The 57,671-nt window shown below is 49.2% G+C and carries 53 protein-coding genes and 1 other annotated feature (2 of these 54 cut by a window edge); of the genes, 6 read left to right on the top strand and 47 right to left on the bottom strand.

Annotation, left to right across the window (positions count from 1 at the left end):
- The 12 genes from radC to ACIFQN_RS33190 form a co-directional block, all read right to left on the bottom strand.
- A protein-coding gene (gene radC / locus ACIFQN_RS33245) for a RadC family protein (protein ID WP_429837336.1) crosses the window boundary here: on the bottom strand, positions 1 to 496 show its 5' portion. Its footprint begins 203 nt before the window's first position; the window shows 496 of its 699 coding nt (coding positions 1-496); its start codon is at positions 494 to 496; its stop codon lies beyond the left edge, outside the window.
- Between the two features lie 102 nt (positions 497 to 598).
- Complete coding sequence (locus tag ACIFQN_RS33240) at positions 599 to 1,192, bottom strand: Maf family protein (RefSeq protein WP_429837335.1); 594 nt, start codon at positions 1,190 to 1,192, stop codon at positions 599 to 601.
- 8 nt (positions 1,193 to 1,200) lie between these two features.
- The gene (locus tag ACIFQN_RS33235) at positions 1,201 to 1,440 is read right to left on the bottom strand and encodes a DUF4321 domain-containing protein (RefSeq protein ID WP_429837334.1); all 240 of its coding nucleotides are present in this window, start codon (positions 1,438 to 1,440) and stop codon (positions 1,201 to 1,203) included.
- Between the two features lie 163 nt (positions 1,441 to 1,603).
- Entirely contained in the window at positions 1,604 to 2,869 is a 1,266-nt protein-coding gene (locus ACIFQN_RS33230; RefSeq protein ID WP_429837333.1) for a hypothetical protein, read from the bottom strand.
- A gap of 63 nt (positions 2,870 to 2,932) precedes the next feature.
- Positions 2,933 to 3,427 (bottom strand): prepilin peptidase, encoded by a 495-nt coding sequence (locus tag ACIFQN_RS33225; protein WP_429837332.1) that lies wholly within the window; start codon positions 3,425 to 3,427, stop codon positions 2,933 to 2,935.
- Between the two features lie 126 nt (positions 3,428 to 3,553).
- A complete protein-coding gene (locus ACIFQN_RS33220) occupies positions 3,554 to 4,549 on the bottom strand; it encodes a ketoacyl-ACP synthase III (RefSeq protein WP_429837331.1) in 996 nt (331 codons plus the stop codon).
- 165 nt (positions 4,550 to 4,714) lie between these two features.
- Positions 4,715 to 6,097, bottom strand: a complete 1,383-nt coding sequence (murC, locus tag ACIFQN_RS33215) for a UDP-N-acetylmuramate--L-alanine ligase (RefSeq protein ID WP_429837330.1) — start codon at positions 6,095 to 6,097, stop codon at positions 4,715 to 4,717.
- A 1-nt stretch (position 6,098) separates the two neighbouring features.
- Positions 6,099 to 7,472, bottom strand: a complete 1,374-nt coding sequence (locus tag ACIFQN_RS33210; protein ID WP_429837329.1) for a bifunctional folylpolyglutamate synthase/dihydrofolate synthase — start codon at positions 7,470 to 7,472, stop codon at positions 6,099 to 6,101.
- A gap of 43 nt (positions 7,473 to 7,515) precedes the next feature.
- On the bottom strand, positions 7,516 to 10,188 hold the full coding sequence (locus tag ACIFQN_RS33205; RefSeq protein ID WP_429837328.1) for a valine--tRNA ligase: 2,673 nt from the start codon (positions 10,186 to 10,188) through the stop codon (positions 7,516 to 7,518).
- A 42-nt stretch (positions 10,189 to 10,230) separates the two neighbouring features.
- Positions 10,231 to 10,470 (bottom strand) — a binding site (T-box leader).
- A gap of 68 nt (positions 10,471 to 10,538) precedes the next feature.
- On the bottom strand, positions 10,539 to 10,862 hold the full coding sequence (locus ACIFQN_RS33200; RefSeq protein WP_429837327.1) for an STAS domain-containing protein: 324 nt from the start codon (positions 10,860 to 10,862) through the stop codon (positions 10,539 to 10,541).
- Positions 10,863 to 10,980: 118 nt separating this feature from the next.
- On the bottom strand, positions 10,981 to 12,219 hold the full coding sequence (locus ACIFQN_RS33195; protein WP_429837326.1) for an ATP-binding protein: 1,239 nt from the start codon (positions 12,217 to 12,219) through the stop codon (positions 10,981 to 10,983).
- Between the two features lie 74 nt (positions 12,220 to 12,293).
- Complete coding sequence (locus ACIFQN_RS33190; protein ID WP_429837325.1) at positions 12,294 to 14,387, bottom strand: PP2C family protein-serine/threonine phosphatase; 2,094 nt, start codon at positions 14,385 to 14,387, stop codon at positions 12,294 to 12,296.
- A gap of 216 nt (positions 14,388 to 14,603) precedes the next feature.
- Here ACIFQN_RS33190 and ACIFQN_RS33185 point away from each other — a divergent pair, with 216 nt between their 5' ends.
- A complete protein-coding gene (locus ACIFQN_RS33185) occupies positions 14,604 to 14,786 on the top strand; it encodes a hypothetical protein (RefSeq protein WP_429837324.1) in 183 nt (60 codons plus the stop codon).
- Between the two features lie 44 nt (positions 14,787 to 14,830).
- Here ACIFQN_RS33185 and ACIFQN_RS33180 read toward each other — a convergent pair whose 3' ends face one another.
- The 19 genes from ACIFQN_RS33180 to hemA form a co-directional block, all read right to left on the bottom strand.
- Positions 14,831 to 15,826: a hypothetical protein gene (locus tag ACIFQN_RS33180; protein ID WP_429837323.1), complete on the bottom strand. Its 996-nt coding sequence runs from the start codon at positions 15,824 to 15,826 to the stop codon at positions 14,831 to 14,833.
- Positions 15,813 to 16,811, bottom strand: a complete 999-nt coding sequence (locus ACIFQN_RS33175; protein WP_429837322.1) for a phosphotransferase — start codon at positions 16,809 to 16,811, stop codon at positions 15,813 to 15,815. The genes ACIFQN_RS33180 and ACIFQN_RS33175 overlap by 14 nt, the downstream gene beginning before the upstream one ends.
- 13 nt (positions 16,812 to 16,824) lie before the next feature.
- Positions 16,825 to 18,528: a LysM peptidoglycan-binding domain-containing protein gene (locus tag ACIFQN_RS33170; protein ID WP_429837321.1), complete on the bottom strand. Its 1,704-nt coding sequence runs from the start codon at positions 18,526 to 18,528 to the stop codon at positions 16,825 to 16,827.
- A 90-nt stretch (positions 18,529 to 18,618) separates the two neighbouring features.
- A complete protein-coding gene (gene hemY, locus ACIFQN_RS33165) occupies positions 18,619 to 20,028 on the bottom strand; it encodes a protoporphyrinogen oxidase (protein WP_429837320.1) in 1,410 nt (469 codons plus the stop codon).
- Positions 20,029 to 20,041: 13 nt separating this feature from the next.
- Positions 20,042 to 20,974: a ferrochelatase gene (hemH, locus tag ACIFQN_RS33160; protein ID WP_429837319.1), complete on the bottom strand. Its 933-nt coding sequence runs from the start codon at positions 20,972 to 20,974 to the stop codon at positions 20,042 to 20,044.
- Between the two features lie 18 nt (positions 20,975 to 20,992).
- Positions 20,993 to 22,030, bottom strand: a complete 1,038-nt coding sequence (gene hemE / locus ACIFQN_RS33155; protein ID WP_429837318.1) for a uroporphyrinogen decarboxylase — start codon at positions 22,028 to 22,030, stop codon at positions 20,993 to 20,995.
- 139 nt (positions 22,031 to 22,169) lie between these two features.
- A complete protein-coding gene (locus ACIFQN_RS33150; protein WP_429837317.1) occupies positions 22,170 to 23,018 on the bottom strand; it encodes a DUF4097 family beta strand repeat-containing protein in 849 nt (282 codons plus the stop codon).
- Between the two features lies 1 nt (position 23,019).
- Entirely contained in the window at positions 23,020 to 23,571 is a 552-nt protein-coding gene (locus tag ACIFQN_RS33145; RefSeq protein WP_429837316.1) for an HAAS signaling domain-containing protein, read from the bottom strand.
- 93 nt (positions 23,572 to 23,664) lie between these two features.
- Complete coding sequence (locus ACIFQN_RS33140; RefSeq protein WP_429837361.1) at positions 23,665 to 23,985, bottom strand: helix-turn-helix domain-containing protein; 321 nt, start codon at positions 23,983 to 23,985, stop codon at positions 23,665 to 23,667.
- A 273-nt stretch (positions 23,986 to 24,258) separates the two neighbouring features.
- On the bottom strand, positions 24,259 to 26,133 hold the full coding sequence (locus ACIFQN_RS33135; protein WP_429837315.1) for a bifunctional metallophosphatase/5'-nucleotidase: 1,875 nt from the start codon (positions 26,131 to 26,133) through the stop codon (positions 24,259 to 24,261).
- Positions 26,134 to 26,221: 88 nt separating this feature from the next.
- A complete protein-coding gene (locus ACIFQN_RS33130; RefSeq protein WP_429837314.1) occupies positions 26,222 to 27,013 on the bottom strand; it encodes an alpha/beta fold hydrolase in 792 nt (263 codons plus the stop codon).
- 106 nt (positions 27,014 to 27,119) lie between these two features.
- Complete coding sequence (locus ACIFQN_RS33125) at positions 27,120 to 27,929, bottom strand: HipA family kinase (RefSeq protein ID WP_429837313.1); 810 nt, start codon at positions 27,927 to 27,929, stop codon at positions 27,120 to 27,122.
- Between the two features lie 118 nt (positions 27,930 to 28,047).
- Entirely contained in the window at positions 28,048 to 28,509 is a 462-nt protein-coding gene (locus ACIFQN_RS33120) for a GyrI-like domain-containing protein (protein WP_429837312.1), read from the bottom strand.
- Between the two features lie 143 nt (positions 28,510 to 28,652).
- A complete protein-coding gene (gene hemL / locus ACIFQN_RS33115) occupies positions 28,653 to 29,936 on the bottom strand; it encodes a glutamate-1-semialdehyde 2,1-aminomutase (protein WP_429837311.1) in 1,284 nt (427 codons plus the stop codon).
- A gap of 7 nt (positions 29,937 to 29,943) precedes the next feature.
- The gene (gene hemB / locus ACIFQN_RS33110) at positions 29,944 to 30,918 is read right to left on the bottom strand and encodes a porphobilinogen synthase (RefSeq protein WP_429837310.1); all 975 of its coding nucleotides are present in this window, start codon (positions 30,916 to 30,918) and stop codon (positions 29,944 to 29,946) included.
- Complete coding sequence (locus ACIFQN_RS33105; RefSeq protein ID WP_429837309.1) at positions 30,902 to 31,714, bottom strand: uroporphyrinogen-III synthase; 813 nt, start codon at positions 31,712 to 31,714, stop codon at positions 30,902 to 30,904. The genes hemB and ACIFQN_RS33105 overlap by 17 nt, the downstream gene beginning before the upstream one ends.
- The gene (gene hemC, locus ACIFQN_RS33100; protein ID WP_429837308.1) at positions 31,711 to 32,640 is read right to left on the bottom strand and encodes a hydroxymethylbilane synthase; all 930 of its coding nucleotides are present in this window, start codon (positions 32,638 to 32,640) and stop codon (positions 31,711 to 31,713) included. Before hemC ends, ACIFQN_RS33105 begins: the two co-directional genes overlap by 4 nt.
- 21 nt (positions 32,641 to 32,661) lie before the next feature.
- A complete protein-coding gene (locus ACIFQN_RS33095) occupies positions 32,662 to 33,480 on the bottom strand; it encodes a cytochrome C assembly family protein (protein WP_429837307.1) in 819 nt (272 codons plus the stop codon).
- Positions 33,481 to 33,537: 57 nt separating this feature from the next.
- Positions 33,538 to 34,899: a glutamyl-tRNA reductase gene (gene hemA, locus ACIFQN_RS33090; protein ID WP_429837306.1), complete on the bottom strand. Its 1,362-nt coding sequence runs from the start codon at positions 34,897 to 34,899 to the stop codon at positions 33,538 to 33,540.
- Between the two features lie 326 nt (positions 34,900 to 35,225).
- On the opposite strand from hemA, the gene ACIFQN_RS33085 reads away from it, so the two are divergent.
- Positions 35,226 to 36,167: a DMT family transporter gene (locus ACIFQN_RS33085; protein ID WP_429837305.1), complete on the top strand. Its 942-nt coding sequence runs from the start codon at positions 35,226 to 35,228 to the stop codon at positions 36,165 to 36,167.
- Between the two features lie 73 nt (positions 36,168 to 36,240).
- On the opposite strand, the gene ACIFQN_RS33080 is transcribed toward ACIFQN_RS33085, so the two are convergent.
- The 10 genes from ACIFQN_RS33080 to rph form a co-directional block, all read right to left on the bottom strand.
- The gene (locus ACIFQN_RS33080; protein WP_429837304.1) at positions 36,241 to 37,593 is read right to left on the bottom strand and encodes a protein O-GlcNAcase; all 1,353 of its coding nucleotides are present in this window, start codon (positions 37,591 to 37,593) and stop codon (positions 36,241 to 36,243) included.
- Positions 37,594 to 37,641: 48 nt separating this feature from the next.
- Positions 37,642 to 38,301 carry a ribosome biogenesis GTP-binding protein YihA/YsxC gene (yihA, locus tag ACIFQN_RS33075; RefSeq protein ID WP_429837303.1) on the bottom strand — a complete coding sequence of 220 codons (660 nt, stop codon included), beginning with the start codon at positions 38,299 to 38,301 and terminating at the stop codon, positions 37,642 to 37,644.
- Positions 38,298 to 40,637, bottom strand: a complete 2,340-nt coding sequence (gene lon, locus ACIFQN_RS33070; protein ID WP_429837302.1) for an endopeptidase La — start codon at positions 40,635 to 40,637, stop codon at positions 38,298 to 38,300. The genes yihA and lon overlap by 4 nt, the downstream gene beginning before the upstream one ends.
- A 224-nt stretch (positions 40,638 to 40,861) precedes the next feature.
- Positions 40,862 to 42,556 (bottom strand): ATP-dependent protease LonB, encoded by a 1,695-nt coding sequence (gene lonB, locus ACIFQN_RS33065; protein WP_429837301.1) that lies wholly within the window; start codon positions 42,554 to 42,556, stop codon positions 40,862 to 40,864.
- A gap of 199 nt (positions 42,557 to 42,755) precedes the next feature.
- Positions 42,756 to 44,021 (bottom strand): ATP-dependent protease ATP-binding subunit ClpX, encoded by a 1,266-nt coding sequence (gene clpX, locus ACIFQN_RS33060; protein ID WP_429837300.1) that lies wholly within the window; start codon positions 44,019 to 44,021, stop codon positions 42,756 to 42,758.
- A gap of 20 nt (positions 44,022 to 44,041) precedes the next feature.
- Positions 44,042 to 44,623, bottom strand: coding sequence for an ATP-dependent Clp endopeptidase proteolytic subunit ClpP (clpP, locus tag ACIFQN_RS33055; protein WP_429837299.1), 582 nt, complete (start codon positions 44,621 to 44,623; stop codon positions 44,042 to 44,044).
- A 169-nt stretch (positions 44,624 to 44,792) separates the two neighbouring features.
- On the bottom strand, positions 44,793 to 46,085 hold the full coding sequence (gene tig / locus ACIFQN_RS33050; protein WP_429837298.1) for a trigger factor: 1,293 nt from the start codon (positions 46,083 to 46,085) through the stop codon (positions 44,793 to 44,795).
- A gap of 143 nt (positions 46,086 to 46,228) precedes the next feature.
- Positions 46,229 to 46,753 carry a metallophosphoesterase family protein gene (locus ACIFQN_RS33045; protein WP_429837297.1) on the bottom strand — a complete coding sequence of 175 codons (525 nt, stop codon included), beginning with the start codon at positions 46,751 to 46,753 and terminating at the stop codon, positions 46,229 to 46,231.
- A 100-nt stretch (positions 46,754 to 46,853) separates the two neighbouring features.
- Complete coding sequence (locus ACIFQN_RS33040) at positions 46,854 to 47,447, bottom strand: XTP/dITP diphosphatase (RefSeq protein ID WP_429837296.1); 594 nt, start codon at positions 47,445 to 47,447, stop codon at positions 46,854 to 46,856.
- On the bottom strand, positions 47,440 to 48,201 hold the full coding sequence (gene rph, locus ACIFQN_RS33035; RefSeq protein WP_429837295.1) for a ribonuclease PH: 762 nt from the start codon (positions 48,199 to 48,201) through the stop codon (positions 47,440 to 47,442). Before rph ends, ACIFQN_RS33040 begins: the two co-directional genes overlap by 8 nt.
- A 223-nt stretch (positions 48,202 to 48,424) precedes the next feature.
- Here rph and ACIFQN_RS33030 point away from each other — a divergent pair, with 223 nt between their 5' ends.
- Positions 48,425 to 49,690 (top strand): MFS transporter, encoded by a 1,266-nt coding sequence (locus ACIFQN_RS33030; RefSeq protein WP_429837294.1) that lies wholly within the window; start codon positions 48,425 to 48,427, stop codon positions 49,688 to 49,690.
- Here the strand turns inward: ACIFQN_RS33030 and ACIFQN_RS33025 are convergent.
- Complete coding sequence (locus ACIFQN_RS33025) at positions 49,687 to 50,739, bottom strand: GerMN domain-containing protein (protein WP_429837293.1); 1,053 nt, start codon at positions 50,737 to 50,739, stop codon at positions 49,687 to 49,689. The two genes, ACIFQN_RS33030 and ACIFQN_RS33025, sit on opposite strands and share 4 nt — an antisense overlap.
- 97 nt (positions 50,740 to 50,836) lie before the next feature.
- Positions 50,837 to 51,649 carry a glutamate racemase gene (gene racE / locus ACIFQN_RS33020; protein ID WP_429837292.1) on the bottom strand — a complete coding sequence of 271 codons (813 nt, stop codon included), beginning with the start codon at positions 51,647 to 51,649 and terminating at the stop codon, positions 50,837 to 50,839.
- Positions 51,650 to 51,820: 171 nt separating this feature from the next.
- Between racE and ACIFQN_RS33015 the strand changes: the two genes are divergently transcribed.
- Complete coding sequence (locus ACIFQN_RS33015; RefSeq protein WP_429837291.1) at positions 51,821 to 52,876, top strand: superoxide dismutase; 1,056 nt, start codon at positions 51,821 to 51,823, stop codon at positions 52,874 to 52,876.
- A gap of 91 nt (positions 52,877 to 52,967) precedes the next feature.
- Here the strand turns inward: ACIFQN_RS33015 and ACIFQN_RS33010 are convergent, their stop codons facing one another.
- Entirely contained in the window at positions 52,968 to 53,738 is a 771-nt protein-coding gene (locus ACIFQN_RS33010; protein WP_429837290.1) for a putative protein N(5)-glutamine methyltransferase, read from the bottom strand.
- A gap of 100 nt (positions 53,739 to 53,838) precedes the next feature.
- Complete coding sequence (locus ACIFQN_RS33005) at positions 53,839 to 54,744, bottom strand: PhzF family phenazine biosynthesis protein (protein ID WP_429837289.1); 906 nt, start codon at positions 54,742 to 54,744, stop codon at positions 53,839 to 53,841.
- Between the two features lie 127 nt (positions 54,745 to 54,871).
- Between ACIFQN_RS33005 and ACIFQN_RS33000 the strand changes: the two genes are divergently transcribed.
- Both ACIFQN_RS33000 and ACIFQN_RS32995 read left to right on the top strand, forming a co-directional pair.
- Complete coding sequence (locus tag ACIFQN_RS33000) at positions 54,872 to 55,741, top strand: LysR family transcriptional regulator (RefSeq protein WP_429837288.1); 870 nt, start codon at positions 54,872 to 54,874, stop codon at positions 55,739 to 55,741.
- Positions 55,742 to 55,803: 62 nt separating this feature from the next.
- Positions 55,804 to 56,181 carry a DUF3899 domain-containing protein gene (locus ACIFQN_RS32995; protein ID WP_429837287.1) on the top strand — a complete coding sequence of 126 codons (378 nt, stop codon included), beginning with the start codon at positions 55,804 to 55,806 and terminating at the stop codon, positions 56,179 to 56,181.
- Positions 56,182 to 56,267: 86 nt separating this feature from the next.
- On the opposite strand, the gene ACIFQN_RS32990 is transcribed toward ACIFQN_RS32995, so the two are convergent.
- Positions 56,268 to 57,212, bottom strand: a complete 945-nt coding sequence (locus ACIFQN_RS32990) for an ABC transporter ATP-binding protein (protein WP_429837286.1) — start codon at positions 57,210 to 57,212, stop codon at positions 56,268 to 56,270.
- Positions 57,209 to 57,671: the 3' end of an ABC transporter ATP-binding protein gene (locus ACIFQN_RS32985; RefSeq protein WP_429837285.1), read on the bottom strand. 560 nt of this gene lie beyond the right edge of the window; the window shows 463 of its 1,023 coding nt (coding positions 561-1,023); its start codon lies beyond the right edge, outside the window — the gene reads right to left on this strand; it ends in the stop codon at positions 57,209 to 57,211. The genes ACIFQN_RS32990 and ACIFQN_RS32985 overlap by 4 nt, the downstream gene beginning before the upstream one ends.

Below are 57,671 nucleotides of genomic sequence, written 5' to 3'. Positions count from 1 at the left end.
AGACTTCTCTAGGGTGCACGATGGAAGCGTCCAGGCTGCCTACAAAAATGGTCTGCTTGCCAATCACGTGGTTCTTGGTATTGAGAAAGAGACAGACAAAATGCTCTTGTGTCAAATGGGCTAGCTCCGATGACATCAGGTCGGCTACATCACGGGGTAATCGGATAGAAACCCGACTCTGACGAGGGACACCAACTAGTCTGCGCCCAATTTCAAACGCAGCATGCATCTCAATCGCCTTGACCGGACCGATTCCTTTTATCTCCGTTAGCTCTGCATGAGAGGCCTCGGCCAATCCTCGCAGGTCGCCAAACCTGGATAATAGCCGTTGAGCTAGCTCATAGGCAGTCTCTTGTTCCCTGCCTGTCCGCAGTAAAATGGCAAGAAGTTCTGTATCAGACAAACGGACTGCTCCTTCTCGAAGCAGTCGCTCCCGAGGACGTTCATAGTAAGGGACGTTTTTTACGGTTATTTTGTTACAGGTATTTGTTGCCATTTTTCAAACGCCTCCAGCCATTTTCACATTTGTCGGAACGGCTGGCATCGGTGACGATTAACGAAAAGTATGGCCGTTGCCGCTTGACCTCAAGCAAAACAACTACAAAACCGTAACACCAAAACGAGTGAGCATATTTGCAGTCAAACACAACGGAAGACCTACAACAGTAAAATAGTCCCCCGTAATCCCTTCCACGATCGTGGCGCCAATGCCCTGAATTGCGTAGGAACCTGCTTTGTCCATTGGCTCTTTGGTAGCAATGTAAGACTCAATCTCTGTTTCTGAGAGCGGTCGAATCTTTACCTGGGTATGACTATACGATACTTCCTCACGCTTCGTTGCAGCATCAAGTAACGCCACTCCGCTGTAAACGGTATGCTCCTGGCCTTGCAGCATAGAAAGCATCCGAAATGCATCACTCTCGTCCACTGGCTTTCCTAAAATCTGCCCCTGATAAACAACAATTGTATCCGACCCCAGTACAATGCCTTCCGTCAGCCGCTGTGCAACAGCCGCTGCCTTGCGCAAGGATAACTCTTTCACCACTTGTTCTGGTGATAGGCCCGAAGCCGTTGTCTCGTCCACATCGCTGGTCATAACCTCAAAAGAAATGCCAAGGTTTTGCAATAACTCTCTGCGACGAGGTGAGGATGAAGCTAGAATGAGAGATGTTGATGTGTTCGTTTCCGTCATTTTTCACCCTACTTTATTCGTCGATGTATCCAAAATGCGAGGGCGAGCCCTCCGATACTGGCTAGATTTAGTTTTACCTGAAAGTTCAGGTTGTACTTCAAAATCTCTAAATCTGCCGCAGGTGACCATGTTATCATTTTGCTCTTGGCCAGAAAAGGGACCCAGGGACCCAAAATCTCCCCGATAATACTACCGCACAATAGTCCACTGACCAACAGAAACAACAGCATAAGCGTTTCTTTCCCCATAGCTTCCCCATCTCCCTTTCTAGAAGGGATTCTCTTTTTGCCATCAATAAGTTTAGCAAATGGGAAGAGGTGAAACAATCCCTGATTGCTCTTGGTAGTTACTGTATATAAAGAAAAGACTCCCTGCAAGAAAACATTGCGGAAGTCTCATGCACTCTGTAGCCTATTTATTGTTTTCAATCTGTTGGAGTAGGCCCAAGTAGCTCTCCAAATAGCCGAGAACACCTGCCTGTACTTGCCACGCATAGGATTCTGCGCTCTCCGCCTTTTTGCCCGCATTCGCTTCTGCCATTTTTTCTCGGGCAGCAATTGCCTGATTGATGCCATTTACCATCCCAGTAAAATGGGTTTTCCACTCATCTGGCACCTTCACCAATCGGCTTTCTTCCAGAAATTGACGATGCTGTTCTTTGAGCGCAGACGTCTCTTCCGGTGAAGAGTTTAACTGTCCTGTCGTAATAATCAGGCCGGAATGAGCGGATAATGTTTGCGTCAGCCCGACACCATTAGCAAAAAAGGCACCGAGGTCAGGACTTGCCGTGGCTCCTTGGGCTTTTGCAACAGGAATCGTTCCTTGAAAAGCCGGAAAAGAAAATTCTTTCACATAAACATCCATCCCTTTATTCTTCAAGCTGGCTGCAAATCCCAGAACGGCATCTCTTGTCGGCGCCGCCGCCGCAAACATGTACTGCTTGGCGCTGTCTTTATAGAGCAAATGAGGAATCCCTAACTTGTCGAGCGGCCCCACCACTGAATCCGGTGCAGCTTCCCTTTGGAATACTCCGGCTTGTGCGACAAACATTTTAACCTCAGGCAGCTGCAGGGGGACGTCACTTTGCGGACCGCCAGCTGCAGTTGGAGCATTTCCTTTATTCGTACTCGCTGCGTCAGGCAAAACTGGCCCTATTATCGCCTGTACGTCTGTATCTGAGCCTTGAGCAGTCAGCGTCTGAACCGTATCTGTCAGAACCGAGCGATACGACTCAGAAAAATCTTCTTTGGAGAAGACCGTTAGGACGAGGAATCCGAACAGGAGACCGATTGCAATCGCTCCCCCGGTGGTTAGGACCGTATGGAGAAGAGGTCCCTTCGGAAAAGCGAGTAAGAGCCTGCTTGCCTTTCTTTTGCTAAACAGACTTTCCTCCTGCGTCTCCTCATGCAATTCGATTGGGTCCAGGCTCTCTTCCGCCTCTCTCGATGGCTCACGATCAGTAGTCATACTTCGCAATTGCATCATGCGATCGAGCGCCTCATTTCCTTTTTGAACAGGAGTAGGACCCATAAATGGAACGGGAGGCGGTTGAATCCGTACACGTGACGGCAGTTCTTTTGGCGTCCGTTGTTCAGTAGCGCCCTCTCTTTTTTGATCCCAAAACTTCCCGTTCATCTTCACCGTGACCTTGTTTCGTTTTTCTCCGCTCACAGTCATGCCCTCCCAGCAACAGGCTCTTTGTACTAGCTTACGTCTCTGGTGGACGTGTTATGACACATACTAGTAATTCTCGTAAAAGAAATCTAGCAAAAAAGAAAGCAATAGCAAGAGCATACCTACGGCCACAAAGGGAGCGAATGGCAACGTGCTTCCAGACCTCGCCCTGCTGAAGAACAGCAAGTAGAGTGTCGTCACAAGGGCTGCAAGACTCGCTGCCGTCAGAACAAATGCAAATGCCCTAAACCCTAGTGCATACCCAAGAAGTCCGAGCAATTTGGCATCTCCCATCCCGAATGCCGCTGGCCAAAACAAACTGAGAGAGACAAACAGGATCGTCAAAACCGCACCAGATACAATGCGCAAAAACCATGGATACGAAGGAAATAAAACGGTTGTCACAAGCGTTGTCAACATTAAACCGAGAAGGAGCACGCGATTGGGGATTCGCCTGTCGCACAGATCCGTCCACGCCAGATAGACACACAGCATGAGCAAAAGAACATAGATCAACAACTGCCCCAGCTCATTTTGTCCCAGCATAAAATCAAAGCCCATAGCCATCCGCTCCTTCTCTTCTACACAACGACCTTTATCACTTACTGCCTTTTGCAATGTAAGCCTTTTTGATGGCACAAAAAAAGCCGATCGGGCATACGCCCCCGTCGGCTTATCTGTCTTTCTCTATAGATCCCACGTGAGCAAAAGACCTGCGTGGACAAGACCACTCCCAAATCCATACAACAAGAGCGTATCGCCTGCTTTTACCTTTCCTTCTTGAATCCCCAGATCCAGTGCCAGCGGAATACTCGCAGCTGATGTGTTGCCGTAGTAAGCCAAACTGTAGAGAGTCTTTTCGATGGGGAAGTCACTCTTCTCACAAATGGATTCAATCATGCGTAAATTCGCGCTGTGCGGAATAAACCAGTCAACATCGCTCAAGCTTTTGCCTGCGCGGCTGACTACCTGCTCCATGCCTTTCGGAACCGTTGTCGCAGCCCATTTGTACACTTCCCTACCGTTTTGGACGATACATCCGTTCCCTGCTAAATCACGTCCATCCATTTGCCCAGACAAGCCGGAGCGGTAGACGTGAATTCCTCCGTCTCCTTTCGCTCCCAAATAAGCGGAATGAAAGCCAGAAGCTGCTTCATCCCCTTCTACCAAGACAGCCCCTGCTCCGTCGCCAAATAAAATACATGTCGTACGATCCGTGTAATCTGTCACTTTAGAGAGTGTCTCACCAGCCACAACCAGTACTTTTTTGTGCAAGCCAGAACAAATCATGGCATTTGCCACATGTAGAGCATAAGTAAACCCTGCACAGGTCGCTCCAAGGTCTATTGCCCCTGTCTGCTCAATGCCAAAATGCGCTTGAATTTGGCTGGCTACACTCGGAAAAGCGTAGTCGGGAGTGCTCGTAGCAACCAGAATCATATCAACATCGGTCACTTTTTTCTGATACGTATTTATCAATTTCTGAATGGCAGCGATAGCAAGATGGCTTGTGAATTGGTTTTCTTCTGCTATGCGCCGCTCGTGAATACCCGTTCTCTGGAGAATCCACTCATTCGAAGTCTCCACCATTTGTTCCAAATCTGCATTAGTCAAAATACGTTTTGGGACATAGGTGCCTATGGCGGTAATTCGCGCTTTACATGGGGATGAACTCATCTCCATAAGTGATCACCTCGTTTTATTGTTGTATGGGCTTTTATATAACTTGATTATAACACCAACTATTAGTATCTGGTACTAATTTTTTATGCAAATTTATGAACGGATGAAGAAAGACCTGAACCAACAATCTGGTCCAGGTCTTTCTAGCACGCATTTCAAATACAGTTATTTTCCCAGCTTCTCTGCAAGCCAGTAAGCTGATTTCCAAATATCCCCTGCTCCCATCGTCAAGACGAGGTCACCCGGCTTCAGATCTTTGAAGATTTGTTCCTGCATCTGTTCCTTCGTCGGGATGTACTGGGCCCGCGGATGGCTGTTGGTACGGATTTTCTCTACCAAGATCTCAGAAGTAACTCCCTCAATTTTGGGCTCTCCTGGAGGCGAATAGATGTCTGTGACAATCACCTCGTCAGCCTCGCCAAAAGCGCGACTAAACTCATCCATGAGAAAATAAGTACGGGTGTAGCGCTGCGGTTGAAAGACGGCGATAACCCGTCTTCCAGAAGCTCTCGCGCCATTTAAGGTCGCGATGATTTCCGTCGGGTGGTGCGCGTAATCATCTACAACGAGAATACCGCGTGCCTCCCCGATAATCTGAAAGCGGCGTTTCGCCCCACGGAAGGTGGTCAAAGCGGCCGTAATTTGTTCAAACGACAAGCCAGCGTCCAAGCAGACAATGATGGCAGCCAGCGCATTGGCAATATTATGCTTGCCTGGGACAGTGAGAGTGAGCTCTCCTAAAAGCTGATCTTGATGATAGATCTGGCACTTGCTGCAACGATCGCCGCACTCAATCTGAGCCGCACGGAACTCGGCCTGCCCGGCAACGGCTGGGTCGATTGAATACGTAATCACCGTCTCTGTTACGGACGGCAGCACTTCCCGCACATGCGAATCATCTATACACAAGATCGCTTTTCCGCCCGGTTTCAGGTGACTGAGAAATTTCACATACGCCTGTTTCAAATTATTGAAGTCACCATCAAAGTGCTCCAGATGATCCGGTTCAATACTCGTCACGATTTCATACATGGGCCGGTATTCCAAGAAAGAGCCGTCGCTTTCATCCGCCTCAGCAATGACAAAGTCACTCGTCCCCGCCTTGGCGTTGGTCCCAGCATTCATCAGCTCTCCGCCAATAATGAACGTCGGGTCTACACCACACTCTTCCAAAACGTGTGAAATCATAGAAGTAGTTGTGGTTTTGCCATGCGCTCCTGCTACCGCTACACCTGTCCGTTCATTCAAAATACGGGCGAGCATTTGGGAGCGATGCATGACCAAAATCCCTTCGGCTTCTGCTGCGACTACCTCAGGATTGTCTTTGGGAATGCTGGTGGAGTATACAATGATGTCTGCTCCCTCCACATGAGTAGCATTATGGCCGATATGAATGACCGCCCCTCTTGCTTCCAGCTTTTTCGCCAGATCGTTCATGGCGACATCTGAGCCGGTTACCTTGTATCCAAGGTCTATCAAGACGCGAGCAATGGCACTCATACCATATCCGCCGATGCCCACAAAGTGGACGTGCCTAGCCTGATCCACCCTATTCACCTGCCTCTTCTACTGTAGTGGGAAAGAATGCGCGTACTTGGGCGATGAAGTAGAGCGAACCGCAGACAACTAGCCAGTCATCCGCTTTCGCCGATTGCTTCTGCCGCATCCAAGAAATAAGAAATGCTCGCCAATCAGAAGCCGTATCGAGAAGTTCCTCTTCCCAGCCGCCTGATTGAAATGCATCGTGCAAAGCTGTAGCGTCAGCCGCACGCGGAAAGTCAAATGTCGTCACATGTATAGATTCGATGCGGGGTTTTAGCGGTGCTAGCGTCTCTGCCATTTTCGACAACGGCTTATCTAACAGCCCTGAAAAAAGCAGATGCAAGCGTTTCCCCTGTGGCAACAAACGATCCAGACTGCTTACGAGCGCTTCCATCCCCTCTTGGTTGTGTGCTCCATCCAAGAGAACCAAAGGTCTTGGGGAGACTATTTCTAGACGACCAGGCCAACGCGTTTGTTGCAAACCTCGAAACAATTCCTCCTCTTCAAGCAAAAAAGAGAAATAGTTGCGAAGAACGTCAATTGTCATCAGGGCAATCGCAGCATTTTGTGTCTGATGAATTCCGTTCATCGTCAAACGGTAAGTGGACTCATGGCGTCTATGGATGCTGCTATATCGAATCTGTTGCTCGCCGAGCTGTTCCTCAAGCTGCTCCCCGTAAAAATCTTTTCCAAAGTGGTAGAGCGTACTTCGCGTTTCTTTTGCACGCTTCTGGAATACAGCGAGAATTTCAGGTCTGTTCTCTCCGGTAACAACAGGTACACCAGGTTTGATAATCCCCGCTTTTTCCCAAGCAATATCTACCAGATCGTTTCCCAGAACATTCGTATGATCAAGTCCGATGTTGGTGATGACGGAGACGAGAGGGATGACGACGTTTGTAGAATCCAAACGTCCGCCAAGCCCCGTTTCCCATACGACCACCGCTGGTCTTGCCACTCGCGTATAGTACAGAATGGCAATCAGCGTAATCACCTCAAACTCTGTAGGGGAACCAAACTCCGTCTCCTGCTCGCAGCGAGTGACCCAACCTTTAACTTCATTCACTAACTGTAACAAGTCTTCTTCCGGTATCATATTACCGTTGAAACGGATACGCTCCCGAAAGTCGATTAAATAAGGCGAGGTAAATGTACCTACACTGTATCCTGCTTCCATCAGCATCTGTGTAAGAAAAGCGCAGGTAGAGCCTTTACCATTTGTGCCTGCCACATGGATGAACGGCACCAGGCGCTCAGGGTGTCCTAGTTCTTCCAGTACCCATTGCATCCGATCCAGCCCTGGTCTTTGACCAAAGGCAAGAAGGCCATGCAGCCAGTCAAGCGCTTGTGTATAATCAACAAATTCTTCTTCTGCATGCATACCACAATGCTCCATTCTCAAAAATATGCGAGTAGCGAAAGGATCATTCGCCCTTCAGTTCGGCAAGCCTCGCAATCACTTTATCCCGCTTTTCCATGTAGTCAGCCATTTTGGCTTTCTCCTCTTCTACCACTTTCTCAGGTGCCTTGGCCAGGAAGCCGGCGTTGTTTAATTTTTTCTCGATACGTTCTACCTCGCCATGCAAGCCAGAAAGCTCTTTTTCCAAACGCTTCAGCTCTTGTTCGATGTCAATGAGACCTGCAAGCGGCAAGAATAATTCCGCCCCTGTAATAACAGCAGACATCGCTTTGTCCGGTGTCGTGAGCTGCTGATTGATTTCCAATCGCTCCGGATTGCAGAAACGAGCAATGTAATCTTCTCCGCGAGTCAGACGGTCTGCGGCGGATTCGTCGCTCGGCTTGATGAGCAGCTCAATTTTCTTGGACATCGGCACATTTACTTCCGCACGGATATTACGAACACTGCGGATGACTTCCATCAGGAGATTCATTTCGCTCTCTGCCTCGGTAAATACCCATTCTGGTTTTGCTGTTGGCCAAGCGGCTACCGTGATGCTCTCGCCTTGATGCGGCAGTGCCTGCCAGATTTCTTCCGTCATAAACGGCATAAACGGATGCAGCAGCCTGAGTGTCTGGTCGAGGACGGTAACGAGAACAGATTGAGTGGTCTTTTTCGCTTTCTCATCCGTACCGTACAGCGGCAGCTTTGCCATTTCGATGTACCAGTCGCACAGATCATCCCAGATGAAGTTGTAGAGAACACGGCCCACTTCCCCAAATTCAAAAGCATCAGAGAGACGAGTCACATCAGAAATAGTCGCTTGCAGACGAGAGAGAATCCACTTGTCAGGCGTGGAAAGCTCGCCGCTCGTGTCGATATCGTCATAGCTTACGTCAGTCAAATTCATCAATGCGAAACGGGACGCATTCCAGATCTTGTTGGCGAAGTTGCGATTCGCCTCCACCTTTTCCCAGTAAAAGCGTTGGTCGTTACCAGGAGAGTTTCCTGTTGCCAAAGTGAAGCGCAGAGCATCAGCACCGTACTTTTCAATGACTTCCATCGGGTCCACACCGTTACCGAGCGACTTGGACATCTTACGCCCTTCGGAGTCGCGGATAATGCCGTGAATCAATACCGTTTCAAACGGATTTTTTTCGGTAAATTCCAATCCACTAAACATCATGCGTGCTACCCAGAAGAAGATGATATCGTAACCTGTTACCAGTACATTCGTTGGATAAAAGTACTTCATGTCTTCGGATTCTTCCGGCCAGCCGAGCGTAGAGAAAGGCCATAATCCGGAGGAGAACCACGTATCGAGCACGTCATTATCCTGCTCCAGCTTGTGGCTGTGGCAGCTCGGGCATTCCATTACATTATCACGAGATACGATGGTTTCACCACAATCCCCGCAATACCATGCCGGAATCCGATGTCCCCACCAAAGCTGACGTGAAATGCACCAGTCTCGAATATTTTCGATCCAGCGCAAATAGTTTGTTTTGAAGCGCTCTGGCACAAACTTGACACTCTCTTCACTCGCTGCATTGGCCAGTGCCGTGTCAGCAAGCGGCTGCATTTTTACGAACCATTGCGTAGACAAATACGGCTCAACCACCGCATCACTGCGCTCACTATGACCTACCTGGTGTATGTGCTCCTCAATTTTAAACATAACGCCTTGCTCGCTCAGGTCTTTGATAATTTGCTTGCGGCATGCGAAGCGATCGAGACCTTTGTAAATGCCGGCTTGCTCGTTCATCGTACCGGATTCATCCATCACGACGATTTGCGGCAGTTGATGGCGCAGGCCAAGCTCAAAATCGTTAGGGTCATGGGCGGGCGTAATTTTAACCGCACCGGAACCAAACTCAGGATCAACGTAATCGTCCGCCACAATTGGAATTTCGCGTCCAACGATTGGCAGAATGACTGTTTTTCCGATCAAATGCTTGTAACGTTCGTCTTCTGGATGTACAGCTACCGCCGTATCACCGAGCATCGTCTCTGGGCGAGTCGTCGCGACTTCAATATGACCGCTCCCGTCCGCCAGCGGGTAGCGCATATGGTGCAGGGCACCCTTTACTTCCTTGTAAATAACTTCGATATCAGACAGGGCTGTACGTGCTGCCGGGTCCCAGTTAATGATCCGATTGCCACGGTAAATCAGGCCTTTTTCATATAAACGGACAAATACTTCACGAACAGCACGGGACAAGCCCTCATCCATGGTAAAGCGCTCGCGGGAAAAATCCAGAGCCAGACCCAGCTTCTCCCACTGCTCGCGAATGTGTGAAGCGTAAATATGCTTCCACTCCCATATTTTTTCCACGAACTTTTCCCGACCAAGATCGTGACGGGAGATTCCCTCTTCGCGCAATGTGGCTTCTACCCGTGCCTGTGTAGCGATCCCTGCGTGGTCCATCCCTGGCAAAAATAACGTACTGTATCCTTGCATCCGTTTCGTACGGGTGATGATATCTTGGAGTGTCGTATCCAGGGCGTGACCCAAGTGAAGCTTCCCCGTAACGTTCGGAGGTGGAATCACAATGGTAAACGGCTGTTTATTTGGGTCGCGGTGAGCTTTAAAGAATTCTTTTTGAATCCAATATGGATACCATTTGCTCTCTGCAGCTTTCGGATCATAATTTTTTGGCAAAAGCTGATCAATGTCTGGTGTTGGCTGTGTTGACATATGTGACTCCTCCTTGAAAAAGAAAATAAAAAAACCCCTCATCCAAAGGACGAAAGGATTATTTCGCGGTACCACCTTTGTTAACATACATCGTGCATCTATACCATGTATGTTCGCTCTGACAAGATAACGGTTGCGACCCGTTTCCAGCTAAGGAACTACCTTCACTGGAACAACTCCTGGGCGACCTTCAGTCATTTATCACCTTAGAGAATCTCGCAGCAACTGATTCTCCTCTCTGCCAAGGCATCCTGACCTACTCTTCCCGATCATCGTTGATTAGATATGTAGTTGACAGCTTAGTTCTACGTTATTATATACAATCAAGCCGTTTCGCGTCAAACCCGGTTTCACCCGGTTTCTTCCGCTTTTCCCACGGCGATGCCAAGTGCCTCCGTAAATCCAAGCACGCTTAGTATATCCAGTATTTCCTCACGAACATTTACAATTTCCACTTGTTTGCCCAAGGCAAGCAATTCTTTCGTTGTAAAAAAGAGACTGCCAATACCGGAAGAATCTACGAAGGAGACACCTTGAAAATCGACAGTAACGGTTTGGTTCCGCCCTCCATACTGCTGGATCAATTCACCTACTTGATCGCCAACAGCCATGTCCAACTCTCCAGCGAAAAATAACGTAGCCTGCCCGTTTGTCTCTGTTGCTCGGTAGTCCATGCTCTAACTCCTCTCAAAAGGTATCGGTACAACTGTCGTACTTTCTTTTCTACTCTTACTAACTATAGTACCCGCTCTCACTCACTTACAAACATTTGACACTTTCTCACTTTTCCCTTTATATGGAAATGCTGCATTCCAAAATTAGTTTCGTCCCCGCGAGCGAGCTGCCCATATACACGCGATCACAGAATTGCAGCATGACCTGAAATCCTGCCCCAAGGGAATGTCTTGTGGAAAAGCCTTGCTGCAGGGTAGCACGCGGTAAATCTTCCAAGACAATTCCCTGTCCGGTATCGTGGATGACAGCCCGGCATAAGGTTTGGTCAGTGGACAGATGCAGCGTGATCGTACCGCCGGTCCCATGCTTTAATGTATTGGATGCAGCCTCGTTCACCGCTACGATGAATTGCAGCAACCGCTTATCCGATAGTCCTACCGGCTCCAACGCACGCTTGAATGAGCGACGCAGCTCTGCGAGATGTTCCGGTGCTCGCAAATCCATGGAGAGAGATTTATGACCTTCGCGAAGCAAGAAAAACAATTCCTCGTCGCTTAGCAGAAGGAGCTTGCCTTTTGTAACAACCCCCAGGATGTCTCTGTAAATCTCCCATTCCCTGCTTCTGCGTCGTCGCTCTTCCAGAATGGCCGATGTGACGTCAATCAAAGCAATTCCACACGTCTGATCAGGCAGTGGTGAGGCATACACTTCGAATACCCTTTGCCCGTCTGAGGAGACAAGCTGTTCTCGGACCGATGAGCCTGACGCAGCCGCTTCCTCTACCAATCGGCCCATCTCCAGCTCGATGTCTCGGTCAGCACGATTGGAACCGATCGACCGGATTTTTCCTTCGTCATACAGATAAAGAAAAATCGTTTCGATCTGTCGCAATATGGACAGCTTTTGCAGCTCCTGCTTGATCAGACGCCCTCGTTTATCATCCCGATCTTTCCAATCTGTTAGTACGTCGGTCGGGTTCAACTCGTCACTCATGTGCCAATTGTGGAATTCATCCAGTAATAATCGTTCCAGTACTTCCTCTCGGCGCAGTACTTTTTCTATGTCAATCACGTAATAAGGAACACCTGAAATCCCACGCAGCCCACTGCCAATAATCCGGAAATCTGCGGCCAGCTCTACTTCCATACGTCCATGCAAAGACTGATGCTTGCTGTACAACCCAATCGCCGTCCGACTGACTGCTAAAAGGTGCGCTTCTGTTGCCTCCATTGTGGCGAGATTGGTAACGTGCACCGGTCTGGGCGGAAGTACTTTTTGTGCAGAGCCCCCTGAGCGCAGAGCATCCAGGCAATTACGACAACCAGGATTGTCCGGACACTGCTCACACAGAATCACAGTTCATCCTCCTATTCATTGACGTTTTTTCGCTGGAAAAATCTTGATTCATATTGTTCCGGTTGCTCTAGTTCTTATGTTAGAGGGTCAGAATGAAATTGAAGAATCAACACAGACATATCATCTAATTGTTTCTCACGACGGATCATCGTCCACAGAAACGATTCTACCTGATCGATGATCGCATCATTTGTGCTTCCAGGCTTGTCCCATAGCTCAGATAGTTCGTCAAGCCATAGTCGTAAGTAACGGAACACTTCTTTTCTTCCCGTGTTGATCAGCCCATCTGTGTAGATTAATAGGATTGCCTCTTCATGTAAGACTACTTCCTCGAGCGGGTAAGTGCTATCAGGCAAAAGCCCCAGACCTACACCGCCACTGCAGCCAAGGACCTTTTTCGCTGTTGCTGAGAGATAGAGTGGCTGCGGGTGGCCTGCACGGCTTAAAAGAAGCTTATGCTCCACACTATCATACACGGCTACCAGCATCGTGATGAATGAACGGGTTTTCGATAAATTTTCAAACAGTAGTTGATTTAACCGCTCCAATATTTCATCGGGAGACCAGCTTGTCTGTAAGACAGCTCTTGCCGCACTCGATATTCCCGTAGCCAGGAGGCTAGCGGGCAATCCGTGACCAGATACATCCGCCACGATAAAACAAACATAACGATCATCAATCCGAATATAATCAACATAATCGCCGCCAACATAGGTGATCGGGGCATACACCGTTCGTGCGCGCAAACCTTTGATTGTTAATTCTTCCGTGGGAATAAGCATCGACTGAATCCGCCTCGCCAGCCCCATTTCCGTTTCCATTACGCCAAGCGAAAGAGATTGATGCTCATGCAAGCAGCGCAGGATTAGCCCTCTCACGTTTACCAATAGCACCTGGAAAAAGGATTGCTCTAGCTCCGTACGCTCCTGATCAACGATCGCTATTTGTGCAATCAGGGCAACATAGCGGGGTGTCAATGACGAATCTCGCTGTTCGGATACAATAATGCGCTGTTCGACCTGATACAAATGGCCTCCGTAGCTTCTGGTGCCACGCTCCAAGCAATAGTAGATTTCTTTTTTCTCCGATTCCAGAGACACCTGCAAAAATGTCAGTGTATCCATTTTCGCAAACCACGTGTCCACGAGTTCCTCGATTACCTGCTGAAGTGTTTCATACGTCACCTCACGCAAGCTTTGCTCATTGCTGGCAACCAGCAAGTACTCATAGATTTGCTTGAGCCTGAGCACCTGCGACAGTTGCTCGTTCTGTAATTGTATCTGTGCCAGTTGATTTTGATATTTCTGCTCGAGATTGCTGGCAGCTACTAGGGTCTCATTCATCAGCACGTGATTGTCACGACTCGTAAAGTATACGCGAACCAGGCCGAACACGATTCCCGTACCCAGACCCACTCTACCATAATAAGGAATGTCCGGAATGGCAACCAAGGACGAAACGATGAAAATCAAGATAACTTGCACCATAATGGCATCTTGCTTGCCAAACTTCTGCCTATCAAACAGGTAGCGGTACTCTGTTTTCTCCATTTTTATCGTTTCAATGAGATCCAGACCACGGTGAGCCATGAACAGAAAAACAAGCGAAGCCGATATACACCCGACCATCACAGCTGAAGAAGCTACTGGTGTCATCATCGTTACTGCGATAAACAAGATTGTCGCAAACAGCAATCTCCCTCGGTTCGTTCGCACAGTACCCTGTAATTGACGTATAGCCAAAAGAACGCTGATCGCAGGTATGAGTAGATACAATCCGCCTTGCAAATAAACCATCACTGGAGAATCTCCATTTAGATGATTAGATATATCATGAAAAATGACTAAAAGCAAATAAGTCACGACTAATGCTGCCGTGTCGAGTACCATTTTCCATCGTTCATAGAAAGGATGAGACGAAAGAGGAAACACATGCAGCGACCGGAGAAAAAAAACATACGTAATCAAGGAGATCGAAAGGCCCAGTCTTTGGAGCCACCACATAGGGGACAGTGCGAGCAAACTTCCGATGCACCAGGCTAATAGCCCGATTCCTTGCAAAAAAGAAACATCATCCCACCACTGCGCTTTCTTCCCTTTTCTCGACAATAGCGCAATGCAGACGCTCCCCCCGCTTCCTAACCCGTAAACCAATGCTTCCCACATCATTTTAATCACCTTTACACATGAGTCCTGTCCTATCTGCCCTTTTACCTTCCCTTTTGGCTGACCCTTTAAACCTTTATCTCTTCGCCTGTCCATTTCCTGCTGCATGGAGGAGAAAAGTCACTGCTGTCCCATTACAAATAAATTGTCACAACCATTCATTAATGTAATAGGCACTGTCCCAAGGTGCCGCGCATAAGCTGAAATGAGGTGATATTTATGAATTTTCGCTGGAAGTACAATCCTACCTATTTGCGAATCAAATACGGCTGCAAGCAGGTTTTGATTCCTTTACTTGTTTTTCAATTCGTCCGGACCATCCTCGTCCCTACTTCTTTTGATGTGATTTTGCTCGGCCTGCTTGCCTTGCTTTACGTCGCCATCGTATTAGATTGGTTATGAATAAGTTCAAAAAAACAACGCCCCACGCGGTGAGACGTTGCTCATTAAAATGCTTGCTGGACCCAGCGATGCAGGCGCATCAGGCGGTCCATATTTTTTTCCAGACGTTTCACCGCGAAAAGCTCACTCCAATCTCGCCGACCGTTGTAATAAATATCAACATCACGCATGATGCGCTCCGGATAGGAGAGAAAAGCTGCGAGAAGTTCGATCTCCTCGGGACGTAATGGAAAAATAGCAGCGTAGCGGTGAAACAATTGAGAAGCGCCGATCTCATCTCCAGCCATCTGAAAATACGTTCGGTAAAATAAAGTCAGATCTCGAATTGGCGTATCAAAAGCAGCACGATCAAAATTAAGCAGCTTCCCTTTTCCCAAGCGATCCGGTACCACATGCGCGGGATGGGGGTAACCGTGAATGAGCGACAAGCGAAAATGGGCATGTGTCTCGTGCCTCTCTCGCCAATCTGTTAGAAGCTCCGTCGCCGTGTCGGCCATTTCTGCGATAAATGCTTTGTTTGCGAGAAATACCAAATCAAACGGCGATTGATAGGGACGCTCCTGGGCAACTACAGCAGCTTTTTCCATCTGATTTTGCCAGTACTGCCAGCGATTGAGCAGCGAGTCGATTAACGGCTCCACTTGTCTCGGATCGTCAAATTTGTAGTTTTGCGTCAAATGATGCAGCTCGGCTAATCGTTCCAGCATCGGGGTTGCCCAGGCCAATGGCTCATCTGCCCACTGCTCGCTTCCTGGCTGCCAGGCTGTCAAATAATAAGCTTGCTCCCCTAGCTCAACAAACGGATCATCAAACTTGGTGTAAATAAAAGGGACAGCGCCATCCCATCCACGATGCTGCAATTCACGAAGCACATCGCTTACAAACAGCAGACGTTGCCCGGATACCTTTGATCGTTTGCAGACATATGAGCCATAAGGAGTCGCTGCCTTAAATACGTTTGGTTCTTTTAAGACATTGATTGTCTGCGCAAACATATCGTACTCCTGAAACAACGGAAATATTTCCTCAAAGCGGCTCATGTACTCCATCACTCCTTGATCGCTCGGCCCGATCGGCAATATGACGTAGCAAAATGTCTACCGCCTGCTGACTTTGCAAGGCCTGTTCAATACCCGTTACATGCACCTCCTTATTTCTCAAGACGCGTTTTACATAATCCTCTACACTCCTCCACACTTCCCGGGGCCTGGCCATGAAGGCGAGCATTAACGTGTAATCGGTGTATTGAAGTGGTTTTACTTCTTCATATCCGTCCAAAAAGGAATCGACCTGACGAAGGTCTTTATGAGTCATATACATGTCCCGTAAATAACTCGCCACATCTCTTTGTTGAATGGAAAGCGACGGACGAAAGAACCCGCGAAGGTACAGCTTGCCATTCACCATGCCCCAGTTGTCACGCAGCAAATCCCGGTGAGCGACACTGATGGACTCAGGAGTAATACTTTCATGGGATAGCATCGTTGCCGAGCGCTCCAGCCTTTGTAATAGCGGAGTCATCAACTCGGCCACCCAACGCATTTCCCCCTTTTCACTACCGAATTTACCGCGATAGGATTCTACTACGGCTTTGGCATGGGCCCATTTTGATTCAGCATTCATCTGCTCCTGTTTCAAATAATCGGCTCCAGCAAGCAACGGGCTTTCCTGTTGGGACAAGTGCATCATAGCGACGACACGACCGCTTTGCCTGGCGAAATCTTCCCCGGGTAAACACGCTTCAATGTGCCTCAGGTGATCCGTCATCGTGACTCCCTGTTTGCCTACGACCAAAAATGGCTTGGCCTCGCGGGTACGTATGAACCGTTCCAACTCACGAAAGCCTTGGCGAGCCAACCGTTCTCGCCAAGAAAATGACCAGCGCATCACATCGACACGTGGCCAAATGTGCAGTTCTTTCGGGCCGCGGTTCGTCTCCAGTAAATAGCAGTCATCGAGCGGCGTGACACGAATCACGCGCGCTCGATAGTGCTGACAAACCTCTGAAATGTCGATCTTGTCCACGGTCCCACACTCCTCACTGTGGAATGTACAGGATTTGTCCGGCGACAAGTTGCTCGGTAGCCAACCTGTTCACTTCCACGATCTTGGAAACCGGTAAGGAATAACGTTGGGAGATATGCTCCAAGGTCTCGTCACGCTGAATAATGCACATTTTCAATTGACTGGTCCGCTCTTCTTTGCGTTTGACAAAAGATGTGAGATTTTGCATTGCTTCTGCTGTAGTAGGCGCGGCAGAGGAAGCCATCCCTTTACGTGAAGAGCTGGACGACGATTCCGCTTCTGCTGCTATGGCATCTTGCTTGGCACGGGTTGCTTGGGAAAAGATCGAGGTAATGTTCACATTGCCCGCCTCTTCTCGAGAGGCTTTGCCCGAAATAGCCACGCGCAACTCTATCTCATCATTTTCTTCTGGTTCAGCGATTACCGGTTCGGCAGCAGTCTGAGCTTCCTCGCTCACTTCTTCCGCATCCGCTTCTTCAACTACTTCCGATACTCCTGATGCTTCATCTACTTCATATGCTTCATCTACTTTCGCTATTTCAGCTATTTCAGCTATTTCAGCTACTTCCGATGCTCTCGCTGCTTCTGCTGTTCCCTTTGATCCCGACATTTCTGCTATTTCCGCTGCTCTCGCCGCTTCTGCTGTTCCCGTTGATCCCGACACTTCTGCTATTTCCGCTGCTCTCGCCGCTTCAGGTGATTCAATCTGCTCACCGGCTACCTGCGTATAGGCAAGAGATTCCTGATCATGGATGGCAAGTACGGGTTCATCTTGTTCCTCTTCGTGGGCTCCAACGTCCGTCCACCGCTCCTCATGCTCCAATTCTACGGCCTGTATATCATAGGAGGGAGAATCATAAGAGGAATCATAAGAGGGTGATTCGTATGCGGCAGATTCAACTCCCCACGCCTCCCCTGCATCGGTAAGCTCCACATCCGTGATTTCCCCATAACTTTGACTAGAATATACCTCGGGGAAGGAAGTGGAGAGAGCCGGCGTATCATACATGGAGGTGGATTCAGCCGACTCATATGAGGCTGGTATTGTTTGCCTTTCCATTTCGTGTTCCAGTTCACTCAGCTTCTGCTCGATCTCATCCAGCGAAACTGGCTGAACCAGTTCATCCTGATCTTCCGCTGCTACCTGGGCAAATTCCCATGCCTGTTCTTGTCTTCCAGTCCCGGTTTCCTCATTTTCTTGATACGGGTGCGGCTCGTACTGGTACTGTTGAAACGGTTGCTGTTGTTCATGAACCTGCTGCACAAAGGCAATCCCCATGATTTTAAGCTCAGCATCAATCAGCATTTGATGGGGGGATTCTAGCTTGTAATCAAAGCTGTCCACAATTGCGTAGATGTCACCGATTTCAGCGATTCGCTCCAACGGGATCGTAATGTTCAGCGGAATGCGATGTCCGATTTGCTCCTCCCAGCCATAGTATCCTTCCTCCGCTTTTTCCTGACGAAACGGCGAAAACGTCATCGCTTCAATCAGGGTTTCCGTTCCGCCGCCATTGGACTCTGCGGCCTCCCTGATTGGCTCGTACTTACCGAATAATTGCAAGCAGCCGGTAATGGAGATGTAGGATTCGTTTTCCAACACCTCTACATCGGGAACCAATTCCAGCTCTTGCAATTCGCCTATTCCAGCTTTATCGGATGAGAGGAAAATGGTCTCCTTGATGGCAAACGAGAGAAGTCCATCCTGTAACGCCATTCGTGCTCCTCCTTTCAAGTGCAGGACATTTCCCTATACTATATGGACAGGACAGGCTGTTTAGCACCGGAAAAAAGGAAAAACCGGGGTTTATCTCCCCGGCCCGACAGAAGCTATCAATTCTGATACCGCTTTCTTTCCTTGATCAATACAATCGGGTACACCAACCCCGCTATACGAAGCACCTGCCAGCAGAACCCCAGGCAGGCTGGTTTGGATTTTCGCTTTTACTTCCTTTACCCATTCCAGATGACCAACCACGTACGGAATCGCATTTTGGAGGCGGGTCACTTTATAAAAATCAGGCTGCTTCGGAATGCTCATAATTTTTCGCAGATCGTGAAGCACTGTCTCCAGCACTTCTTCATCTGTCTGCTGCATAAAGGACTGCTCTTTCGCCTTACCCACGAAGCCGCGCAGTAGTGCTTTGTTATCGGGCGCTGTATGCGGCCATTTTCGGTGCGCCCATGTACACGCCGTAATTTTTGCACCAGAATGACGGGGAACAATAAATCCAGTTCCATCCATTCCGAAGTCGATTGATTTTTCGCTGAAAGCCATCGCGACTGTTGCGACCATGTGTGGCTTCGCTTGCGGCAAGGAAGGAACAGACACATACGGGCGCAGCAGCGGTTCGAGAGCTGCGTGCGGCAGCGTAAAGAGAACGGCATCCGTCTCCATGCTCTGTCCATTCTTCAGGATGAGGGAATATCCCCCGTTCTTCCGCTTCACTAGCTCTTGAACCCCTGTTCCTTTTTGAATGCTAGACGCAGGCAATCTTTCTTCAATTCCCTCGACCAACGATTCCAAACCATTTTTCAACGTCAAAAAGAGGCCTTTTGGTTTTCCTTGCCCATTGGCTTTCGGCCTGGAATGTTTCATCGCCAGAATCAAGCTGCGATGCTGCTTTTCCAACTGGGCGAATTGCGGGAAACTGGCGAGCAGACTAAGATTGTCGATGTCACCAGAGTATACACCTGAGAGAAGGGGTTGAATCAGGTTTTCGATGACCTCATCACCCAATCGGCGACGGAAAAAATCCCCTACAGAAATATCCCCATTCCCTTCCGACGCAGGAAGCACCAAGTCTGCGGCTGCCCGAATTTTCCCCGGCCAAGAAATCAGATCCGTACTCACAAACGGCATCAGCTTGGTCGGAACACCCATGACCGCTCCTTCTGGAATGGCGACAAGCTTGTCTTTGTGCCAAATATACGCTTGTCCCGTGCTATTGCGTACCAGGTCATCACTCAGCCCTAGGTCAACAGCCAGTTGCGCTGCACTCACTTTGCGCTCCAAAAAGGAGTCCGGCCCCTGCTCGATGACATAGCCCTCATGTCGCCACGTTTTGATCTTGCCCCCCAAGCGCTCTTGCTCCTCGATCAGCTGCAAACGAATGGGCAGGCCCCCTGCTTCAATTTCCCGCTGTAAGTAAAAAGCGGCGGTCAATCCGGTGATACCGCCGCCAACAATCGTAATATGGAAGGTTTTCTCGCTCATCTGATTCGATCCCCTAATTCGCCAGCTTCTTCCCGACAGCATCAGCCAGACAGGAGATAAAGGCTGGTCTGGCGTTTGGCATCGGAGGGCGATAGTAATGGACGCCGAGCTCATCTGTCACTTGTTTGCATTCAAAATCATTATCGTACAACACTTCCAAATGCTCAGCAATAAAACCGACAGGGCAATAGACAAATGCCTTGTAGCCATGCGCGGCATGCAAGTCTCTGGTCAAATCCTGCACATCAGGTCCAAGCCAAGGCTCCGGTGTATTCCCAGCGCTTTGCCAGCCAATGGCAAAGTCCATGACACCCGCCTGTTCAGCAATCAGCTTGGCCGTCTCTTCAAGCTGTTGCGGATAGGGATCGCCTGACTTTAAAATTTTTTCTGGCAAGCTGTGTGCCGAAAAGACAACGACAGCACTCTCGCGGTCTTCAGTAGACACGGAAGCAAACGTATCCTTGATCGCGTTTACCCAGTAAGAAATAAAGCCCGGTTCGAGGTACCAGCTTTCAATGCTATGGATGACAGGACCGTTCACGGATTCCGAATGCTCTTTCGCGCGTCCATTGTATTCTTTTACACTATAGCTGGAGTAATGCGGTGCAAGCACGAGACTGATCGCTTCCTTGATTCCATCCCGCTTCATCTGGTCGACAGCATCCTCAACGAATGGAGCAATATGCTTCAGTCCCAAATAGCCTACGAACTCACGATCTGGGTAACGCTCATTCATCTCCCGCTCCAATGCGCTTACCTGCTCGTCCGTAATTTCGGCAAAACGGTTCACACCGCCTACAGCTTCGTATCGCTGGGTCAAATCATCCAACAGCTCCTGTGGAGGTTTGCGTCCTCTACGGATGTGGGTATAGTAAGGCTCAATTTCTTCGCGACTGCGCGGCGTGCCATACGCCATCAACAAGAGCCCTGTCTTTTGCTTGGACATTATGATTGCACCTCCTGGTTACACGTGACGTTTGTAACTATGGATGAACGCTGTCAGCTTTTGCAGCGTTTCGACTTTCGCGTCCGGGAATACACCATGGCCGAGGTTGAAAATGAATCCTGGCTGCTTGGTTCCTTCGTCCAGAATCTCTTTCGCTTTTCCTTCGAGCTTTTCCCAAGGGGCCAAAAGCAAAGTCGGATCCAGATTTCCCTGGAGGGTCTTGGTTACACCCATTTCTCTTGCAGTGGTAATCGACGTGCGCCAATCGAGACCAACCACATCAACAGGTAAACGGTTCCAATCCATGAGCAGGTGACCCGCTCCGATTCCGAAGTAGATCGTCGGTACATCGGTTTCTTTCAGTGCGTTAAAAATCCGAGTCATGACAGGAGTAATAAATTCACGATAGTCTTCGTCGTTCAATGCGCCTACCCAGGAATCAAACACCTGAACAGCTTGCGCACCTGCCTTGATCTGTGCTTTTAAATAAGTGATCGTCAAGTCACCCAGTTTGTCCATCAGCGCTTGCCACGCTGCTGGCTCTGTATACATGAAAGCCTTTGTCTTGTGGTAATGCTTGGACGGTCCGCCCTCAATCATATAGCTCGCGAGTGTAAACGGTGCACCCGCGAAACCGATCAGAGGAACGGAAAGCGTCTCACGCAAAATCTTGATGGATTCCAAAATGTAAGGAACATGCGTTTCCGGGTCCAAGTCGTCCAGCTTTTGAACATCTGCCAAGGATTCAATCGGATTGGCAATGACAGGGCCAATCCCAGACTCGATATTCACGTCGACACCAATCGGTTTGAGTGGTGTCATGATATCCGCAAACAGGATGGCTGCATCCACGCCAAGCTGTTCTACTGGCAGACGAGTTACTTCTGCACACACTTCCGGTATGTAATTCATTTCAAAAAAGCTATGCTTCGCACGAATAGCACGGTATTCCGGTTGATAACGTCCGGCCTGGCGCATGTACCATACAGGCACATGATCCGCCTTTTCCCCTCGGCATGCTTTCAAAAAAGTATCGTTAAATGGTTTTGCGGTCATGAAATAAACCTCTCCTTGCACAATAATCTTTCCCAATAATTATGATACCACGGCCCTTCCTCTAAAACGGGCTTTATTGTGTCAAAATCTTTTCGTTTCTCTGCTTCCAATCCTATCCACCATTCTTGCCAAACATCTCCTATTGAATGCGGATATCGCCTGTGGAACTCTCAACAGTTAAGGTGGGACCGCCCGTCCCAACTGACGCCTTCACCTGGTGTTCTTCCTTCTCTTCATAGGAAAGGGGCGACCACGAAGTCTTAATCGAGCCTGTATCGGTTGAAAGCTCGAGTTTGGCTGCGGTTGGTTGTTTCTCTGCTTTTACACGCACATCTCCAGTATCGGTTCGAATCGAAACATCATGAGCCAGCTCCGGCAAGACCAGTGAATCGATCTCTCCTGTTGAACTGTTAATCTCCAAGGCAGAGCGAACACCTGCAAGCTTCATATCACCAGTATCTGTCCGAATATCCAGTTTTTCTCCCGTGAAGCCATCCAGCTCGACATCTCCCGTGCTCGAAGAAATCTTCGCCTCTTTTGCTGTGAGAATTCCTGTTTTGATATCTCCGGTAGCCGTCTGCACCACAATTTTTTCATAGGTCTTCTCGGGTAAAAGCACCTGAATCTGAAGGCGGCCATTCACGGGAAAAAACAGATTGATGTGGAGTTTTTCTTGCACCTCCACTTTTAACGTGCCATCCGGGGTCACTTCCGTTACGAACTGCAAACTCTCTTTTTGATTCTCATTGGCTTCACCTAACAAGCGCACGCTCGCAGTAGGCAATTGGCTCGGGGTCACGACGACATCGGCCGTATCCGTGGTCAAATTCAGAGAAGTAAACGTTTCTTGTATGGTTCGCTGCTCATCTATCTGAGCTAATGAAAAAGAGAAATATTCCTGTTTCGAAAATAACCATACGAGTCCTGATGCGCCCAGTACAAAAAGCAGTAAACTGATTCCAAAAATCTTTTTTCCCCAATGCTTCATCTTATTTCCCCCTGATCAACTGCACATTGAACTGGAGGTACCTCAAGAAAAGACGGTACAGCCACTTCGTTAAACGCAGCAATCCCACTGCAAGCATGCCGCCAAGACCTAAGGAGGCCATACTTCCAAACAATAGAAAGAGCCGCTCATGCGACGGGACAGGGACTCCATACTGCAGGTAGATCCCGATCGGCGCCACCAAAAGCGAAAAGGAAACGGCATAGAAGGCTATTAACACACCGATTAGCCCCATAAATGGTCCCAAAACAAAAACGACGTTGAAAAACCCAAGACTAATGGTAGCGATGATTGCTCTCGTCATGTTACCGATAGAAGCGTTCGACTGCGCCTGGTCAATCCTGTAGCCTGCCAAAAGCTCTTTTGCCAGCAATTTGGGACTTCCTAGTCCTTCTGCTATCTCATGCTCGCTCTTGCCTTGTTTGACACCCATTAAAAAATGCTCGGTATAATCAGCAAGGATATCCAAACGCTCCTTGTCAGGCAAGCCACCGAGTAGCGTACCCAATTCATCCATAAACTCACGCCTCGTCATAACCGAGTCCCTCCCCTATGATCTGGTTGACACCACGGTTGAAGATCCGCCATTCCAAAATCAGATCGTTCATGTATCTGCGCCCCTGCACAGTCAGCTAGTGTATTTGCGCGGCGGTCCTTCTTGCGATTCCTTCAGGTAGAATTTTTCCGAAATACTGGCAACGAGTTCATCCAGGCGTTGCAAGTAATTCTGCAACACCTGTGAATGAATTGCTTTGTACTCGGGAAATTCCTGTTTCAACTGAGGCAATTCCCTTTGTTGCTTAGAATAGTACACGGATATACCTTGTTGTTTATATGCAAGCTCACGTTGTTCTTTCGCTATATTATAGAGTCCACGGCACATCTCTAATGTCCACATCAATTTTTGTTCCTGATCTGGCGTGGGATAAAGCCGAAACGGATAGGTGATTTTGCACAGGAATACACCCCCAAACTAGAACGTATATTCCGACTTTACCATAATGGAGTGGAAAAATGATACAAATTCCAACTATTCATCTTTCACTACTCCGCTATGTTACGTGAGGATAGAGCGTTCTGGCTAATTAGGTTAAAATGAACATTCAATCCGTATCACCCATGTGAGATTTTACCAAATAGCTTTGACATAATGCAAGGTACTTCATTATACGGAAAAAGACAGGGAGCCGAAAATACTGCTTCCCTGTCTTGTAAACCGTGCTTATTTTACTTCTACGATACGGCCTTCTACTTTTGGATTAACCACTTTGCGTTTGATCAATCCTTCCTCTACTACACTGTACATGGACAGGCCAGTGTTGAAGAATGGCTTTTTCAAGGATGTGTAGTCGTCTCCGCCTGCTGCGAGGAAATCGATCGTTGCTACTTTGTATTTCTTGGTTAGATCAAGCGGCTTGTCGCCCACTTTCACTTCGATGACGCGCTCGCCTGCTGGCTTCGTCGGATTGTAGGTGAAGCTCATTCCACTGATTTGCGGGAAGCGTCCTGCGCCTTTTTCGACTTGGCTCACTCCGTTTTCGAGTGCTTGCTTCAGTTCTTCACCTGTTACCTCTACGATGGACAGCGTATTGTTTTCAAACGGCAGCAAGCTGTACAGGTTTTTCTTGGTGATGTCGCCTGCATTCAATTGTGTGCGGATTCCGCCGCCATTGGCCAGAGCTACGTCAGCCTCATGTCCTTTGATGGATTGTGTGCGCTCGAGCATGATATCGGTAATCAGGTTACCGACGTTCGTTTCTTTCGCACGTACCAACGTACGGTCGCCATCAAGTGGAACTTCGGATTTCGCGATAACCACGTTCATTACGGAGTCAATCTTTTTCACGATCTCTTGTACCATCTTGTCCACTTCTGGATCAGCTACAACAGCCTCGTCGTACTCTTTCAAGCCACCGCTGAATGCAACCAGCTCTTTGCCCAGATAGTACAGATCAGCGCGGCCCAGAGATTTGCCGTACTCCCAGTCTTGAACAATGTATGTACCGTTAACCAGCTCAGGTGTTGTCAGTGGAGTGTGCGAGTGTCCGCCTACGATCAGGTCGATACCTGGCACGTTTTTCGCGATTTCACGGTCTACATCCACCCCGATATGGGAAACTACGATCACGTGATCGACTTCTTTTTTCAATTCAGGCACGACTGTTTTCGCCACTTCAACTGGGCTTTTGAAAGTAAGGCCCTTTACGTTGTCAGGGTGAGTCAGAACAGGCGTATCTTCTGCTACAAACCCAACGAAAGCGAACTTTTTGCCGCCAATTTCTGCTTTGAATGTCGGCACCAGCAGTTCTTTTCCATCCGCTTTGAATACGTTAGCGGAAATAACCGGGTGCTCCAGCATGTCACGCAGCTTGAGGAGTTGCTCATAGCCAAAGTCGAATTCGTGGTTACCAGCAGCCATCACGTTGTAATCCAGACTGTTGAGGATTGGAACAACAGACTCGCCTTTGAACTGGTTTACAAAAACGGTACCTTGGAACGTATCCCCTGCATCAAGCAGAAGGAAGTTTTCGTTCTCTGTACGCCATTCCTTCAATAAGGTAGCAATTTTAGCAAAACCGAATTCTTTTTGATTCTTATCTTCTTGGATATGTCCATGCGTATCGTTTGTATGTGCGATCGTAACGTGTGTAGTAACTGCGTCGCCCAATGCCTGGAAGAATTCGCCACGAGTTACTTGCGCTTTATTTTCCAGCGCGATTTTGTAGCCCAGTTTTTCTGCCATTTGCGTCAATTTTGCGGACGTTACTGCAGCAGTTGGGTTTTTATAATCGTCCCCAGTCAATACTCCTTGGGATTTCGCCCAAGCAAAATAAGGAGTAGACCAGTGAGCGCCACTCGCTGCCGCGCCTACTTTTACTTCTTTTAATTTGGAGAAAACAACAGTCGCTTCAGCCAAGTTCACCGCGCGATCCAATGCCAAGTCACCGTTTTGACCAGCAGAAATAATCGATTTTTTCACCATCCAGTCTGCATGGTTGACCGGGTGAAGTGGTGCCGCAAACGCTGAGCTTGCCATCAGGGAGGCAAAGACAACCGATGCAAACGCCGTCATAGTAATGCGACGTGCTCTTTTCATGTGAAATTTCCCCTCTCTTATATGTAAAAATTGATAGAATACCTGGATCTATTATAGCAAAATTTACTAGGACTTTGGTGGGAATTGGTTAACTCCTCGACAAAAATCTGCCAATCGCCCCGGCCAATTCTTCAGGAGCCTCAAGCATTCCCATGTGTCCAACGTTTGGCAATAACACTTGCTCAATATGATCTCCCGCTACTGTGAACGTTCTTTCAGACGGGATGACTTGATCCTCTTCACCTGCTACCAATAGCACAGGGAGATTCGTTTCCTGTAACACATGCTGGCGATCCATGCGATCCCGCATTCCTATCAGGGTGTTTATCGCCCCAATTGGAATGGTGGAAAGCCCGATTTCTTTTGTCATCTGAACCTCATCCGGCATAGTTGCTACATGATCTTTTGCAAACAATTTGGGCACCAATGCTTTAATAAATGGCTCCATTCCGTTTTCACGAATGCTGGCCGCACCCTTATCGCGATTGGCCTTGGCCGCTTCATCGTCAGGAAAAGGAGTCGAGTGGATTAAACCAAATCCAGCCAGCTTGTCCGCATATTTTTCGGCAAAAGCAAGCGTGACGTATCCACCAAGCGAATGGCCAAACAAATGAAAGCGTGAAATGCCGAGCTCATCGACAAACAGAGCCAGATCATGGGCAAACTGCTCCATGGTGTAGGGTTCATTGGGTGCCAGGCTGGCTCCGTGCCCCCGCAAATCTACCGCGATCACACGATGAGACTCGGCAAGCAAGGGTATGACTTTCTTCCAGTACCCCGAACTCCCACAAAAGCCGTGCAAAAGAATAATCGGTTCCTTGACACCCTCCTCTACATAGGCGACTTTAAGATCATTTTTGAGACCCGCTAATTTCATCATCTGTCCATCTTCCTTTCATTGTCTTGTTCAAAATGGTGCCCTCTGTTGCATACCATTAAACCTGTATGTTTCGACGCGACCTCCTCCTTTTTCGCGCTCCTTTCTTTCAACGCGTGGAGATTCGCTTTACAATCTTTTTGATTTGCTTTTTACGGTGAATCAATACTTTGGTAATAAACTTCCTTTCCGCTCTCTTCAAATAGCCCCTCGGCACCTTTTTAACTGCTTTTCGGATGGCGGAGTTAGGTAATTTCTTAATTTTTTTGACCATCTTGTCTAACGATTTTTGATTATCCTGTGTGAAGCGCTTGAGTCCCTTGGGAACCCGTTGCTTCTTCTTTTTACTCCCTGAATGCATCGTAAACTTGTATGCTTTCTTTTTTCGAAATTGTCTTTTTGCTTTTCGTAAGCTCCACCTGCTTGGCTTTCCAAACACAGCAATCCCATGGTCAATGAGGTACCACTTGTATTGCTTGGCAGACTTTTTTCGATATAGGATTAAATTGCGATTATTCCGGTCAGGGTTCATTATCCATGCATCAAAGGCAGCGATTCGTGCCAGCAAATTCGCTTTTTTGACTTTCTCATCCAGCCTGCGGTATACCCTCTTTTTAGCCCTTTTCCACGGTATTACCTTGTTTGCACTTGCCTTCTGTGAGAGCAGCCCTCTGCGCCTGATTCCCCGGGGTCCTCTGACGGTGACTAGCTTTACTTTTGCTACTGGAAGTCCGACTCGTTTCGCAAGAGCAGCTGCGATATACTCATTCGCCACAAGTATACGCTGCTCCTTGCGCTGTTTTTTTTGTACGGGAAACTTAAAATATCCTTTCTCTCCGTTGCGCTTCGTGACGAGCCATATAATACGTCCATAACGCTTGCGAAAGAGCTTGCGGTATCTCCATCTCCCTTTGCCCACCCTTGTCCATCTCCTCCCTCGTTTGTATTCAGTATATGGAGGGGTTTTTCAAATGGTGAAATTATAGAGCAAATAGCACCTCTTTTCATGTGAAAAAGAGGTGCTGAGATTTTACCTATTATCGAAGTGGGATAAAGATCTCGTACATATTGTCAACACGGGCAGCATCATGAACAGATGGTACATATCGTTCGTCGTAGCGTTCCATACGAAGCAATTGCTCATTGGGTTGATGTCCCATTTCCTTTAGCCATGAAAAGAGACTTTCGTAGGTCGCTTGTACGTGCTCCATCGGTCCTTTGTGGGTAAAACGAGCATACGTTCTTTCTGGGATTGTAAAACCGACCATTCCTGGTGGAAGCTGTTCGAACCACTCCACCTCGACTGCCAGATACTCCGTGTACATGTCATAGGTCCGATTTTCGTCGCTGATATCATAGCGTACAACCGGGTGCAGAACGTGGGAAATCTCCTCCTGGCGCTGCAAAAACGTTGCCCAAAGCTTTGGCATGTATTCCACAAGCATCGGAAAAGAACCAGAGAAGCTCAGCCCGATGAAATGTTTTTCCGGTACTTTCACGATTGTCCCTTCGATTGGACCCACCTCCGTCGAAAATGTGCTCGTCCCTTGCGAGAACAACTCCCTTTCATACTATCACAGTTGCTCGACATTTCTTACAAAAAACACCTCCTGAATCCAATCAGGAGGTGCAGCATGTTCTTTTACAGCTTTTTCATCGCGTTGTAGCTCGCCACAATCGTCCGCTCGATGTCGTCCTCCGTGTGAGCCAAGGAAACAAACATCCCTTCGAACTGGGAAGGTGGAATCATGATGCCATCATCCAGCAGATGGCTGAAGTAGGCAGAGAAGCGTTCCAGGTCAGCTGTTTTCGCTGTTTCGTAGTTAATGACCGGTGTCTCGGTGAAGAACAGGCAAACCATTGAGCCTACACGGTTCATTGTGTACGGGATTCCCAGCTTGCTCGCATTGTCCGCCAAGCCCTCACCGAGTCTGGCAGACAGTTTTTCCAGCCTGTCGTAAGCACCTGGTTTGCTGAGCTCCTGCAAGGTAGCTAGACCTGCTGCCATTGCTAAAGGGTTTCCTGAGAGAGTTCCCGCTTGATAGATCGGGCCCGCCGGAGCGATTTGCTGCATGATCTCACGTTTGCCGCCGTAAGCACCGACCGGCAATCCGCCACCGATTACTTTCCCCATTGTAGTGAGGTCAGGCGTGATGCCAAACAGCTCCTGAGCACCGCCAAGTGCCACGCGGAAACCGGTCATGACTTCATCAAAAATAAGCAAGGATCCGTATTGCTCCGTGATTGCACGCAAACCCTCGAGGAAGCCTGGCTGCGGTGGTACGACCCCCATATTGCCGCCGATTGGCTCTACAATAACAGCAGCCAGATCGTCGCCAAAGCTTTCAAATGCGAGCCTTACACTTTCCAGATCGTTATAGGGAACCGTAATTGTGTTCAGCGCTGTGCCTTCTGGTACGCCAGGACTGTCTGGAAGACCGAGCGTTGCCACACCGGAGCCGGCTTTGATCAAGAGGCTGTCGGCATGACCATGATAACAGCCTTCGAACTTCATGATTTTGTTTCGCTTCGTGTAGCCGCGTGCCAAGCGCAATGCGCTCATCGTCGCTTCTGTTCCCGAATTGACCATACGCACGACTTCAACCGATGGCATGATCTCACAAACCAGCTTCGCCATCTCAGTTTCCCGGTAAGTAGGCGCACCAAAGCTGGTTCCCAGAGCAGCCACCTCAGTGATCGCCGCCAATACTTTTGGATGCGCATGACCGAGAATCAATGGGCCCCAGGAGCCGATGTAGTCGATATAGCTGTTGCCATCTACATCGTAAATTCGAGAGCCTTCCCCTTTGGAAATGTAGACCGGGTTACCGCCTACGCTTTTAAACGCGCGAACCGGGCTGTTAACCCCACCTGGTATATACTGCTGTGCTTCTGCAAAAAATTGAGTCGATTTTTCTCTATTCATCTTCTGCTCACCTCGCCAGCCATTTTGCTACATCTTTGGCATGATACGTAATGATCAAATCTGCACCTGCACGCTTGAATCCAACTAATGTTTCCATTACGATACGCTCTTCATCAATCCAGCCATTCTGTGCTGCTGCCTTCACCATGGAATACTCCGCACTCACATTGTACGCTACGATCGGGAGGTTAAAGTTTTCACGGAGACGCAGAACCATGTCCATGAAAGCAAGACCTGGCTTCACGATCAAAAAGTCTGCCCCTTCTTTGACGTCGGAAGCTGCTTCGCGCAGTCCTTCACGTGCATTGGATGCGTCCATCTGGTAGCTTTTCCGATCTCCGAATTGAGGTGTCGAGCATGCTGCTTCACGGAAAGGACCATAGAATGAAGAAGCGTATTTCACAGCATACGACATAATCGGAATGTGCCCATAGCCTGCTTCATCGAGCGCCTCTCGAATCGCAACAACAAAACCGTCCATCATGTTAGAAGGTGCGATAATGTCTGCGCCCGCTTTTGCTTGGGAAACAGCTGTCATGCCGAGCAGTTTTAAGGTCTCGTCATTTTCCACTTCACCCTCGTTCAAAACACCGCAATGTCCGTGGTCGGTGTATTCACACAGGCAAGTGTCTGCGATGACGATCATTTCCGGGTAGGCTTCTTTGATTTGGCGGATAGCCTGTTGGGTAATCGCTTCGTCGTTATACGCTTCAGAACCGCAAGCGTCTTTGTGATCAGGTATACCGAACATCAAAACGGATTGAATGCCTGCCTGTGAGATCTCCTTCATTTCCTCAGCCAGACGGTCCAGGGAGAACTGATATACACCTGGCATAGACGAGATTTCATTTTTAATGTCGGTTCCTTCCACTACGAACAAAGGATAAATCAGATCTTCCATACGAATGTGGTTTTCCCGAACGAGATTGCGCATTGCCGCACTTTTGCGTAGTCGGCGATGACGATCAAATGTTTGAGCCATGTCCATTCCCTCCCAGATTCTCTAGTAAAGCATCTAGTAAACCTTCCACCGTGTACTCACTTGCCACCACATGCACTGCCAGTCCGTTTTGTCGTGCCGTCTCGGCAGTAATCGGCCCGATACAGGCGATTCGCACCTGATCGAGCCAGCCTGGAGCCTGGAACGGCGCCATAGCGGAAACGAAATGAGTCACCGTGGATGAGCTGGTAAACAAAATGACATCGATCTTTCGTTGTTTCAATTGGAAAGCAGCTTCCGGTGCGAGCTCTGCATCAATAACAGTATGGTAGACATCGACTTCTGTGACTTTCATCCCAAGCCCTGTCAATTTTTTAGGCAGCGTCTTGCGGGCTATATCTGCTCTAGGCAAGAGCACCCGTTGTCCAGGGAGAAGCTCTTGATGCAGACTGGTCAAAAGGCTTTCCGCCACATAATCCGAGGGGATGACCGCTACGCTAAGTCCTTGTGCAATCAGTACCTCTGCTGTCTTCGGACCAACCGCGGCAAGCTGGCTGGTGATGGCATCTACTCCAACCCCCAGCTCTCTCATCCGCTCGAAAAAGAAGCGCACACCGTTCACACTTGTGAAAATCATCCAATCATATGTGTGCAGCTCAGAAATCGCTTCATCCAGCTTGCTGCAATCTGTCGGCGGCACCATTTTGAGAAGTGGAAAGGCATAAGCCTCTCCACCTAAATGCTCGATTCGATCTACCAGCTCCCTCACCTGGCTTTTCGCTCGAGTAACCATGATGCGCTTGCCCGTTAACGGCCCACCAGACCGGACCATTGTCATTGCTGGTTCTCCCGCAACACCCGTTCCAACACTTCGCCGGCCCCTTCTGCTAAGAGCGCCTCTGCCACCTGAATGCCAAGAGAAAGTGGATCATGACCAGAAGCTGTATTTTTGAACATCTGTTTCCCATCCGGCGAACCAACCATTCCCGTCAAGGTGACGAGATTGTCTTCACCTACCGTCGCATAGGCACCGATCGGCACCTGACAGCCACCTTGGAGTTTGTGCAGAAAACTGCGTTCCGCCGTAACCGCTCTGCGGGTCGGCTCATCGTCGAGACGCTTCAAGAGAGCGAGCGTCTCTTCGTCGTCAGCACGACATTCGATGGCAAGAGCACCTTGACCTACTGCTGGCAAGCTGATCTCGACCGGTAAAAACTGTGAGATGGTTCCTTCAAACTGAACGCGTTCTAGTCCTGCAGCCGCCAGGATGATCGCATCAAAATTGCCCTCTTCCATCTTGCGCATGCGCGTATCAATATTTCCGCGTAGCGATTCGATCTGAATGTCAGGGCGATGTGCCAAAATCTGTGCAGAGCGGCGAAGACTGCTCGTTCCCACTAGTGCTCCCTGGGGCAATTCGTCCAGCGTTTTACCGTCTTTGGAGAGCAGGACATCGCGTGGATCGACACGCTTAGGTATTGCCCCAATCACCAAGCCCTCTGGCAGCTCAGCCGGCATATCCTTCAAGCTGTGAACGGCAAAATCTGTTTCCTTGTCATACAGCGATTGTTCGATTTCTTTGACAAACAGACCTTTTCCGCCTACTTTGGACAATGTCACATCCAGGATGCGGTCCCCTTTTGTCACAATCTCATGCAATTCAAAATCCGCCTCAGGCGCAATGCTCTTCAGTTGGTCTACAACCCAATTTGTCTGGGTAAGCGCCAGCCTGCTGCGACGCGTTCCCACTTTCCAGTTTCCCATGACAGCCTCCTCAAACAGCGGTTACCACCAGCTGTGAAATGTAGATGTATTTGCACCCAAAAAGTTAATGAGCAAAAGCAAAAACGCCAGCAGATTCCATTGCGCCAGCCTGCGCCTTTGTAATGTATCCCGGTATCGTTGATAAAGCCAAAAGGAATAGCTGGCGAGTACTGTTACCGAAAGAACTACTTTTGCATCCAGGAGGAATTTTTCGGGTAGTACCATCTTTCCCCAAATAATTCCCAAAACGATAGAGAGCAAAAGCATCGGCACTCCGAGCATGTTCATTCGATAGGCGTATCCTTCCAGCTGATCGAGACTGGGCAGCCTTCGCAGAAGCGGCGTCCATCGGCGCTCCTTGAGCATCTTGTGCTGCAACAGATACATCGCCGAGAAAATCATCGAGAACGAAAACGCTCCATAGCTAAACATTGCCAATGTGACATGCGTCAATAGCAGCTCTGAAGTCAATATGCTGGATACGGCAACGATCGGTGTCTCTGGCATAAACATAGACATAACCAAGACAACAAACCCGATGATATTGGTAAAAAATACCAATAAATCAATTCGAAAAAAATAGTGAATAGCAAGCGACAGGCTCACTAGCACCCAGGAGTAAAAAAAGAGCGTCTCAAAAAGCGTAATGACAGGAAAGTACGCTTTCATAACAGTCTGTGAGACGAAAAAAACGGTTTGCAAGGCCCAAACGACAACAAGCAACCCGAAAGCCAGACGATTGACTTTCTGGTTGCTCTGCAAGAAGTCGTTAAAATAGAAGAGAACACTTGCAGCGTAGAGAAAGATCGTCAGGTCGTAGACCCATCTCACCTCGGCCATGCATTCTCCCCTCTTTCTCTATCGGTATCTATCCGTTGCTATAAAGATGATGATGGCTTACTCGCGGACCCGCGTAACCAAGCCCTGCTCACGTGTGGAGAACTGTTTTTTCTTGTCGTCCGCCCAAATGGCTTCTTGTTCCGTGCGTTCCAGAATTTCTTCCAGCGCAAACATCTTGGAGAAAATATCCAGAACTTCTTCACCGTGCTTGGTAGCGGCCATTTCCTTTAAACGCACCACGGGGTCATGCATCAATTGATTCACAATCCCTTTGGTGGTCTTGCGGATGATGTGAATTTCCCGCTCAGAGAGATTTGGGAGCTTATTTTCAATTTTGCGCATCGCTTCGCCCTGAATACTCAGCGCTTTTTCGCGCAAGGCGGCGATCAATGGAGCTACACCCAGCGTTTGATACCAGGTAGTGAATGCCACGATCTCTTCCTCAATCATCACATCGAGGCGCTCTGCTTCACGGGAACGCTCCGCCACGTTGCTCGCAACGATTCCTTCGAGATCGTCAATATCATACAAATAGACGTTATCGAGATCATGCAGATCCGGATTCAGGTCACGAGGTACAGCAATGTCAACCATGAACAAAGGACGGTGCTTCCGTTTCTTCATGATCGGAGCCAGCTCTGCTTTGCCGAGAACATAGCCGTTTGCCCCGGTAGAGCTGATGACGATGTCTGCTGCGAGCAGTGCCTCAGGCAGCTGCTCCATCGTACAGGAGTCCCCTTTAAATTTTTCAGCAAGCAGTTGCGCTCTTTCCAGTGTCCGGTTAGCCACCACTACTTCCTCTGAACCATTGGCATGCAGGTGCTTAGCCGTGAGCTCGCTCATTTTGCCCGCACCAACGATCAAGACGGATTTTCCTGCGAAAGAACCGAAGATTTTTTTCCCCAGCTCAACAGCGGCATAGCTGACAGATACGGCATTTTGCCCGATTGCCGTCTCCGTATGTGCACGCTTTGCAAACGTAATGGCTTGCTTGAACAACGTGTTGAACACCGTGCCCGTGGTCTTATGCTCCTGAGCCATGAGGAACGCATCTCGCACTTGTCCGAGAATCTGCGTTTCTCCCATGACCATCGAATCCATACCAGCCGAAACACGGAACAAGTGATCAATGGCCTGCTCGTTTTCTTTTATATAGAGATGATCCTTAAATTGTTCTTTCTCCACACCAAACCACTCCGCCAGGAAACGGCGGGTATAGTCGCGGCCGATATTGGCCTGATCGCAAACGACGTAGATTTCCGTACGGTTGCAAGTTCCAAGAATGATGCATTCCGCTATACTCTTCGTCTGGGAGAGAAGATGAAGAGCGCGGGCAGTCCCATCATCGCTGAATGTAAACTTTTCGCGAATTTCGACAGGTGCCGTTTTGTAGTTTAGGCCCAACAAAAGTATATCCATAACGTCCTCCCAGATTGACATAGCTGCTATCGCCATATGTAAATTGCACTATTATTATAACATTATGTCCAGAAACAGCCACGAGTAATTGTGAAAAATTTATTAACGCAAGTGTAGTCGGGAGATTTACAGTTCGTTCCACCCTGTCGAATGGTAGGATCCCTGCTGAGATGATTGTTCAAAAAACATGGATACAGCACGGCGTCAGCCTCGCTTGGTGGCTGTGTAAATCATCTTGCGTTCCCAGTGCGAATACCGTATCATGCAGACTAGATATCGAAACACATGAAAGATTCGGAAGTACGTCGGGAGGAGAGAGATATATATTGAGAAAACCATGGATGGCAGACATAACGCTGTTCCTAATTGCTTTTATTTGGGGGTCGACGTTTCTGATCGTGCAGCAGGCGATTGCCTCGTTGCCTCCGAATACATTTAACGCGGTACGATTTTCCATCGCGGCTTTGTTCTTATTACTCATTCAACTAGTCAAATACCGGCATCAGTTAAGCGAATGGCGCGGTCCGCTTTTAAAGGCTGGGGTTATCCTCGGCTTTTGGCTCTGTCTCGGATATGCTCTGCAAACGGTCGGGCTCTTGTACACCACGCCGTCAAAAGCAGGATTTATCACAGGATTGTCCGTTGTCCTAGTCCCGCTCTTTTCTTTTATGCTGATGCGCGACCGCATCAAACCAGTTGCCGTGATCGGCGTGATCCTGGCTGCTGCTGGACTGTATCTCTTAACTCAGAATCAAGAGTTTTCCTTTAATCTGGGCGATATTCTCGTCTTTGGCTGTGCAATCTGTTTCGCGATGCAAATCGTTTTTACTGGCAAGTACGCACCTCGCTACGCTGCTTTGCCACTTGCGATTGTCCAATTAGGCACCGTTGCTGTGATGAGCTGGATTTACGCCTTTTTCTTTGAGGATTGGAGCCGGGCATTTGATCCCGCGATCATCTTCATGCCAGAAGTTGCATTAGGTTTAGTGGTTACATCCATTTTTGCAACGGCACTCGCCTTTCTTGCACAGACTGCTCTGCAAAAGCAAACGAGCTCTACCCGCGTCGCTCTTATTTTTGCCTTGGAGCCTGTGTTCGCCGCTCTTACTTCATACGTTTTCATTCACGAAGTGTTAAACGGCAGACAGCTTACAGGCTGCCTGATGATCTTTACTGGGATGATTCTCGCTGAGTTGCCCATACAAGAATGGATTCGAAGCGCCCGCACCCGAAAGGGAAAAGCAGATGGCGGCAGTAAATCAGCATAACACGAATATGTACATGACAAAGGTTCCTTCTCCTCCATGGAAAAGGAACCTTTTTTTGAAAGGAACCGTTTTGTTACGGTGTCTTTTTGATTTCCAGCATTACCGCATCGACAAACAGCTTCATGACTTGACCGCACACTTTTTGTGGCAAGCGCTCTGTCCGTTTGAGCCACTGCTTCAGCTTTAGCAAATGAAATGCGGCCTGCGGAATTCGCCCACTCGTTCCGTTCTCAATCAGAGCAACTGCGGATTGGCCTACTTTTGCCCAATGTCGATACTTCTCTATCCAGGGCCTTGCTTCACGAGCCAGCTTTTGATTGGTCATTCCTCCCAAAAGCTGGTGAGCCTTTTGCTCCATCTCATGAAACAGCAGCGTCAGCTCTTGAACCGCTTTTACCCGATCGCCTTGGAGGAATTGAAACCGGAAAGTCAGAAACGCTTCGAGTAAGCGAGGCGATTCCATCTCGCACAAAAACGAGCCTTGTACATTATCGGCAAAGGATAGAAATGCCTCTGCATCCTGCTTGCCCACTACCTCAGCCACCGCCTGCTCCCAAGCGGTGTGCGGATCATAACTGATCGGATCACGCAGATAGGCCGCAGTCGTAATCAAAGGAATTTTCGAGCACTCCGGTCTAGACATCGCATTGGCAACATAACCGGCCGAGTGACTCCACAAGTCTGGGTCCCGATGCCGCAATGGCCCTATGTGCAGTTCATTTGCCATCGCTAAATCATTTACCGGGTAGTTATCCCAATAAAGCGGCTTGTGTCCTGTATACTCTCGAAAGCGAACGGCGTCGCCATCTGTGAGGTACGGCGAACATACAAAGCGCCCTGTCCAGAAAAGATCAATCTCTTCAGGCAAATGCAGACCGAGATGCATGACATACGGCTCTTTCCCAATTCCGTTGTACTGTGTTGGACAAACTACCAGCTTGACTGGATCAGACCAGCTGCTCATCTCCTCCCATACGCGCATTGTCGTTTGGACATGAGCATCCGCCAAGTGAGCAAATTGATTCACATCCGTTTCATGCAAGAGATGCATGGGGATATCGTCGAAGAGCAAGCCAAATCTCCGAACTCCTCGCTGGTACATATCCTGATATTTTTTTATCAATCGACCCAGATGCTGCGAGCTGCTGTATTCCATACTCAGGCCTGGACTTAGGCAGTAAACAAACCGCATGTCCCCTTGGTTTGCTCTTTTAATCAGCTCTTCAATTTGCTTCAGTGCTGATTCAGGGTGCGGCTCCATCCATCTCTCCCGCAGATACAAATCATCTTTTGGAGAGTAAAAATACGCATTGTACTCATGCCTTTGCAAAAAATCAATCATGTCCATCCGCTCTGCATGCGTCCAGGGCGTTCCGTAGAAGCCTTCAATCACACCGCGAACGGCAAAGCACGCCTGCTCGCTCACGAAAGCTGCCTCCCCTTCTCCCCTCCGATTGATCTGGGGCCTGTCTGTCTACGACGGTTCGGTAGTTTTGGTTTCAGCCTTTGCAGAGGAAATGGAGGCTGATTCAGCACGGCTCTCATCTCCACCACGCAAACGTCGGAGAATTTCTCCCCACAGCTCATCCTTGCCTTGCCCAGTCTCCGAGGAAAACACGATGATTGTATCATCCCCGCGCAGATTCAGGCTTTGCCGGATGACCTTGATGTGTTGCAGCCAACGACCCCGGGCAATTTTATCCCCTTTAGTAGCGACAACTACCGTCGGAATGCCAATTTGCTTACACCAGTCGTACATGGCAATATCGTCTTTACTCGGGGCATGACGAATATCAACGAGTTGAATGACAAACCGCAGCTCCTCGCGATTTTTCAAATAACCTTCGATCATTTTGCCCCATTGTTCCTTGATTGTTTTGGCGACCTTGGCATAACCGTACCCAGGAAAGTCAACAAAATAGAGCATTTGGTTTACACGGAAGTAGTTCAACGTCTGTGTCTTCCCAGGTCGCGAGCTGATCCGTGCCAACCCTTTGCGATTCATCATTTTGTTGAGCAAGGATGATTTCCCGACGTTGGAACGGCCTACCAACGCGATCTCGTGCAGGCCGTCCTCCGGGTATTGCTTTGGTCCAACAGCACTAATGACAAACTCTGATGAAGTTACTTTCATGATTTGTCACCTACTGGTTGTTTAGTCAGGGCGTGGCGAAGTACTTCATCCAAGTGTTCCACCGGGTAAAAGGTCAGTTCGTTTCGTACGCTTTCCGGAATGTCTTCAATGTCTTTCTCGTTGTCTTTTGGCAAGATGATTGTCGTCAAGCCTGCACGGTGAGCAGACATGCATTTTTCCTTTAGACCACCGATTGGCAGTACGCGACCACGCAGCGTGATCTCACCTGTCATCCCGACTTCCTTTTTCACCGGAATCTGTGTAAGGGCCGATACGAGTGCCGTTGCCATCGTAATCCCTGCAGACGGACCGTCTTTTGGAATCGCTCCTTCTGGAACGTGAATGTGGATATCATTTGTTTCGTGGAAAGTGGGGTCAATTCCCAACTCACTTGCACGAGAGCGAATATAACTGAAGGCTGCCTGAGCTGACTCCTTCATCACATCGCCCAGCTTACCTGTCAACGTCAGTTTTCCTTTACCTGGCAAAATGCTGACTTCCACATTTAGCGTATCGCCACCAGCTTGTGTCCAAGCCAGGCCTGTTACAGAGCCGATCTGGTCCTTTTTCTCAGCCAGTCCATAGCGGAAACGAGGCTTTCCAAGCAAGGCTTCCAGTGTTTTGGTAGTAACAACAACGCGCTTCTTTTCACCGCTCACGATCAGCTTGGCCGCTTTTCGGCAAACATTGGCTGCTTCGCGATTCAGATTGCGCACGCCAGCTTCTCTCGTGTACAGACGCACCAGCTTGAGCATCGCGTCTTCGTTCATTTGCAGCTTATCTTTGCCCAGGCCGTGATCTTCCATCTGTTTAGGCAACAAGTACCCACGCAGAATGTTCAGCTTTTCCAGCTCGGTGTAGCCAGAGATCGAAATGACCTCCATCCGGTCCAAAAGCGGTCGCGGAATCGTGTCGAGGCTGTTCGCTGTCGTGATGAACATCACGTTCGTCAGGTCGTACGTCTCTTCAATATAATGATCGCTAAACTTGTCATTCTGATTCGGATCGAGAACTTCGAGCAAAGCCGAAGCAGGATCGCCCCGGAAATCAGATGCCAGCTTGTCAATTTCATCGAGCAGGAAGACTGGATTAATCGTCCCCGCTTGCTTCATGCCTTGGATAATGCGTCCTGGCAATGCTCCTACATACGTCCGGCGATGACCGCGAATCTCTGCTTCGTCACGTACACCACCGAGGGAAATACGCACGAATTCGCGCTCCAAAGCACGAGCAACAGAACGAGCCAAGGAGGTTTTCCCTACCCCGGGAGGGCCGACCAGACAAAGAATCGGACCGCGCATCGAATTTACCAGCTTTTGCACAGCCAAATACTCTAGCACGCGCTCTTTTGGCTTTTCCAAACCGTAGTGATCCTCGTCCAGTACGACTTGTGCATTGTGGATGTCCAGATTATCAACGGTTGAACGTGTCCATGGCAATGCAAGCAAGGTGTCGATATACGTACGAATAACCGATCCCTCAGCCGAAGTCGACGGCATTTTTTCGAGCCTATCCAGCTCTTTTTCGATTTTGGTTTTGATGCGCTCGGGGGCGTCGGATTTATCCAGCTGTGCCCGCAGTTCATCTACTTCCCCTTGGCGGCCATCTTTGTCACCGAGTTCCTTTTGGATCGCTTTCATTTGTTCGCGCAGGTAATATTCCTTTTGCGTGCGCTCCATCTGCTTTTTCACACGATTGCCGATCTTGCGCTCAAGCTCTAGAACCTCACGCTCATTGTTGAGGATGGTCAAGAGAATTTCGAGACGCTCCTGAATGTTGGTGGTCTCCAAAATTTCCTGTTTGTCCTTCATCTTCAGCGGGAGATGGGACGCAATTACGTCTGCCAGTCTGCCTGGTTCCTCAATGTCGGTTACAGACGTCAGCGTCTCTGGGGAAACCTTTTTCGACAGCTTGATGTACTGCTCGAAGTGACTGAGCAGAGACCTCATCAATGCTTCTACTTCGTTCTCATCCGCTTTTTCTTCTTGCAGATATGTAATGGACACAATGAAGTAATCTTCTTGTTGCAGATACTCCTCGATCTTTGCCCGTTGCAATCCTTCTACCAATACACGAATCGTACCATTTGGCAGTTTCAGCATTTGCTTCACACGCGCAACGGTACCGATGCTGTAGATTTGCTCGGCATCGGGTTCTTCTATGTGGACCTCTTCCTGAGTCGCAAGTAAGATCTTGTTATCGTCTACCATTGCTTGCTCCAATGCGCGGATGGACTTTTCCCGTCCAACGTCCAAATGGAGTACCATGGTCGGATATACAAGCAGTCCTCGCAACGGGAGAAGCGGTAGTTCTCTTTTACCGGAACGTTCGCCCAAGCGTATGCACCTCTCCTTGTTGATCTATCCCTCTTACCAAGAGCCTGATAACAGACAAAAACGGCTTTTATAGCCGTTTTTAAGCCCACCCGGCAAAACTGAAACACCCAAAAAAAGCGATGGTTAAGGAGTCATTTCTGCCCAGGCTCTTTGCAAGCAGAAGCTTTTTTCCATTGTAGCGCAAACACAATCCGATGTCTAATTCCACCGGCACTCTTGGGCAGTTACAAGGACATTGGGGAGGAGGCCAAATCTTCAGCAGGCAGTTGCAGTGTAAAGCCAGTCTCCTCTGTTTCTTGCCTGGAGGCCTCCGGCAGCGCTAACTCAATCACTTGTGAGACGGTAGAAACGGGAATAATCTTGATCCCTTGCATATCTGCAAAAATGCTTTGCCAGTTTTCTTCCGGAATCAACACGCGAGTTGCACCAGCTTGCCGTGCAGCCTCTACCTTGGCAACGACTCCACCTACTGGCTTTACTTTTCCATGAATGCTCACTTCTCCGGTCATCGCAAGCAAATTATCTACCGGTATCTCCCTTATAGCGGAGTAAATCGCCGTAGCAATCGTAATACCTGCAGACGGTCCATCCACAGGAATGCCTCCAGGGAAGTTGATATGCAAATCGTAATCGTACGGGCGGACACCCATGCGATGCAAGACTGTCAGCACATTTTCAATCGAGCCTTTGGCCATTGATTTGCGACGGATGGTCCGATTGCGGCTCCCCATCTCTTCTTCTTCTGCCATCCCTGTCATAGCGATGCGACCCTGTCCCGGCGTTGAAGAAACCGAGGCGGTAACCTCCAGTTCCATCACACTGCCCATATTCGGACCGTATACGGCAAGACCATTCACCAGTCCGATCTGTGGCGTATCATGTACCTGTTTTTCCGGCCGCGGAGACTTTTGGCTGCTATGCATGACCCACTCCACATCCGAGGCATGGATCGTCTGTCGTTGTTCAGTTAACGCAACTCCTCCAGCGATCTGCAGTGTATTAATTGCTTCACGACCATTGGTGGCATACCGTTCTATGACAGAAACGGCCGCATCCTCGATATCCATCCGCATCTTTGGTACGGCTGTACGAACAATGCTGCCAATTTCCCCTGCTTTTAACGGACGGAAAAAAATTTCCAGACAGCGAGAGCGAAGCGCAGCCGGCAATTCATCCGGCAGTCTCGTCGTCGCTCCTACCAACCGGAAGTCGGCAGGCAAGCCATACTTAAACACATCGTGAATATGCGACGGAATCTGGTTGTTCTCCTCACTATAATAAGCACTTTCCAGCATGACTTTGCGGTCTTCGAGCACTTTGAGCAGCTTGTTCATTTGCACAGGATGCAGCTCGCCAATTTCATCGAGGAACAGCATTCCCCCATGCGCCTTTGTAACGGCTCCCGGTTTTGGCTGAGGAATTCCCGCCTGCCCGAGTGAGCCAGCTCCTTGATAAATCGGATCGTGAACGGACCCGATTAATGGATCTGCAATTCCGCGTTCGTCAAACCTGGCGATGGTCGCGTCAATCTCAATAAATTTGGCATCCGCTGAAAAAGGCGAGAGCTGATTCTTTTTGGCCTCTTCAAGCACGACCCTGGCTGCGGCTGTTTTACCTACACCCGGGGGACCATAAATAATCACATGCTGTGGATTTGGTCCGCACAAAGCTGCACGCAATGCACGCAGTCCGTCTTCTTGTCCTACGATTTCTTCCAAATTAGTCGGCCTTGTTTTTTCTGACAAGGGCTCTGTCAATGCAATCATTCTCATCTTGCGAATAGAGTCTAGATCCTTGCGCGATTCTTTTTCCGTAGAAGTTTTGTTGTTTCTTTGCGCTCGCAGTAAGTTCCAGAAGTAGGTGCCAATAATGATCCCAACGACTACTTCAATGACAGCAATGACCAAAGTATAGTTCATTTGAATCCCTCCCATTGCGCCTGGCAGCTTTTCACCCATATGTAAAAGCGTCTCTTGAACGATATCAAGTAGTATTGCCCCGCAAACGAAGACATAAACCATAGACCATTGCCAGCACAGGACTTACCAATTCTTAAGGTGCTGCAAAGAAAAAAACCATCCCGTATCACCGAGATGGTTTTTGTGTACATTTTTACGCTTACGCCGTTTCGCCGCGCATTTCTCTACCTTCTTTGGTCATGAGCTGCGGCTTTACTTTGTCGCGTACCGTTTCTTCGGTTATCACGCACTTGCTGACATCTTCACGGGATGGCAGCTCATACATCATATCCAGCATGATTTGTTCGATGATCGCACGCAGTCCGCGCGCACCGGTATTGCGCTTAATCGCTTCTTTTGCGATTTGCAAGAGGGCACCAGTATCAAACTCCAACTCAACCCCATCAAGGCTAAGCAGTTTTTGATACTGTTTCACCAAGGAGTTTTTCGGCTCAGTCAGGATACGGATGAGCGTTTCTTCATCCAATGGTTCGAGTGTCGCCAGAACTGGCAAACGACCAACAAACTCAGGAATCAGACCAAATTTCAGCAGGTCTTCCGGCAATACGTACTTCAAGTATTCACCGGCTTTCAAATCTGTTTTGACACCATCGCCAAAGTCTGCACCGAAGCCGATTACTTTTTTACCCATACGACGCTTGATGATTTGTTCTACTCCGTCAAAAGCACCGCCACAGATGAACAAAATGTTGGAGGTATCAATCTGGATAAACTCCTGATGTGGATGCTTGCGTCCGCCTTGTGGTGGAACGCTGGCAACCGTACCTTCCAAAATTTTCAGCAGCGCCTGCTGCACACCTTCACCGGAAACATCACGGGTAATCGAAGGGTTCTCAGACTTGCGAGCTACCTTGTCGATCTCGTCAATGTAGATAATGCCTTTTTCTGCTTTTTCCACATCATAATCAGCTGCTTGAATCAGCTTGAGCAAGATATTCTCTACGTCTTCCCCTACATAGCCGGCCTCAGTCAGCGAAGTCGCATCCGCAATCGCGAATGGCACGTTCAGAATGCGGGCCAATGTTTGAGCGAGCAGCGTTTTCCCGCTACCTGTCGGACCAATCAGCATGATGTTGGATTTTTGCAGCTCCACATCCTCGATTTTGGCACCCGAGTTGATACGTTTGTAGTGGTTGTATACCGCCACCGAGAGAGATTTCTTCGCCATGTCCTGACCAATAACATAGTCGTCCAGGATTTTGCGAATATCCACCGGCTTTGGAATTTCTTTCATGTCGATTTCTTCTTCAGTACCCAGTTCTTCCTGAACAATTTCGTTGCACAGTTCGATACACTCGTCACAAATGTATACACCAGGACCAGCTACCAGCTTGCGCACCTGTTCCTGGGACTTGCCGCAGAAGGAACACTTCAGTTGGCCTTTGTCGTCGTTAAACTTAAACATGCGCTTCACCCCACAACAGGTCAGTTTTTGCGTTCAATAATCGTGTCAATCAATCCATAGGCCTTTGCGTCTTCTGCACTCATGAAATTGTCGCGATCGGTATCTTGCTCTACTCGGTCGTATGGCTGACCCGTACGCTCTGACAAAATCTGATTGAGTTGGCGTTTCGTTTTGAGAATCCATTCCGCATGAATACGGATGTCCTCTGCTTGACCACGTACTCCGCCAAGCGGTTGGTGAATCATGACTTCACTGTTTGGAAGCGCAAGGCGCTTGCCTTTTGCACCAGCCGCGAGCAGGAACGCACCCATACTAGCAGCCATACCCACACAAATGGTGGATACATCCGGTTTAATGTACTGCATCGTGTCGTAAATAGCCATACCTGCTGTTACAGAACCACCTGGTGAGTTTATGTATAGTGATATGTCCTTGTCCGGATCCTCCGCCTGCAAAAAGAGTAGTTGGGCAACTACCAGATTGGCAACCTCATCATCAATCTCGGTGCCGAGCAGGATAATCCGATCTTTCAAGAGGCGTGAGTAGATATCGTAGGAGCGCTCGCCTCTGCTTGTTTGCTCAATGACCATAGGTATTAGCATATGTATCTTCCTCCTTTACCGGAAAAAGGGGTTCCCCTTTATTTGAGAAGGATTGCGCAAAAAAGTCCAATGGTGGAAAAACAAGGCACGAGATCATCGTGCCTTGTGGTCTTCCAGCCAGCATTCAGGGTTAGCCTGACCACTGGCCAATCACGCGTTCTTCCTAAGCTTATGCATTTACCTTGCTTTCTGCAACTAGGAAATCAACGGTTTTGCGAGTTTGCACATCGCGGTACAGTGCTGCCATACCGTCTTGAGCGGAGAAGATTTTACGCAGCTCATCTGCTGGGCGGCCATATACACCAGCCAGCTTGTTCAGCTCTTCGTTTACATCTTCTTCAGTAGCTTCGATGTTTTCCGCTTTGCCGATAGCTTCCAGCGTCAGGGAAGTGCGAACACGGGATGTTGCATCTGCACGCAGTTGATCGCGCAGCTGGCTTTCATCCATACCGGAGAACTGGTAGTACAGCTCCAGCGTCATGCCTTGGTATTGGAGGCGTTGACCAAACTCGGATACCATTTGATCCAGTTCATGCTCAACCATTACTACCGGCAGATCGATTTCAGCATTTTCCGCTGCTTTCAATACGAGTTGTTCACGGACATACTGATCTTTTTCTTGTGCCGTTTTTTCTTCCAGTTTTTTCTTGGTGTCGGCTTTCAGCTCTTCCAACGTGTCGAATTCGCTCACGTCTTTTGCGAACTCATCGTCCAAAGCTGGCAGGTTCTTGCGCTTCAGGCTGTTCAGCTTCACTTTGAATACCGCTTCTTTACCTGCGAGGTTAGGGGAGTGGTACTCTTCTGGGAAGGTTACAGTTACTTCTTTTTCTTCGCCTACGTTCATGCCTACTACTTGCTCTTCAAAACCGGCGATGAAAGTTCCCGAACCCAGTTCCAAGGAGTAGTCTTCCGCTTTTCCGCCTTCAAAAGGAACTCCGTCTTGGAAGCCTTCGAAGTCGATTACAGCCTGGTCGCTGTTTTGCGCAGCGCCTTCTTCTACTGCTACGAGTTCTGCGTGACGCTCTTGCATACGAGTCAGTTCAGCATCTACGCTTTCCTCGGTTACAGTGAATTCTTTTTCTTCGATGCTGAGGTTTTTATAGTCACCCAGCTTCACTTCAGGCTTCACAGTTACAGTAGCCTTGAAAATCAGGTTTTTGCCTTGCTCCATTTGCGATACATCTACTTCTGGACGGTCAACTGGCTCAATACCAGCTTCACGAACAGCTTGTCCGTAAGCAGTTGGCAACAGAATATCTAGTGCGTCTTGGTACAGGGATTCTACACCAAAACGAGCTTCAAACATTTTGCGTGGAACTTTCCCTTTACGGAATCCAGGAACTTGAACTTTCTGTACTACTTTTTTAAAAGCCTGATCCAATGCTACGTCTACTTGCGAAGCATCTACTTCAACCGTCAGGACTCCCTGGTTATTCTCTACCTTTTCCCAATTTGCTGCCACTTAAACTTCCCCTCCTAAATCGAATCAACAGAACATCGCCAGCCGCGCCAATGAAATCTTCGCAGGCTCGGATGATAATATTCTAGCCATTTTAACCATTCTAGTATAGCACAAATCTTTCACTTTACAATAATCCGCCCACTCTAGCGGCGAAGCGAGTAACTACCGCCTAACTGGCGTACTGGATTGCCCTGATAATCATAGAAAGAAACCGAGACTTGGACCTCTTTTGGACTTAGTCCCGTTTCCTCCACAATAGCGTACGTAGGCACATCAAAGCCTCTAGGCAATTGCAGGCTGCCCGGATTTAGAAACAGGATGCCCCGCTCCACTCCACAGGCTGGAACGTGGGAATGTCCGAACACGACTACATTGGCGCCTGTCTCTTCAGCCCGATAATGCAGGCGCAGGAGAGAGCTTTTTACCCCGTACAGATGTCCATGGGTTTGCAGGATATTCAGATCGTGCCAATGGGTCTGCTGCTCTGTCGGAACCGCTTTGGTAGTATCACAGTTGCCGCGAACCAACGTCATCATCGAAAACGGCTCTCGCTCGGGATCGACACAAAAGTCGCCGCAGTGCAAAATCTTATCCACTGCATGTCTGTCCGTCACCTGCCTCACTTCTCGCACAAGACCATGACTGTCGCTCATAACGAGAATTCCCATAGCGTCTCACTCTCCTGTTCTCTCTTCACCAATGGGATTTTATCTAGCCTTCTTTCCCGGTGGACGTATGTCCAACTACTGGCTGTCAATCACTGGATGCTTACTGAAGCTTCTGCAATAAATGATGCATGGCACGCGCTCTGTGGCTCAATTGATTTTTTTCATCCGGCAAAAGCTGCGCCATCATTTTTTCAATTTCTGGTATGTAGAAGACCGGATCGTAACCAAAGCCGTTTGTGCCTTTCGCCTCTCTCGCAATCAGCCCTTCGCAGGAGCCAGTCGCAATGATCGGATCACAGCCAGGCACCACGAAAGCAAGTGTGCAGCGGAAACGCGCTGTCCGCTGCTCCATCGGTACTGACTCAAGCTCGGTCAGAAGCTTGCGCCAGTTTTGTTCATCGGTAGCATCTTCTCCAGCATAACGAGCCGAGTAAACGCCCGGACGACCATCCAAGGCGTCTACCTCCAGCCCGGAGTCATCACCCATCGCTGGCAGATTCAAATATGTAGAAATCGTAATTGCCTTTTTCAGAGCATTGGCTTCAAACGTCTCTTTGTCCTCCACCACTTCAGGTACCTCTTCAAATTCTGCCAGGCTGATTCCTTCCCACCCGAGATCAGCGAACAATCGGTTGAATTCCTTCACTTTCCCTTGGTTCCGCGTGGCCAGAACGACCTTTTTGCGCTCAGACATGGCTTTCCTCCGCAATAGTCTCTGCAAAAGAGAGTGGCACATCAGATAATGCCTGCTTTTGACTTTTAATCAAATCACCGATTCCGATTTTGGCCAGGGCGATCATCTCTTGGAGCTGCTCTGAGGAAAAAGGAGCGTCTTCGCCTGTCCCTTGCAGTTCTACAAACTTGCCTTTGCCTGTCATGACAACATTCATATCTACAATTGCTGAAGAATCTTCCTTGTAGTTCAGGTCCAGTACGGTGTCTTCTCCAATTACGCCGACAGAAGTAGCTGCGAGGAAGTCATTGAGCGGCAGTTGTTTCCATGTGCCACTCTCAACCAGCTTTTGCATGGCATCCACCATAGCCACAAACGCCCCTGTGATCGATGCTGTACGTGTACCCCCATCTGCTTGGATGACATCGCAATCCAACCAGATCGTGCGTTCACCCATCGCCTCTAAATGAACAACCGATCGGAGCGCACGTCCGATTAGGCGTTGAATTTCCATGGTACGTCCACCGACTTTTCCTTTGGACGATTCCCTCGCGTTGCGAGTCGCGGTAGCCCGTGGAAGCATAGAGTACTCGGCTGTGATCCAGCCCTTCCCGCCACCACGCATAAAGGGCGGAACCCGATCCTCCATGGTCGCCGTACAAATCACCTTGGTGTCTCCTACTTCGATCAGGCAAGATCCTTCTGCATGTTTAATGTAATTGCGCGTAATGGTTACGGGGCGCAATTGGTCATGGGCACGGCCATCCACTCTCATTCCAAGTTCCTCCTAAATCGCTTTGATACACTCCGCTTATTATACCAGAGGCAGGAAACGATCTGCCACTGCCCAAACAGCGTTATCCTATTTACATCAATTGCAAATATTCACATGACTTTTTCAAGGGACGTGATTGCACTTTCAAAATAAAGCTTGCTACGCAAAAGTAATTTGAATAACATCTAATTAGATATTTAACTAATCAGAAGGTGATGAACTCATGAATCTCCATTCTTTGCTGTCAAAACCCAATTTGCGCAGGCTTTTATCCGCCAATCTGTTAAGTGGAATTGGCGACTGGTTTAACAGTGTAGCCGTTCTCAGCCTGCTGCTAGAAATCACAGGAACCGCCATGGCAGTCGGCATCACTCTTGCCCTGCGCACGCTGCCTCACTTGGTTTTCGGTCCTCTGGGAGGGATGCTTGCTGATCGCTTCAATCGCAAAGCTGTGATGATCGTTTGTGATTTGGCCCGGGGAGTCATCGCACTTATGTTTTTGTTTGTTGCCCGGGAAACGGATTTATGGATGGTTTATACGGGTACTTTTTTGCTTGTCGCCTTTTCTGCCCTGTACAATCCATCTCGTCTAGCCATCCTTCCACAGATTGTTTCACAAGATGAGCTCGCCGCTGCAAACGCTCTCGATCAAAGCGTTTTCGGCTTTGTTATGGCTGTCGGTTCCCTTATCGGCGGCATCTTCATCGCACTATGGGGTAACGATATCGCCTTTTTATACAACTCCCTTTCTTTTATTGCTTCTGCGCTCTTGCTCTTCCGTCTGAATGTCCCCCAAAAAAAGCATGAATGGGAAAAACAGAATGGTTCAATCGATTTCGAGCAAGATGTATCTTACAACAGTGTGCTTCAACTGATAAAAAAAACTCCCATCGTTTATGCGATCTTGCTGCTTACTGCTCTTTGGTCCATTGGCGGCGGAATCATTAATGTTTTGATCAGTGTATATGCTTATCAGGTATTTGATGCCGGAAAAATGGGGATTGGGCTTCTGTACGGGGCAATCGGGCTTGGTTTTATCATCGGGGGCTTGATTGCCCAGCGGCTCCACCGCTATCCGTATGAGATGGCTTCCATCGGGCTCGCAGTGGAAGGATTTACTTTTTTACTGACTAGTTTTTCCCCAACGATCTATGTGACAGCCGTTCTCTATGCGCTTTCGACCATTGCAGGCGGAATGGGAAATGCCAGCCTCAACACATTGCTCATGCGTCATGTCAATCCTCGCTACCATGGCCGCGTATTCGCGTTGGAGGCAACTCTGTCGAACATTCTCATCGGTTTATCCATGCTTGCAGGCGGCTGGCTCCTATCCATAGCTGATCCACGCATCGCAGGATTTGTCGCGGGCCTGTTTGTCACGGTGTTTTCTCTAGTAAAGGGACGCTCTATTTGGCAAGCCGCACGTGCTGACCAAGCAAAAAACCACGCTCGAGAAGACGGGCGTGGCCAAGAGACAATGGTGGATTAGAATTGCATCGAATTGAGCTGAATCGGACGACTCACGGGTTTGGAGTAATCGCCGTTCTCCAGTGGTTTTCCCTCCACCAGCAGTTGCACTCGCTTGGCTCCCGTGCTCTCGGTCAGCGAAAGGACGAGGGACTGCAATGCTTCCGGACTGGCTTCCTTTCCATCATCATACTTGAGGATGTCGCTCGTCAGGTTGACGGTAATCAGATCCTTTTCCTGTTTGACATCCAGCACACGAGTCGTACGGAGCAGAGAACTGAACAACTGGGAGCCTTGTTTCGGACCTTTGATCAGCTCCTCCACTGTCGCTTTTGCTACGTCGGGCGTTTCTGGAACGAGACGGGTGACGGGTACATAGTACGTACGGGCATCATCCAGTTGTCCCTGAAAGTAAACCGTGACAGTGGATGTATTTCCAGGGATAGCTCCATCCGCCAGCTCCAGATTGACGCCATGATCGCGATCAAGCTGCGTAATGGGCGTTTTGGCTGCTGGCATCTCCGTCAGCGGTGTTCCATTTACCCAGATTTGCACGGCCTTCACATTGGAAAACTCCGTCATCGTTCTGGTGACTGCGTCCAGAATTCGCTTTTCGTCTTTTTCGTCGTATGCTTTAAATTCTTTGGAAAAGTCGATTGTTGCCACACCATTTTTGATGAGCAAACCTTTTACCTCAGTCCCTTTCGGCAGTACGGCAGAGAATCCACCTTGCAACAGGCTCTCCACGGGTCCACCCTTCACCATGTAGCTGAGCGCCTGTTTCGCAAGGCCTTCGACTTTGGGAAGAGAGAGCGAAACGGGTACCACGTATCCGTTGGCATCCAAGAGGTAAACCGTTCGTTCTGACGACGCTTGAACTGCGGGTTCGGGCGCTTGCGTTGCCGCTCCTGAAGATGCCATTCCGCTTGTCACATCAGTTGCCACCTCTGACTGTGGTGGTGCATCGATACTGATTGTTTCCTTTTCCGGGCCAAAGAGACCGCAGCCCGATAACAGCATGGCGCTGACCCCCAGCACAGCCGTCATTTTGCCAATGTGTCTTTTCTTCATTTCCCCAGCCTCCTCCAGACACTTTGTACTACCATGTATACGAGCAGGGCTTGGGTTTATGCGTTGAAAGTTTGTCTGATGGCTGTGCTTGGGGTCCTTATGCCTCTACTGATTTTTCCAGCGAGTGGTACTCTACCTTTACCGGACAATCCAGCCATTCCTCAGCGATGGAGCGGAAGCGAAGTGCATCGCCGCTCGTCACAAATAAATGCTGCGGATGGCTGCTGAGTTGGCTATAAGTGTCGGGAATAATTTGTGTGGACAGCTCTCGTGCTGTTTCTTCGGCAGAGCTGATCAACCGCACCTGATCGCCCATGACCTCTTGAATGATCGGTGCCAAAAGGGGATAATGCGTGCACCCCAAAATCAGGGTGTCCAGATCTTCGCGAATCAGTGGTGCCAGCGTCTCTTTTACTACTTCTCTTGCCTTTTGGGAGTTCGCCTGATGATTTTCTACCAATGGCACAAAATCCGGGCAGGCCAATCCCGACACAAATAAATCCGGCCTTCCACGCAGCAAAGCACGCTCATACGCTTTCGTACGGATCGTGGTTTCTGTGCCGATGACTCCGATCCGGCCGCTTTTTGTTGCCTGGACAGCAGCCCTTGCGCCCGGCTCAATGACGCCAATGACCGGCAACGGCAAATAAGCCATCGCTTCTTCCAGTACGACAGCGGTTGCTGTATTACAGGCAATGACCAAAGCTTTTAGTGGTGTCTGCATCACAAAGTCAATCATTTGAAAGCTGAACGCGCGAATCTCCTCCGGTGACTTGGAGCCGTATGGACAACGTGCGTTATCTCCTACATATACGATCCGTTCCTCGGGCAGCTGACGTATGACTTCCTTGGCTACGGTTAATCCTCCCACTCCTGAATCAATTACGGCTATCGCGTATTCTCTACTCATGCAAATGTGTCTCCCTTGTTGTAATGAATATAGTACAGCATACCACTATGGCATTTGTGCTACTACCATATGCGGAGCCTAAATTTCTTGTACTCCGCGAATGCCGCACCTTCTCTGGGCTCCTGTCATAGGTTGTGAAAGGGATTTGACCGTATGAAGGAGGAGCCTAAATTGGATGAGCAAACGAAGCATTTACTGGATTGGAGCCAGTGGGGCCGCCAATGGATCGAGCACCTGCGAAAAAGCAAACCACTCAATCGAGAGCTGGAACGTCATTTGCACAAATTCGAAGAAACGTTTACACAGATCGGGAGAAAAGCTTCTCAGCTCGAGACCACCCCGCATTCAGAAGAGCTGCCCATGCTGATCTCAAAAGCAGAGGAGGTACAAAAACAATTTCATCGCTTTTTACGCTTGGCTCAATTAAACGAGGAAGAGCTTCAGGAGGAAAACGCCGTTATAAGCGAGGGTGAAAATATTCAAGAGACGCAGAAGACCCAAATGGAAGAACAAATTCTTGAGACAATCACTGATGCTACTGTCTCCATCCCTATGCCCATCTCCTATCCAGCCGCTCGCGAGCCCGTACGAGTCGCTCGTCCTGTCGCGATCGGTCGGCATACTCTTCCGCCTTTGCCTTACGCGTACAATTCACTGGAGCCTTATATTGACGAACTGACGATGCAGATTCACCATGACAAACTGCATCAAAAGTACGTAGACGACCTCAATAAAGCGGAACGCAAACTGGCAGAGGCCCGCAGCACCGGTAATTTCGAGCTCGTCCGGCACTGGGAACGCGAGCTTGCCTTTAACGGAGCAGGTCATTACCTGCACACCATTTTCTGGCCTTCCATGACCCCGAATGGCGGTGGCGAACCAACAGGAGAACTGGCTGAAGCAATCAATCGTTACTTCGGTTCCTTTTCGGCTTTTAAAAAGCATTTTAGCCAAGCAGCCGAAAAAGTGGAAGGGCCTGGTTGGGCGATTCTCGTCTGGGCGCCTCGTGCACACCACCTAGAAATTCTGACCGCCGAAAAACACCAAAATCTATCGCAATGGGATGTCATCCCTATTCTCGTTCTTGATGTTTGGGAGCATGCTTATTTTCTTGCGTACCAAAACGAGCGCGATAAATATGTAGAGGGCTGGTGGAATATCGTTAATTGGCCCTATGTAGAAGAGCGATTCAAGCAGGCACGCAAGCTGCGCTGGGAGCCGCATTGAAAAAGGATAGCACCCCCTCGATCGCCCTGTTTGCCTGAGGAGGGGGTGTGGGTTTACTTTCTGTGCTTTCTCAGGCTGAGCGGCACGAACATTACGGCATAGTTCCGATCACGACAGTAGCTTCCATTTCGTCGGAGGTGACGACCCATGCTGTCAGCCCGCTGTGAGCAAAAATTTCCATAGTCTGCGTCGCCTGCCTCTCGCTAGTTTCGACCAGCAGGTGACCACCCGGTGCCAGCCAGAGCCTCGCCGCTTGCGCCACCCGGCGCTGGACGTCAAGCCCATCTGCGCCACCGTCGAGCGCTTCACGCGCCTCGTATATACGAGCTTCCGGAGGTAATAGTCCGATCGCGAGTGTAGGTACATAGGGTGTATTTGCGACGAGAATATCGACATGTCCTCTCAGCCTGGCGGGGAGTGGTTCATAGAGGTCTCCTTCGTATACGTGACCACCAGAGGCAATGACGTTGCGCCGGGCACATCGTACCGCTACAGGATCTATGTCAGCGGCGTGCAACTCGACCTGTTCCGGGACAGCAGCTAGTGCTGCGCCAACCGCGCCTGATCCGCAGCACAGGTCCACGACGACGGCTCTATGCCGGATAAGCGCAGCCGCTTGACTGACTAGAAACTCGGTGCGGCGGCGTGGTACAAAGACTCCCAGATCGACCTCAATCCGCACACCACAGAACTCCGCCCAGCCGACGACGTGTTCGAGAGGCAGTCCAGCTACCCGTCGATCCACCATGGCGGCGAGATGGGCCGGCGTCCGTGCCTCAGAGACGAGCAACTGCGCCTCTTCTTCAGCGAAAACACAGCCGGCTTCCCGAAGTTTCGTGACAATTAGAGATACATGTTCCAAATATCCCCCTCGTTCCTCTTTTGAAATCTATCTGAGTGCACATTTCCTACTTTCTATTATCCCCTTGCAATTGGTAGACCGCAAATGTAGCGAGTACTCATCACTTTGCTGATACACGCAACTGACCCGCTATCGTCACATGCGCTTCGCCTGCGACATGAATGACAGGGTCTTTTGAAGAAGTCTCTACCGTTATATACAATGTTCCCGGACGACTGATAGCGTGCCCTTGCCCGACTACTAGGTGATGCTTCTCCCCTACCGGCAGCAGTTTCTCCAACGCTAGATAGCCCGCTAAAGCCCCGTTGGCAGCCCCAGTCACCGGATCTTCCGGAATCCCAATAGCAGGTGCGAAATCACGGGTATACAGATCGTAACCTTCCTGTGCATCCCATGTAAACAGATGAGTGGTTGTAATTCGGTGTTCTCTATTCATTGCCCCCAATTCAGATTGTAGCGGGATTGCCTGATCTATCGCTGCTCGGGTGCGGACAGGGACAAGCAGATGCAATCCGCCAGTAGAAGCCAGCTTTATCGGATATCGATCATCTATATCTTTTGTTTGTATCCCGACCATCCGCGCTACCTCTACTGGGTTCAAGTCAATTTCCTTGACCGAGGGAGTAATTTGAGTCATCTGCACCCTTTTCAATTTTCCGTCCTCTGTTTCCAATTGAACCGGAATCAATCCTACATTCGTCTCAAAAACGATGCGCCGGCCTTTTTCCAGCCACCCAAGCTCTGTTGCCAAGAGCCAGGAAGACCCTACTGTGGCATGGCCACAAAAGTCGATTTCGACTGTCGGCGAAAAATACCGAATGCGAAAATCTGCTTCGGGATGGACCGACGGCATCAAAAAAGCGGATTCAGGAAGGTTCAATTCATTGGCAATCTGCTGCATTTGCGGTAAAGTCAAATTACGAGCATCCGGGATGACACCTGCGGGATTCCCGGCAAAGGGGTCTTTCGTAAAGGCATCTACATGGTACACGCTCACAGCATTCATAAATTCCTCTCCTTTGTAATTCGATTGGATCTCTTGTTATTTCTAATCATAAATACAAGAACATTCCAAGTAAACTGAAGGTTTCGCATGCTTAACATGATAAAAATTTCATGGAAGGACAAGGCCAATGACTTTATTTCAAATGGAAGTGCTTGTTGCCGTCACCGAAAGCGGCAGCTTCACTAGGGCAGGGGAAAAAATCGGATTGAGTCAATCAGGAGTCAGCCATACCATCAGTGCTCTAGAAAAAGAGCTCGGGATCTTTTTATTCGTCCGAAATCGCAGCGGGGTAAAGCTGACAGCAGCAGGCGAAGAGGTGACCGCCTCTGCCCGGACCATTTTAGAACAAACAGCGCTAATCAAAAAAGTTGCAGCGCAAACTACCGGCCTTCAACAAGCAACCATCCGAATCGGCTCTTTTCCCAGTGTGACAGCCAACCTCCTGCCACAGTTACTGAAGTCTTTCCACACCCTCTACCCCCAAATGGAGATGAGACTGTTTGAAGGCTCCTACCAAGAAATCAAACAATGGCTCCACACCGGAGTCGTGGATGTTGGCTTTCATGTCTGGCCCGAAGACGGATTGGAAGGAGTCATGCTCAAGAATGACTCCTTGAAGGCTGTGCTTCCGATTGACCATCCGCTCGCAAAGGAATCTTTCCTTACTTTAAAGCAGCTAGCTGGTGAACCATTCATCATGCCAATGGCAGGCTGTGAATTGCTGATTGGGGCCGAATTTCTTAGGAGCGGATTACAGCCGCAAACAATGTTTGAGGTCGCAGATAATGCCACGATTCTTGCGATGGTGGAAGCAGGCGTTGGAGTGACAGTGATCCCCACCCTCACCCTGCCCACATCCCTGCGCAAAGTTGCTGTTCTTGACCTCTCTCCGCCTTTGTCCAGGCAGATCGGATTAGCTGTTCGTTCTCTTACCGAAGCCTCCCCCGCTGTGCTCGCTTTTTTACGGGAGGCACAGCGCATCGCTGCTGATTTGTAAAAAAACTTTTATACGATGAATTACTTAAACCTCTCTATGATAGAAAAGGACGTGTTTTATACGTGAGAAAATGGATGACTATCCTACTAGCAATCACAGTCATTTCCAGCATCCTATTAGGAATGAATCTTCAACCTGTCGTGTTGTTATCCATCATTAACAAGAGCTTTTTTACAGGTCTTCTATTATTGATGGCAGGCTGCCTAGCACTTGTCGTCAGATCTGGTTTTTTCATTGTATTCCTGCGCGGATTTAAGCAACTGAAAGAATTGTTTTTCCGAAAGCCCCGCATGATAAAGGACGATATGTTCCAATTAGAAGATCCCACTTTTCAGCAAAATAAGGAAACACTCGCTCGATTCGGAACATATTTACTCGTTACAATAGGCGCTTGTTTCATTTTGTTCTCCCTAGTACTTACCTGCTTCTTTTATTTATAAGCTGATTGCGGGCATGAGTGATCTACTTATCAAAAAAGACGTTCCCACTTCGGGAACGTCTTTTTCATGAATCGCAATTGATTTGACTAAATCACGTGACACGCGACCCAGTGCCCGGCCTCTGCCTCCTGCCAAACAGGCTCTTCCTCCGCGCAGCGAGCTGTCGCCAGCGGACAACGAGTGCGAAAACCGCAGCCGCTAGGTTTATTGGCCGGACTCGGCAAATCACCTTGAAGGACGATACGCTCCCTCTTTACAGTCGGATCTGGCACGGGTACAGAAGAAAGCAAGGCACGGGTATACGGATGGAGCGGGCGGGCGTACAGCTCGTTGCTTGTTGCCAGCTCCACCATTTTGCCTAAATACATCACACCGATGCGGTTGGAGATGTGCTTGACCATGGATAAATCGTGGGCGATGAACAAATAGGTTAAACCGCGATCCTGTTGCAGATCTTCCAACAAGTTCACCACTTGCGCCTGGATAGAAACGTCGAGCGCCGAGATCGGCTCGTCCGCAATGATGAATTCCGGCTCTACGGCCAGCGCCCGTGCAATCCCGATCCGCTGCCTCTGTCCGCCACTGAATTCATGTGGAAAACGCTGCGCATGATCCCTGTGCAAGCCCACCAGTTGTAATAGCTCTGCCACACGCTCCCGACGCGCCCCCCTGCCGAGTCCATGAATATCGAGCCCTTCTGCAATAATGTCTTCTACCGTCATCCGTGGATTGAGACTGGCCTGCGGGTCCTGGAAAATCATCTGCACATCACGATTAAACTGACTGACTTCCTTTCCGCGCAGCTTGTGAACATTCTTTCCTTTAAACAGGACGTCCCCAGCAGTATTCTCGTACAGGCGGATGATTGTACGCCCCAGGGTCGACTTGCCGCAGCCGCTTTCGCCAACCAATCCGAGCGTTTCTCCTTTTTGAATGGTAAAGGAAACACCGTCTACCGCCTTGAGGTCAAAATCTTGTCCGATCGAAAAGTATTTCTTTAAATCACGGACTTCCAAGAGTGCTTCTGTCATACTCCCTGCCTCCCTACAGCAACCAGTTCCTCGATGCGAGGTGCTCGCGAATCGTGCAGCCAGCATGCCGCCTGATGTCCCTGCTCGAAGCTACTCGTCACGGGCATTTGCTGATCGCAGATTTCCATGGCAAAATCACAACGCGCGGCGAACGGGCAGCCTTTTGGCGGATGAAACAAGTCAGGAGGTGTTCCTTCAATCGGGACTAACCGTTGCTTCTCACCCTCATCGAGACGCGGCAGTGAGCGCATGAGTCCCCATGTATACGGATGACGAGGGTTGGCAAAGACATCTTCGACTGTGCCCGTCTCCACGACCATACCTGCGTACATCACGACCATCCGGTGAGCAATCTCGGCCACTACACCCAGATCATGCGTAATGATAACGACGGATAGCTCCTGCTCTTCTTGCAGGCGTTTCAAAAGGTCGAGGATTTGTGCCTGGATCGTTACGTCG

It is taken from the genome of Brevibacillus sp. NRS-1366, assembly GCF_050467985.1.
This window is presented reverse-complemented; position numbering and strand designations above follow the sequence as displayed.

What these genes read in the sequence shown, in the direction of transcription:
- ACIFQN_RS33240 (WP_429837335.1), bottom strand. Translation starts at nt 1,192, where the DNA reads ATGACGGAAACGAACACATCAACATCTCTCATTCTAGCTTCATCCTCA.
- ACIFQN_RS33235 (WP_429837334.1), bottom strand. Translation starts at nt 1,440, where the DNA reads ATGGGGAAAGAAACGCTTATGCTGTTGTTTCTGTTGGTCAGTGGACTA.
- ACIFQN_RS33230 (WP_429837333.1), bottom strand. Translation starts at nt 2,869, where the DNA reads ATGACTGTGAGCGGAGAAAAACGAAACAAGGTCACGGTGAAGATGAAC.
- ACIFQN_RS33225 (WP_429837332.1), bottom strand. Translation starts at nt 3,427, where the DNA reads ATGGGCTTTGATTTTATGCTGGGACAAAATGAGCTGGGGCAGTTGTTG.
- ACIFQN_RS33220 (WP_429837331.1), bottom strand. Translation starts at nt 4,549, where the DNA reads ATGGAGATGAGTTCATCCCCATGTAAAGCGCGAATTACCGCCATAGGC.
- ACIFQN_RS33210 (WP_429837329.1), bottom strand. Translation starts at nt 7,472, where the DNA reads ATGCATGCAGAAGAAGAATTTGTTGATTATACACAAGCGCTTGACTGG.
- ACIFQN_RS33205 (WP_429837328.1), bottom strand. Translation starts at nt 10,188, where the DNA reads ATGTCAACACAGCCAACACCAGACATTGATCAGCTTTTGCCAAAAAAT.
- ACIFQN_RS33200 (WP_429837327.1), bottom strand. Translation starts at nt 10,862, where the DNA reads ATGGACTACCGAGCAACAGAGACAAACGGGCAGGCTACGTTATTTTTC.
- ACIFQN_RS33190 (WP_429837325.1), bottom strand. Translation starts at nt 14,387, where the DNA reads ATGATGTGGGAAGCATTGGTTTACGGGTTAGGAAGCGGGGGGAGCGTC.
- ACIFQN_RS33185 (WP_429837324.1), top strand. Translation starts at nt 14,604, where the DNA reads ATGAATTTTCGCTGGAAGTACAATCCTACCTATTTGCGAATCAAATAC.
- ACIFQN_RS33180 (WP_429837323.1), bottom strand. Translation starts at nt 15,826, where the DNA reads ATGAGCCGCTTTGAGGAAATATTTCCGTTGTTTCAGGAGTACGATATG.
- ACIFQN_RS33170 (WP_429837321.1), bottom strand. Translation starts at nt 18,528, where the DNA reads ATGGCGTTACAGGATGGACTTCTCTCGTTTGCCATCAAGGAGACCATT.
- hemY (WP_429837320.1), bottom strand. Translation starts at nt 20,028, where the DNA reads ATGAGCGAGAAAACCTTCCATATTACGATTGTTGGCGGCGGTATCACC.
- hemH (WP_429837319.1), bottom strand. Translation starts at nt 20,974, where the DNA reads ATGTCCAAGCAAAAGACAGGGCTCTTGTTGATGGCGTATGGCACGCCG.
- hemE (WP_429837318.1), bottom strand. Translation starts at nt 22,030, where the DNA reads ATGACCGCAAAACCATTTAACGATACTTTTTTGAAAGCATGCCGAGGG.
- ACIFQN_RS33150 (WP_429837317.1), bottom strand. Translation starts at nt 23,018, where the DNA reads ATGAAGCATTGGGGAAAAAAGATTTTTGGAATCAGTTTACTGCTTTTT.
- ACIFQN_RS33145 (WP_429837316.1), bottom strand. Translation starts at nt 23,571, where the DNA reads ATGACGAGGCGTGAGTTTATGGATGAATTGGGTACGCTACTCGGTGGC.
- ACIFQN_RS33135 (WP_429837315.1), bottom strand. Translation starts at nt 26,133, where the DNA reads ATGAAAAGAGCACGTCGCATTACTATGACGGCGTTTGCATCGGTTGTC.
- ACIFQN_RS33130 (WP_429837314.1), bottom strand. Translation starts at nt 27,013, where the DNA reads ATGATGAAATTAGCGGGTCTCAAAAATGATCTTAAAGTCGCCTATGTA.
- hemL (WP_429837311.1), bottom strand. Translation starts at nt 29,936, where the DNA reads ATGAATAGAGAAAAATCGACTCAATTTTTTGCAGAAGCACAGCAGTAT.
- hemB (WP_429837310.1), bottom strand. Translation starts at nt 30,918, where the DNA reads ATGGCTCAAACATTTGATCGTCATCGCCGACTACGCAAAAGTGCGGCA.
- ACIFQN_RS33105 (WP_429837309.1), bottom strand. Translation starts at nt 31,714, where the DNA reads ATGACAATGGTCCGGTCTGGTGGGCCGTTAACGGGCAAGCGCATCATG.
- hemC (WP_429837308.1), bottom strand. Translation starts at nt 32,640, where the DNA reads ATGGGAAACTGGAAAGTGGGAACGCGTCGCAGCAGGCTGGCGCTTACC.
- ACIFQN_RS33095 (WP_429837307.1), bottom strand. Translation starts at nt 33,480, where the DNA reads ATGGCCGAGGTGAGATGGGTCTACGACCTGACGATCTTTCTCTACGCT.
- hemA (WP_429837306.1), bottom strand. Translation starts at nt 34,899, where the DNA reads ATGGATATACTTTTGTTGGGCCTAAACTACAAAACGGCACCTGTCGAA.
- yihA (WP_429837303.1), bottom strand. Translation starts at nt 38,301, where the DNA reads ATGAAAGTAACTTCATCAGAGTTTGTCATTAGTGCTGTTGGACCAAAG.
- lonB (WP_429837301.1), bottom strand. Translation starts at nt 42,556, where the DNA reads ATGAACTATACTTTGGTCATTGCTGTCATTGAAGTAGTCGTTGGGATC.
- clpX (WP_429837300.1), bottom strand. Translation starts at nt 44,021, where the DNA reads ATGTTTAAGTTTAACGACGACAAAGGCCAACTGAAGTGTTCCTTCTGC.
- clpP (WP_429837299.1), bottom strand. Translation starts at nt 44,623, where the DNA reads ATGCTAATACCTATGGTCATTGAGCAAACAAGCAGAGGCGAGCGCTCC.
- ACIFQN_RS33045 (WP_429837297.1), bottom strand. Translation starts at nt 46,753, where the DNA reads ATGGGAATTCTCGTTATGAGCGACAGTCATGGTCTTGTGCGAGAAGTG.
- ACIFQN_RS33040 (WP_429837296.1), bottom strand. Translation starts at nt 47,447, where the DNA reads ATGTCTGAGCGCAAAAAGGTCGTTCTGGCCACGCGGAACCAAGGGAAA.
- rph (WP_429837295.1), bottom strand. Translation starts at nt 48,201, where the DNA reads ATGAGAGTGGATGGCCGTGCCCATGACCAATTGCGCCCCGTAACCATT.
- ACIFQN_RS33030 (WP_429837294.1), top strand. Translation starts at nt 48,425, where the DNA reads ATGAATCTCCATTCTTTGCTGTCAAAACCCAATTTGCGCAGGCTTTTA.
- ACIFQN_RS33025 (WP_429837293.1), bottom strand. Translation starts at nt 50,739, where the DNA reads ATGAAGAAAAGACACATTGGCAAAATGACGGCTGTGCTGGGGGTCAGC.
- racE (WP_429837292.1), bottom strand. Translation starts at nt 51,649, where the DNA reads ATGAGTAGAGAATACGCGATAGCCGTAATTGATTCAGGAGTGGGAGGA.
- ACIFQN_RS33005 (WP_429837289.1), bottom strand. Translation starts at nt 54,744, where the DNA reads ATGAATGCTGTGAGCGTGTACCATGTAGATGCCTTTACGAAAGACCCC.
- ACIFQN_RS33000 (WP_429837288.1), top strand. Translation starts at nt 54,872, where the DNA reads ATGACTTTATTTCAAATGGAAGTGCTTGTTGCCGTCACCGAAAGCGGC.
- ACIFQN_RS32990 (WP_429837286.1), bottom strand. Translation starts at nt 57,212, where the DNA reads ATGACAGAAGCACTCTTGGAAGTCCGTGATTTAAAGAAATACTTTTCG.